The 57,671-nt window shown below is 66.4% G+C and carries 46 protein-coding genes and 4 tRNA genes (2 of these 50 only partly in view); 31 read left to right on the top strand and 19 right to left on the bottom strand.

Features of this window, described 5'->3' with window-relative positions; all coding sequences use genetic code 11:
* Nucleotides 1-723, top strand: partial view of a carboxylating nicotinate-nucleotide diphosphorylase gene (gene nadC, locus ACFRAU_RS05570; protein ID WP_377999140.1) — the 3' portion only. It extends 150 nt beyond the left edge of the window; 723 of the gene's 873 nt are visible here — the last part of the coding sequence; its start codon lies beyond the left edge, outside the window; the stop codon is at nt 721-723.
* Between the two features lie 7 nt (nt 724-730).
* Nucleotides 731-1,894, top strand: a complete 1,164-nt coding sequence (locus tag ACFRAU_RS05565) for a cysteine desulfurase family protein (protein ID WP_377999139.1) — start codon at nt 731-733, stop codon at nt 1,892-1,894.
* Between the two features lie 6 nt (nt 1,895-1,900).
* Here ACFRAU_RS05565 and ACFRAU_RS05560 read toward each other — a convergent pair whose 3' ends face one another.
* Both ACFRAU_RS05560 and ACFRAU_RS05555 read right to left on the bottom strand, forming a co-directional pair.
* Nucleotides 1,901-2,800 (bottom strand): fumarylacetoacetate hydrolase family protein, encoded by a 900-nt coding sequence (locus tag ACFRAU_RS05560; protein ID WP_377999138.1) that lies wholly within the window; start codon nt 2,798-2,800, stop codon nt 1,901-1,903.
* Between the two features lie 46 nt (nt 2,801-2,846).
* Nucleotides 2,847-3,509: a DUF1684 domain-containing protein gene (locus tag ACFRAU_RS05555; RefSeq protein ID WP_377999137.1), complete on the bottom strand. Its 663-nt coding sequence runs from the start codon at nt 3,507-3,509 to the stop codon at nt 2,847-2,849.
* A gap of 82 nt (nt 3,510-3,591) precedes the next feature.
* Between ACFRAU_RS05555 and ACFRAU_RS05550 the strand changes: the two genes are divergently transcribed.
* Both ACFRAU_RS05550 and ACFRAU_RS05545 read left to right on the top strand, forming a co-directional pair.
* On the top strand, nt 3,592-4,380 hold the full coding sequence (locus ACFRAU_RS05550) for a hypothetical protein (RefSeq protein ID WP_377999136.1): 789 nt from the start codon (nt 3,592-3,594) through the stop codon (nt 4,378-4,380).
* A 75-nt stretch (nt 4,381-4,455) separates the two neighbouring features.
* The gene (locus tag ACFRAU_RS05545; protein ID WP_377999135.1) at nt 4,456-5,262 is read left to right on the top strand and encodes a transglutaminase family protein; all 807 of its coding nucleotides are present in this window, start codon (nt 4,456-4,458) and stop codon (nt 5,260-5,262) included.
* 116 nt (nt 5,263-5,378) lie between these two features.
* On the opposite strand, the gene ACFRAU_RS05540 is transcribed toward ACFRAU_RS05545, so the two are convergent.
* The 9 genes from ACFRAU_RS05540 to bcp all read right to left on the bottom strand — a co-directional run bounded on the left by ACFRAU_RS05540 (nt 5,379) and on the right by bcp (nt 16,656).
* Entirely contained in the window at nt 5,379-5,822 is a 444-nt protein-coding gene (locus tag ACFRAU_RS05540; RefSeq protein ID WP_377995191.1) for a MarR family winged helix-turn-helix transcriptional regulator, read from the bottom strand.
* Nucleotides 5,823-5,857: 35 nt separating this feature from the next.
* Nucleotides 5,858-7,039 (bottom strand): LLM class flavin-dependent oxidoreductase, encoded by a 1,182-nt coding sequence (locus ACFRAU_RS05535; protein ID WP_377999134.1) that lies wholly within the window; start codon nt 7,037-7,039, stop codon nt 5,858-5,860.
* 168 nt (nt 7,040-7,207) lie between these two features.
* On the bottom strand, nt 7,208-8,158 hold the full coding sequence (locus ACFRAU_RS05530) for an endonuclease domain-containing protein (protein WP_377999133.1): 951 nt from the start codon (nt 8,156-8,158) through the stop codon (nt 7,208-7,210).
* Nucleotides 8,159-8,341: 183 nt separating this feature from the next.
* Nucleotides 8,342-11,560: an efflux RND transporter permease subunit gene (locus tag ACFRAU_RS05525; protein ID WP_377999132.1), complete on the bottom strand. Its 3,219-nt coding sequence runs from the start codon at nt 11,558-11,560 to the stop codon at nt 8,342-8,344.
* Between the two features lie 86 nt (nt 11,561-11,646).
* Complete coding sequence (locus tag ACFRAU_RS05520; protein ID WP_377998088.1) at nt 11,647-13,152, bottom strand: malate:quinone oxidoreductase; 1,506 nt, start codon at nt 13,150-13,152, stop codon at nt 11,647-11,649.
* 77 nt (nt 13,153-13,229) lie between these two features.
* The gene (locus ACFRAU_RS05515) at nt 13,230-14,906 is read right to left on the bottom strand and encodes an ABC transporter substrate-binding protein (protein ID WP_377999131.1); all 1,677 of its coding nucleotides are present in this window, start codon (nt 14,904-14,906) and stop codon (nt 13,230-13,232) included.
* A 171-nt stretch (nt 14,907-15,077) separates the two neighbouring features.
* Nucleotides 15,078-15,749 carry a fasciclin domain-containing protein gene (locus ACFRAU_RS05510; protein ID WP_377999130.1) on the bottom strand — a complete coding sequence of 224 codons (672 nt, stop codon included), beginning with the start codon at nt 15,747-15,749 and terminating at the stop codon, nt 15,078-15,080.
* A 217-nt stretch (nt 15,750-15,966) separates the two neighbouring features.
* Nucleotides 15,967-16,051: transfer RNA gene (locus ACFRAU_RS05505), tRNA-Leu, on the bottom strand.
* A gap of 128 nt (nt 16,052-16,179) precedes the next feature.
* The gene (bcp, locus tag ACFRAU_RS05500) at nt 16,180-16,656 is read right to left on the bottom strand and encodes a thioredoxin-dependent thiol peroxidase (protein WP_377995574.1); all 477 of its coding nucleotides are present in this window, start codon (nt 16,654-16,656) and stop codon (nt 16,180-16,182) included.
* A 95-nt stretch (nt 16,657-16,751) separates the two neighbouring features.
* Here bcp and ACFRAU_RS05495 point away from each other — a divergent pair, with 95 nt between their 5' ends.
* Nucleotides 16,752-17,228 carry a MarR family winged helix-turn-helix transcriptional regulator gene (locus ACFRAU_RS05495; RefSeq protein ID WP_377999192.1) on the top strand — a complete coding sequence of 159 codons (477 nt, stop codon included), beginning with the start codon at nt 16,752-16,754 and terminating at the stop codon, nt 17,226-17,228.
* 27 nt (nt 17,229-17,255) lie between these two features.
* On the opposite strand, the gene ACFRAU_RS05490 is transcribed toward ACFRAU_RS05495, so the two are convergent.
* Nucleotides 17,256-18,254 carry a LacI family DNA-binding transcriptional regulator gene (locus ACFRAU_RS05490; protein ID WP_377995573.1) on the bottom strand — a complete coding sequence of 333 codons (999 nt, stop codon included), beginning with the start codon at nt 18,252-18,254 and terminating at the stop codon, nt 17,256-17,258.
* A gap of 109 nt (nt 18,255-18,363) precedes the next feature.
* On the opposite strand from ACFRAU_RS05490, the gene ACFRAU_RS05485 reads away from it, so the two are divergent.
* The 7 genes from ACFRAU_RS05485 to ACFRAU_RS05455 all read left to right on the top strand — a co-directional run bounded on the left by ACFRAU_RS05485 (nt 18,364) and on the right by ACFRAU_RS05455 (nt 25,219).
* Nucleotides 18,364-19,515, top strand: coding sequence for a Gfo/Idh/MocA family oxidoreductase (locus tag ACFRAU_RS05485; protein ID WP_377999129.1), 1,152 nt, complete (start codon nt 18,364-18,366; stop codon nt 19,513-19,515).
* Entirely contained in the window at nt 19,512-20,306 is a 795-nt protein-coding gene (locus ACFRAU_RS05480) for a TIM barrel protein (RefSeq protein WP_377999128.1), read from the top strand. The genes ACFRAU_RS05485 and ACFRAU_RS05480 overlap by 4 nt, the downstream gene beginning before the upstream one ends.
* Nucleotides 20,307-20,444: 138 nt before the next feature.
* Nucleotides 20,445-21,440: a substrate-binding domain-containing protein gene (locus tag ACFRAU_RS05475; protein ID WP_377995570.1), complete on the top strand. Its 996-nt coding sequence runs from the start codon at nt 20,445-20,447 to the stop codon at nt 21,438-21,440.
* A 65-nt stretch (nt 21,441-21,505) separates the two neighbouring features.
* The gene (locus ACFRAU_RS05470) at nt 21,506-22,552 is read left to right on the top strand and encodes an ABC transporter permease (protein ID WP_377995569.1); all 1,047 of its coding nucleotides are present in this window, start codon (nt 21,506-21,508) and stop codon (nt 22,550-22,552) included.
* Between the two features lie 18 nt (nt 22,553-22,570).
* Nucleotides 22,571-23,497, top strand: a complete 927-nt coding sequence (locus ACFRAU_RS05465) for an ATP-binding cassette domain-containing protein (protein WP_377999191.1) — start codon at nt 22,571-22,573, stop codon at nt 23,495-23,497.
* Nucleotides 23,498-23,519: 22 nt separating this feature from the next.
* Nucleotides 23,520-24,554, top strand: a complete 1,035-nt coding sequence (locus tag ACFRAU_RS05460; RefSeq protein WP_377999127.1) for a Gfo/Idh/MocA family oxidoreductase — start codon at nt 23,520-23,522, stop codon at nt 24,552-24,554.
* A 140-nt stretch (nt 24,555-24,694) separates the two neighbouring features.
* The gene (locus ACFRAU_RS05455; protein ID WP_377999126.1) at nt 24,695-25,219 is read left to right on the top strand and encodes a DoxX family membrane protein; all 525 of its coding nucleotides are present in this window, start codon (nt 24,695-24,697) and stop codon (nt 25,217-25,219) included.
* 33 nt (nt 25,220-25,252) lie between these two features.
* On the opposite strand, the gene ACFRAU_RS05450 is transcribed toward ACFRAU_RS05455, so the two are convergent.
* The gene (locus ACFRAU_RS05450) at nt 25,253-27,814 is read right to left on the bottom strand and encodes a bifunctional lysylphosphatidylglycerol flippase/synthetase MprF (RefSeq protein WP_377999125.1); all 2,562 of its coding nucleotides are present in this window, start codon (nt 27,812-27,814) and stop codon (nt 25,253-25,255) included.
* Nucleotides 27,811-29,121 carry an alpha/beta hydrolase gene (locus tag ACFRAU_RS05445; protein WP_377999124.1) on the bottom strand — a complete coding sequence of 437 codons (1,311 nt, stop codon included), beginning with the start codon at nt 29,119-29,121 and terminating at the stop codon, nt 27,811-27,813. Before ACFRAU_RS05445 ends, ACFRAU_RS05450 begins: the two co-directional genes overlap by 4 nt.
* A gap of 149 nt (nt 29,122-29,270) precedes the next feature.
* On the opposite strand from ACFRAU_RS05445, the gene ACFRAU_RS05440 reads away from it, so the two are divergent.
* Nucleotides 29,271-30,566, top strand: coding sequence for an alpha/beta hydrolase (locus tag ACFRAU_RS05440; protein ID WP_377999123.1), 1,296 nt, complete (start codon nt 29,271-29,273; stop codon nt 30,564-30,566).
* 22 nt (nt 30,567-30,588) lie between these two features.
* Here ACFRAU_RS05440 and ACFRAU_RS05435 read toward each other — a convergent pair whose 3' ends face one another.
* Together ACFRAU_RS05435 and ACFRAU_RS05430 are read right to left on the bottom strand one after the other, a co-directional pair.
* Nucleotides 30,589-31,602, bottom strand: a complete 1,014-nt coding sequence (locus ACFRAU_RS05435) for a Gfo/Idh/MocA family oxidoreductase (protein WP_377999122.1) — start codon at nt 31,600-31,602, stop codon at nt 30,589-30,591.
* Between the two features lie 2 nt (nt 31,603-31,604).
* Entirely contained in the window at nt 31,605-32,789 is a 1,185-nt protein-coding gene (locus tag ACFRAU_RS05430) for a Gfo/Idh/MocA family protein (RefSeq protein WP_377999121.1), read from the bottom strand.
* Nucleotides 32,790-32,921: 132 nt separating this feature from the next.
* Between ACFRAU_RS05430 and ACFRAU_RS05425 the strand changes: the two genes are divergently transcribed.
* Nucleotides 32,922-33,962, top strand: coding sequence for a LacI family DNA-binding transcriptional regulator (locus ACFRAU_RS05425; protein ID WP_377999120.1), 1,041 nt, complete (start codon nt 32,922-32,924; stop codon nt 33,960-33,962).
* 66 nt (nt 33,963-34,028) lie between these two features.
* Here ACFRAU_RS05425 and ACFRAU_RS05420 read toward each other — a convergent pair.
* The 3 genes from ACFRAU_RS05420 to ACFRAU_RS05410 all read right to left on the bottom strand — a co-directional run bounded on the left by ACFRAU_RS05420 (nt 34,029) and on the right by ACFRAU_RS05410 (nt 36,514).
* Nucleotides 34,029-34,104: transfer RNA gene (locus ACFRAU_RS05420), tRNA-Lys, on the bottom strand.
* A 115-nt stretch (nt 34,105-34,219) separates the two neighbouring features.
* The gene (locus tag ACFRAU_RS05415) at nt 34,220-35,398 is read right to left on the bottom strand and encodes a PQQ-dependent sugar dehydrogenase (protein ID WP_377999190.1); all 1,179 of its coding nucleotides are present in this window, start codon (nt 35,396-35,398) and stop codon (nt 34,220-34,222) included.
* An 84-nt stretch (nt 35,399-35,482) separates the two neighbouring features.
* Nucleotides 35,483-36,514, bottom strand: coding sequence for a hypothetical protein (locus tag ACFRAU_RS05410; RefSeq protein WP_377999119.1), 1,032 nt, complete (start codon nt 36,512-36,514; stop codon nt 35,483-35,485).
* 224 nt (nt 36,515-36,738) lie between these two features.
* Here ACFRAU_RS05410 and ilvD point away from each other — a divergent pair, with 224 nt between their 5' ends.
* From ilvD to ACFRAU_RS05325, 17 genes are all read left to right on the top strand, one after another.
* The gene (gene ilvD, locus ACFRAU_RS05405) at nt 36,739-38,460 is read left to right on the top strand and encodes a dihydroxy-acid dehydratase (RefSeq protein WP_377995558.1); all 1,722 of its coding nucleotides are present in this window, start codon (nt 36,739-36,741) and stop codon (nt 38,458-38,460) included.
* Nucleotides 38,461-38,837: 377 nt separating this feature from the next.
* Nucleotides 38,838-40,739 carry an acetolactate synthase large subunit gene (locus tag ACFRAU_RS05400; RefSeq protein WP_377995557.1) on the top strand — a complete coding sequence of 634 codons (1,902 nt, stop codon included), beginning with the start codon at nt 38,838-38,840 and terminating at the stop codon, nt 40,737-40,739.
* A gap of 2 nt (nt 40,740-40,741) precedes the next feature.
* Nucleotides 40,742-41,254, top strand: a complete 513-nt coding sequence (gene ilvN / locus ACFRAU_RS05395) for an acetolactate synthase small subunit (protein WP_003801493.1) — start codon at nt 40,742-40,744, stop codon at nt 41,252-41,254.
* 82 nt (nt 41,255-41,336) lie between these two features.
* Nucleotides 41,337-42,362 (top strand): ketol-acid reductoisomerase, encoded by a 1,026-nt coding sequence (ilvC, locus tag ACFRAU_RS05390; protein WP_377995556.1) that lies wholly within the window; start codon nt 41,337-41,339, stop codon nt 42,360-42,362.
* 116 nt (nt 42,363-42,478) lie between these two features.
* A complete protein-coding gene (serA, locus tag ACFRAU_RS05385) occupies nt 42,479-44,068 on the top strand; it encodes a phosphoglycerate dehydrogenase (protein WP_377995555.1) in 1,590 nt (529 codons plus the stop codon).
* Nucleotides 44,069-44,298: 230 nt separating this feature from the next.
* Nucleotides 44,299-47,094, top strand: coding sequence for an ABC transporter permease (locus ACFRAU_RS05380; RefSeq protein WP_377999118.1), 2,796 nt, complete (start codon nt 44,299-44,301; stop codon nt 47,092-47,094).
* Entirely contained in the window at nt 47,091-47,846 is a 756-nt protein-coding gene (locus ACFRAU_RS05375; protein WP_377995553.1) for an ABC transporter ATP-binding protein, read from the top strand. Before ACFRAU_RS05380 ends, ACFRAU_RS05375 begins: the two co-directional genes overlap by 4 nt.
* Nucleotides 47,847-47,880: 34 nt before the next feature.
* On the top strand, nt 47,881-49,440 hold the full coding sequence (gene metG, locus ACFRAU_RS05370) for a methionine--tRNA ligase (RefSeq protein WP_377999117.1): 1,560 nt from the start codon (nt 47,881-47,883) through the stop codon (nt 49,438-49,440).
* Nucleotides 49,441-49,650: 210 nt separating this feature from the next.
* Nucleotides 49,651-50,703, top strand: a complete 1,053-nt coding sequence (locus ACFRAU_RS05365) for a 3-isopropylmalate dehydrogenase (protein WP_377995551.1) — start codon at nt 49,651-49,653, stop codon at nt 50,701-50,703.
* A gap of 100 nt (nt 50,704-50,803) precedes the next feature.
* Complete coding sequence (locus ACFRAU_RS05360) at nt 50,804-51,916, top strand: branched-chain amino acid aminotransferase (protein WP_377995550.1); 1,113 nt, start codon at nt 50,804-50,806, stop codon at nt 51,914-51,916.
* A gap of 128 nt (nt 51,917-52,044) precedes the next feature.
* Nucleotides 52,045-52,851, top strand: a complete 807-nt coding sequence (locus ACFRAU_RS05355; RefSeq protein ID WP_377999116.1) for an MBL fold metallo-hydrolase — start codon at nt 52,045-52,047, stop codon at nt 52,849-52,851.
* Between the two features lie 18 nt (nt 52,852-52,869).
* Nucleotides 52,870-53,646: a fumarylacetoacetate hydrolase family protein gene (locus ACFRAU_RS05350; protein WP_377999115.1), complete on the top strand. Its 777-nt coding sequence runs from the start codon at nt 52,870-52,872 to the stop codon at nt 53,644-53,646.
* A 62-nt stretch (nt 53,647-53,708) separates the two neighbouring features.
* On the top strand, nt 53,709-55,220 hold the full coding sequence (gene gltX, locus ACFRAU_RS05345) for a glutamate--tRNA ligase (protein WP_377999114.1): 1,512 nt from the start codon (nt 53,709-53,711) through the stop codon (nt 55,218-55,220).
* Nucleotides 55,220-55,972: an HAD family hydrolase gene (locus ACFRAU_RS05340; protein ID WP_377995546.1), complete on the top strand. Its 753-nt coding sequence runs from the start codon at nt 55,220-55,222 to the stop codon at nt 55,970-55,972. Before gltX ends, ACFRAU_RS05340 begins: the two co-directional genes overlap by 1 nt.
* 163 nt (nt 55,973-56,135) lie before the next feature.
* Nucleotides 56,136-56,207 (top strand) — tRNA-Gln (locus tag ACFRAU_RS05335).
* A gap of 130 nt (nt 56,208-56,337) precedes the next feature.
* Nucleotides 56,338-56,410, top strand: a tRNA-Glu gene (locus ACFRAU_RS05330).
* Nucleotides 56,411-56,559: 149 nt separating this feature from the next.
* Nucleotides 56,560-57,671, top strand: the 5' portion of a protein-coding gene (locus ACFRAU_RS05325) for a dynamin family protein (RefSeq protein ID WP_377999189.1). The gene runs 682 nt beyond the window's last position; 1,112 of the gene's 1,794 nt are visible here — the first part of the coding sequence; it begins with the start codon at nt 56,560-56,562; its stop codon lies beyond the right edge, outside the window.

Below are 57,671 nucleotides of genomic sequence, written 5' to 3'. Positions count from 1 at the left end.
GTCTTCAGCGGCGGCAGCGTGTTCCGCGACGCGATGCTGATGGTGGACCCGGACACGCAGGTGGAGCTGCTCGTGGCCGACGGCGAAGCGTTCGCGGCCGGAACAAAGCTCGCGCGGGTCACGGGCCGGGCGCGCAGCGTGCTGCTCGCCGAGCGGGTCGGCCTGAACCTGGCCCAGCGGATGAGCGCGATCGCAACCAGGACGGCGGAATTCGTGGCCCTGGCCGCCGGCACCAAGGCACGCATCACGGACACCCGCAAAACCACCCCCGGCCTGCGCGTCCTGGAACGCTACGCCGTCCGCTGCGGCGGCGGCGCCAACCACCGCTACAGCCTGTCGGATGCCGTGCTGGCCAAGGACAACCACCTTGCCGTCATGACCGGGGGAGACCCGGCGCGGCTGACCGCGCTGCTCGCCGGCGGGAAGGCCCAGCTGGGGCACACCACGCACTTCGAGGTGGAGGTGGACAGCGCCGACCAGATCGAGCCCGTCCTGGCCGCCGGGGTGGACACCATCATGCTGGACAACTTCAGCCTTGAGGACCTGCGTGCAGGTGTCCGCCAGGTCGCCGGGCGGGCCGTGGTGGAGGCCAGCGGCAACGTCAACCTGCGCACGGTGGCGGATATCGCCGCCGCCGGTGTGGACGTCATCTCCGTCGGGGCCCTGACGCACAGCGTCACGGCCCTGGACCTCGGCCTGGACGTCGAACTGACAGTGGGGTGAACACACGATGATCTTCCTGGACGCAGCAGCCACAACACCGGTCCGGCGGGAGGTGCTGGAGGCCATGTGGCCTTACCTCACCGGCGAATTCGGCAACCCGTCAAGCCACCACTCGCTCGGTGACTCCGCCGCGCGGGCGCTCACGGATGCCCGCAAGACCGTGGCCGCGGTGCTGGGCTGCCGGCCGGGGGAGATCACGTTCACGTCGGGCGGCACGGAGGCGGACAACCTCGCCGTCAAGGGTATTGCCCTGGCGCGGCAGGCCGCGGACCCGGCGCTGAACCGGGTGGTGATCAGCGCCGTCGAGCATCCCGCCGTTGAGGAGTCCGCACGGTACCTTGGGCGCTTCCACGGCTTCAGCGTGGACGTGGTGCCGGTGGACCGGAACGGTACGGTAACCCCGGAGGCACTGGCCACGGTGCTGCGGGACGAAACCGCGCTGGTCAGCATCATGTACGCCAACAACGAGGTAGGGACCGTCCAGCCGGTGGCCGAACTGGCGGCACTGGCGAAGGGGCGGGGAATCCCCTTCCACACCGACGCCGTGCAGGCAGCCGGCTGGCTGCCGCTGGACGTGAGGACGCTCGGCGTGGACGCACTGAGCATCTCCGGGCACAAGCTCGGGGCGCCCAAGGGCAACGGGGTTTTGTTTGTCCGCGGCCGGACCCGCGTTGAGCCACTGGTGCACGGCGGCGGCCAGGAACGGGGCCGGCGTTCCGGCACCGAGAACGTTGCGGGCGCCGTGGCTCTGGCCACAGCTCTCGCCCTGGCGCACGCCGACCAGCCCGCGCTCGCGGCCCGCGTCACGGACCTCCGCGACCGCTTTGTCGCCGCGGTATTGGGAAGCGTTCCCGGGGCATTGCTGACCGGCCATCCCTCCGAACGGCTGCCCTCCGTGGCGTCGTTCTGCTTCCCGGGCACCAGCGGGGAGTCCGTGCTCCTGGAACTCGAACGCCAGGGCGTGGTCTGCTCCAGCGGCTCGGCCTGCGCGGCCGGATCCGATGCGCCGTCACCGGTGCTGGTGGCGCTCGGCATCGAAGCGGAGGTGGCGCAGACCGCCGTGCGGTTCAGCTTTGATTCGTCGGTGACCGCCACCGATCTGGAGGCTGCCGCCGCCGCGGTGACGGCCGCCGTCGGAAGCGTCCGGAACCTGGGCCTGATCCCGGGTTAGGGCCGGTCAGCTGGCCGCCGCGACGGGATTGGAGAGCTCGCCGATTCCGCCCACCCGGCAGGTGACGGTGTCGCCCGGACGGATGCCGGCGCTCGCCGCCGGAAACCCGGTGAGCACCAGGTCGCCGGGGTGCAGGGTCATGAACGACGTCAGGTAGACGAGGACCTCGTCCACCTTCCAGCCCAGGTCCGCGGTGCTGGCCGCCGGCAGTTCGGTTCCGTTGTGGACGACGCCGACCGGCAGGTCCGCGGGATCCAGGCCGGTGACGATCCACGGGCCCGCCGGCGTAAACGTGTCCTGGCTCTTGGCGCTCAGCCACAGCTCATCGGACTTTTGCAGCCTGCGGGCAGTCACGTCATTGCCGATGGTGTACCCCAGAACCGCCGTCCGTGCGTTGTCGAGGGTCAGGTTTTTCGCTGTCCGGCCGACGACGACGGCCAGTTCCGCCTCCGGCTCCACCAGTCCGATGCCGGTCGGCAGTTCAATCGGCTCGCCCGGCCCGATCACGCTGGTGGCCGCCTTGTGGAAGGCCTGCGCGGGAAGGTCCCGGCCGGCCTGCCCGGTGTTGTGGGCCATCCCCAGGACATTGGCCGGCACGCTCGGCGCCAGGAAGGTGAAGCTGTCCTCCGAAACCTCGGCCCCGGGTTCCCACCCCTGACGGTGGTTACTGGCGGCGTTCGCCCTCGAGCCCGGGAACGGGGACTCCACCACGGTCCAGGTCCGTCCCGCCGGGCTCGCGAAGTCCGCGGCGCCGTTCGCCACGAAGAACTGCTCGGGAAGCTGTGCTGTGCCTGAGTTTGGGTTTGAGTCTGGGGCCCAGTCCGGGGCCCAGGACCGGGCCGAGGACGACGGGGCAGGAGTGCGGGGGCGGACCCGGGCGATCCGCTGGGCAGGTGGGGTGGTCATTCAGCCATCGTATGTGCCGGCCGAAGCTGCCACGAACCGCCCGGCGTCAGTACAGCTCGCCGACCGGGATCTCCACGGCCAGCCGGTTGGCGGGTCCGGCGAGCGGACAGGCCCAGGCCTCGTTGTAGGCGCAGGAGGGGTTGTACGCGAAGTTGAAATCCAGCACGTACTGGGCGTCGGACCCGGAACCGCGGACGCCATGGAATGCGCCCTTGATGGTGTCCAGGAGGTAGCGGCCGGCACCATAGCTTCCGTCAGGCTTCCCGGCGGTGGCGTCGCGGAACGGAACGAAGATCCCGCCGCCGTAGCCCGCCAGCTTCCACACCGCCAGCTGCCCCATCTCGGGAAGGTCGAAAGTACCCAGCCGGACAAACCGCACCTGGCCGTCTGTTCCTGTTTCCACGGTCATTTCCCGCCCGGCGCCCTCCTTGGTCAGGGGGACATAGAAGCGGTAGATGGGATCGTAGTCCGCCGTCTTGAGTCCGTAGAAGGAGGCTTTGGCTTCGGCCGTCAGCGCCGACGCAGGGTGTGTTCCGAACATGCGGTCGCGCTCCTGGCGCCAGTAGGCGTGGGCTTCAGCAGGGCTGTCCGCGGCGATCTTGCGCACCGTGTCGTAGAGGGCGAAGGTGCGCAGCCGCCAGTCGGCAATGTCGAGGGCGGACATGTTCGCCAGGGTCTGCTCTGCTGCGTCCAGCTCATGTTCGTCCATGACCTCAGCCTAGTTGCTAATTCATGGTCGAAACGCTGACAGGCAACCCGGTGGTGTCCGGGGTCCCGGTTAGGCTGGAGCCATGACAGGGATCACGGCCTCTGGACGTACGGGCATCGCCGCCGTCATGCTGCTGACGGCGGGACTGGTGGCCGGCTGCAGCAGCGACGGCAAGGGTGCGCCGGCCTGGACGGCGGAGCCGGGCACCAGCCCGGCAAGCGGGACGGCCTCCGGGACCGCGAGCCCCTCCTCCACCGCGCCGGACGGTGCCACAGCCTCGCCCGGTGCCACGGCAGCGGCTTGGAAGGTCTTCACCGATCCTGCCAAGACCGTGAGCTTCGAGCTTCCGCAGGACTGGATTGCCCAGTCGGTGGAACCTGACAAGGGAACCCTTCGCGGCGCCGTGAAGATCGAAGTCAAGGACAAGGACGGGACATATTTGGCCACCCTCCAGACGGGTCTGCCCAACACCACCGCGGCGACCTGCGCCGCGTCCGCCCGCAAGCCCTACGTCGTTGTCAGCAGTGTCCCCGTGGAGCTGCCGCACAGCGGCGGGCAGGGGACCATCGATCCGCACGTGGTGTTCAGGGTGATCCAGGGCTACCGCTACTTTGGCTCCTACGGCATCACCAATCTGGTGGGCGGCGCCGACTCGAAGGCGTGCCAGCTGCAGAATGTGGTGCAGGGCCTCGCGGGCAAGGGGAACTACTCGTTCAGCGACGTGCGCTCGCTCAAGGCGTTCGCGCCGGATGAAAAAGTGGCTCCGGCCAAAGCCTTCGACACCCTGGACCAGGCCGCCGGCTACGTCAACAAGGGCTCCGAGTTCGCCAACGTCCAGCGGATGCTAATGTCTCTGGAGATCAAGAGCTAGTCCCGCTGCGTCTCCGGCACACCCCAGCCCGCAGCCGCGACTGACCGACGCCGCCGCCTCACACCCCGGAGACCCATGGAACGAACTGTTGCTGCCCGCCTGGTATTCAAGACCGTGGCCGACACCAAGGTGGCGATGGCCATCTCCGTGGCGAGGAACGCCGGTTACACGTCCTTTGAGGAGGACCTCAGCGTGACGGCGGGAGGGGAACAGGTTCCGCTGACCGAGCTTTCGGACCATCATGGCGGCAGGTTCCACTACATGGAGTTTGCCGACCCCACGGAGGTGACGGTTGACTACTCCGCGACCGTCGGCGGCCGTGCCGAACCCGAGGATGCCTCGCTGATGGAGCTGATCCGCTACGTCCGGCCCAGCCGCTACGCGGAGTCGGACCGGCTGCTTCCCACCTCCTATGCGGAGTTTGGCGGGCTACAGGGCGGGGAGCTCCTGCAGGCCGTGCGCAAGTGGGTCTTCAATGAACTCCGCTATGTCAGCGGTTCCTCCCGCGGAACGGACGGCGCTGTGGAAACCCTCCTGAACCGGCGGGGCGTGTGCCGGGACTATGCGCACCTGGCGATCTCGCTGCTGCGTGCCAAGAACGTGCCGGCACGGCTGGCGGCCGTGTATGCGCCCGGCCTTTCCCCGATGGACTTCCATGCCGTGGCCGAGGCCCATGTCAACGGGGCATGGCACGTGGTCGACCCCACCGGCCTGGCGCCCAGGGACGCCATGCTGCGCATCACCGCCGGCCGCGACTCCTCGGATACAGCCTTCCTGTCCACCGTGGGCGGCAGCCTGTCCCTCCGGGAGATCCGGGTCTCCGCCACGGTCGACGGCGAGCTGCCGGTGGAGGATCCGGACAAGCCGGCCGTCATCCGCTGAGCGCAGCGCGGGCGGCGCGAACGACGGCGGCCCCGGCCTCCCGCCGTCGGCCGTCCGACGGCGGTGCTGTCACCGCCGTCCGCTAAGGGGACGGCAGCGACTAACGGGACTTCCCGCTAACGGGACGGCAGGGACGCGCGCAGCTTCTCCGTAAGCCGCAGCAGTTCCCGCTGCTCCGCCGCCGTCAGGGCCGGGGCAACAAGCTCGGCGATGTCCCGCACGTGCTCCCGGCCGATTTCCTTCTGCAGTGCCGCGCCCTCTTCCGTCAGCTTCAGCAGCACGCCCCGGCCGTCGTCCGGGGACGGCATGCGCTCCACGAGGCCGCGTTTCTCCAGCCGGTCCACCAGCCTGCTCAGGCTGGACTGGCTCAGGAGCACGTTGTCGTTCAGTTCGTTCAGGCGCAGCCACCCGGACGGGCACCGCGACAGGGTGAACAGCACGTCGTACTCGTTGACCGCCAGGTTCCGGAAAGCGGGGCCGGACTGCAGCCTGCGCATCACTGCCACCTGGGCGCGGAACAGGGACTCCCAGGTTTCGGCCGCCAGCCGGACTGTAGACATCGACGGCCCGGACGCCGCCGGGGCGGCCCGGGGTGTCACCGCGACTCCGCCGGGGAGGACCCGGCAGCGGCTGTGTCCTGGCCGGCAGTGTCCTGACCGATCGCCGCACCTGAGGCAGCGCCCTCACCTGCGGCGCCGTCGGCCGCGATCCGTGCGGCAACGCGTCCGGCGTGCGTGGGCGGAGCCGGGATGTGGGCGGGCGTGCGGTCCGCGTACTCCTTGCGCAACACCGGCAGGACCTCCTCGCCGAACATGTCCAGCTGTTCCAGGACGGTCTTCAGCGGCAGGCCTGCGTGGTCGATCAGGAACAGCTGGCGCTGGTAGTCGCCGAAGAACTCGCGAAACGTGAGGGTCTTCTCGATGACCTCCTGCGGGCTGCCGACGGTGAGCGGGGTCTGCGACGTGAAGTCCTCCAGCGACGGGCCGTGGCCGTAGACGGGGGCGTTGTCGAAGTACGGCCGGAATTCCCTGACGGCGTCCTGGGAGTTCTTCCGCATGAAGAACTGTCCGCCCAGCCCCACTATTGCCTGGTCGGCCTTGCCGTGGCCGTAGTGCTCGTAGCGCTCGCGGTACAGGCTGATCAGCTGCTGATAGTGCTCCTTCGGCCAGAAGATGTTGTTTGCGAAGAAACCGTCGCCGTAGTACGCCGCCACCTCGGCGATCTGGGGCGTGCGGATGGAGCCGTGCCATACAAAGGGGGCCACGCCGTCGAGCGGGCGCGGGGTTGAGGTGAAGTTCTGCAGCGGCGTGCGGAACTTACCTGACCAGTTGACGGTGTCCTCATCCCACAGCTTGCGCAGCAGGCTGTAGTTCTCGATGGCGAGCTCGATCCCGTCCTGGATGTTCTTGCCGAACCAGGGGTAGACCGGGGCAGTGTTGCCGCGTCCCAGCACCAGGTCCACGCGGCCGTCGGCGAGGTGCTGCAGCATGGCGAAGTCCTCGGCGATCTTGACCGGATCGTTCGTGGTGATCAGCGTGGTGGCCGTGGACAGCGTGATGCGCTCGGTCTGGGCGGCGATGTACGCGAGCGTGGTGGTGGGGGAGGAAGAGAAGAACGGCCGGTTGTGGTGCTCACCGATGGCGTAGACGTCCATGCCGATCTCTTCGACCTTCTTGGCGATCGCCACGGAGGCCTTGATGCGCTCGTGCTCGGTGGGGGTCCGGCCCGTGGTGGGGTCCTGGGTGATGTCGCTGACGCTGAATACGCCGATCTGCATGATGAGCCTTCCGTTCGCCGAAGTTGTTCGGGCCTGCACTAAACAGTGTACCCGATTTACATGCATTTGCATGTACTGCCCTCAACGTCCCCGGCGCCGGGATATTCCCGCCCCTCCCAACCGGGTAGCAGTTCAGGGCGTTCCCAGCGCCGGGAACGCCCTGAACTGCTACCCAGACGCGGACCAGCCGCGCGCGTGGAGTGCCAGCCTGACCTTGCGGGCGGCCGCCCTCGCGTCGTTGTCCATGTGCCTCTTGCCGATCCGCACCAGGATCCAGTCCGCGGCGGCAAAATCCTCGTCGCGGCTGATGTCCTTCAGCACCTGTGCCGGATCCGAGTGGCCCTCGCCGTCGTACTCAACGGCCACACGGAACTCCGGGTAGGACAGGTCGGGTTGGCGCACAATGCCGCCGCCCAGCGCCACCGGCACGTTGACGTCGGCATCGGGAAGTCCGCGGCGGGCCAGGGCAAGCCGCAGCCGCGTTTCCGGTGCGGAATCCGCGCCCACACGCGCCTGATCCAGCGCCAGGCGGGCCTTCCGGATCCCCGGCGTTCCCTTGTGCCTGTCCAGCATCTCGGCGAGTTCGTCCCGCGTGGCATGGGCTGCGGACCTCCTCTCGAACTCAGGGCGGGGCAAGCGGAGGAGATGGTCCGCCACCACCGTTAGCTCACCGATGCTCATCAGCCGTGCGATGTCCAGCCACGTCCGGGCCCTACTGGTCACGAATGCCCCGCCGAGGTCCACTATCTCGTCTGGGAAGAACTGCCCCCGGTGGCCCACCACACCACGCCGCCGGGCTATGGCAACCGCATCCGGACGGGAAATATGGATGCCCGGAAGGTCGGCTCCGGGGAGGAAGCCTGGAAACTCCCACAGCAGGAATGCCGTTGCATGCGATGCGGCGGAAAGGCCGGTGACGAGCGTATGGGGCCTGGCCAGCTGGGCAAGCTGCTGCGCCGACGTCGGGAGCGTGCCGGCGTCGGAAGGCATCCGGATGCCCCGGCTGGGGGTTACGAGACCGCCTATTTTCAGCCGGTCCCGGGCAACCCCGGCGATGAGTGCTTCGTTCACGGTGAAGGGCACGGACAGTTGGTCCGGCAGCGGGCTCGGATATTTCATGGCCCCATCGTGCCAAATTCCGGAGGCGGGAACGGGGTTATCCACAGGCTGCGAGGGGTTCGCCGCAGGTGGGTAGCAGCTCAGGGCGTTCCCAACGCTGGGAACGCCCTCAGCTGCTACCTAGTTGGGTGAGGAGGACAGGTGGGGAGGACAGGGTGGGGAGGAGAGGCGGAAGCGGTGGGGTTACTCGGGGGAGCCGGGGGCGGCGCGCCGGCCGCTGAGCTTGGGCACCATACCGGTGGTCCAGTCGGCGAACTCGGCATCGACGTCGTCATCGGCAGGGGAGAAACCGGGCCGCTGCTTGAGCTGGCGCAGGAGCTCCTTTTTCTCCTTACGCCCCTCCACCAGCCGGTACAGCACGGGGACGAGCACCAGCGTCAGCGCCGTGGAGGAGACCAGGCCGCCAATCACCACGATGGCCAGCGGCTGGGAAATGAACCCGCCGCCGCCCGTCATGCCGAGGGCCATGGGGGTCAGCGCGAAAACCGTGGCCAGCGCGGTCATGAGGATGGGGCGGAGCCGCTGCCGGGCGCCGTGCGTGATGGCGTCGGCCACGCCCATCCCCGGCTTGCCGCCGCGTGGCTTCCGATACTGGTTGATCAGGTCGATCAGCACGATCGCATTGGTCACCACGATGCCCACGAGCATCAGCATGCCGATCAGCGACGGCAGCCCCAGCGGCACCCGCGTGACCAGGAGCAGGGCAACCGCCCCGGTAGCCGCGAACGGCACCGAAACGAGGAGGATCAGCGGCTGCACCAGCGACTTGAACGCCGCCACCATGATCACGTAAACGATGGCGATGGCGGCCAGCAGCGCCAGGCCGAGCTGCCGGAACGATTCCGCCTGCTGGGTGGTGGCGCCACCGATCTCCGCGGTCACCCCGGCGGGCAGCTCCACGGCTTTGAGGCGCTGCTGCACCTCGGCGCTGACGGCGCCCAGGTTGGATCCCGACGGCGTGACGGACACCTGTGCGGTCCGCTGGCCGTTGCTTGAGGTGATGGAAACGGGCACGTCCACCTGCTCGACGGCGGCAATCCGGCCGAGCGGGACCGCACCGGATGCGGTGGGGAGCGGGATGTTGCGGACTGCCGCGATGCTGGTGAAGCGTTTGCCTTCGCCGATCTGGACGGGGAAGTCGTCCGTGTCGATGCGGACGGTGCCTGCCGGGACAGGGCTGATGGTCGAGGCCAGGACACCTGCCACCTGCTCTTCGGTCAGGCCCGCGGCAACCGCCTTGGCCCGGTCAACCTTCACCTGCACCACGGGCTGGCTGGCAGCCAGGTTGGTGGTCACCTCACTGCTCCCGGGAACCCCGGCCATGGCCTCGACCATGGCGTCGCTGGCTTTCCCCAGGTCATCGGAGGTGGCGGCCTTCAGGGTGATGTCCACGGTGGAGGACGTGCCGAAGCCTCCCTGCTGGGAACCGACGGAGATCTTGCCCGCAGCACCTGCAGACGCCAGCTCACTGCGGACGGTGTCCTGCAGCCTGCCCTGGTTCGCTTTTTCGTCGGTAACAACCGTGAACGAGGAATTCGAGGCGCCAGAGGACGTCAGCGCGGTGAACCCCGCCTGCGCATTGCCGGAGGTCACCTGCACATCCTTGATCCCGTCGATGCCAAGGAGCACATCCTCGACCTTCCGGGCCGCGGCGCTGGTGTCTTCGAGGCTCGTGCCGGCCGGAAGTTCCTGCTTGACCGTCATGCTGTTCTCGCCCGAACGCCCCAGCAGGTCGGTGGCGAGCAGCGGCGTCATCGCGGCGGTCCCGCCGAGAATCAGGACCGCGGCGATCAGGGTGAGCACGGGGTGCGCCTGGGTCTTGTTCAGGACCGGAAGATAGCCGCGCTGCAGGATGCTCCGCTGCTCGGCCTCGTGCGCCAGCGTCTGGACGTCCATGGCAGAACGCGCGGCGTCGCCCGCGCCTGCGTTTGCGGGGCTCTTCAGGAACCAGTACGCCAGCACGGGAACGATGGTCAGGGACACCAAGAGGGAGGAGAGCAGCGCAATGGTGACCGTCAGGGCGAACGGACGGAACAGCTCGCCGGCGAGCTCGCCCACAAACGCGATCGGGAGGAAGACGGCCACCGTCGTCAGCGTGGAAGCGGTGATGGCGCCGGCAACCTCACGGATGGAGGTGAGGATCGCGGTGAGCTTGGCTTCGCCGTAGCTCAGGTGCCGCTTGATGTTCTCGATCACCACGATCGAGTCGTCCACCACCCGGCCGATGGCGATGGTCAGTGCCCCGAGCGTCAGGATGTTCAGCGAATAGCCCGTGCCGGAGAGGCCGATGAAGGTGATCAGCAGCGACAGAGGAATGGAGACCGCGGTGACCAGGGTGGAGCGGACGGACATGAGGAAGAGAAGGATGACCGCCACCGCAAAACCGAGGCCCAGCAAACCCTCCGTGGTGAGGTCCTTGATGGACTTCTCGATAAAGGGTGCCTGGTCGAAGACGGGGGTGAACCTGGCCTTCGAGCCCAGCTCCGCCTCAAGCTGCGGCAGCAAATCCTTCACCGCGTGCGAGATCGCCACGGTGTCGCCCTCGGGCTTCTTGGTCACGGAAATGGCCAGCGTCTCGAGGCCGTTCGTCCGGGTGATGGACGTCCGCGCGTCATCCTTGATGCTGACATCGGCCACAGAACCGATGGTGGTGCCGGCGTTGGCCCCGCTGAGCGGAAGTGCCTTCACCGCGGCCACCGAGTCGACCGGGCTGCCGATCTGCAGGGACAGGCTTTGGCCCTTCTCCTCAATCGTGCCCGCCGGGACAAGGTCGCCGTTGTTGGTCAGGGCGTTCCGGACCGACTGGATGCTGGCACCGCCGGCGGCCATTCTGGCAGCGTTCGGCTGGATGAGGATGTGCCTGCTGGCGCCGCCTGTCACGTCGGCGCCGCGGACGCCGTCGAGCTTTTGCAGCCTCGGCACCGACAGCCGCTGGAGGTCCGTGTTCAGCTCACTCAGCGGCTTGTCGGAGGAGACGGCAAGGAAGACGATCGGGAAGTCGCTGATGCTCCCGGCTATGGCCTGCGGCTGGACGTCGTCCGGGAGCGTGCGCTTCGCATTGGAAATGGCCCGGTCGATCTGGTTCCGGGCACGGTCCAGGTTGGAGCCATAGGTGAACACCAGGCTGATCTGCGAGACGCCGTTGCGGGAGGTGGACGACGTCGACTCCAGGCCTTCGACGCCGTTCAGCGCCGTCTCAAGCGGCCGGCTGACCTGCTTGTCCACCACCTCGGGCGACGCCCCCGGCATCGACGTGATCACCGTGATCCGCGGGAACTCAATCGAGGGGATGAGTTCCTGCTTCAGCGAGGACATGGTGATCACGCCGAACACCGAGGCGAAGATGGTGATCAGCGCGATGAGCGCGCGGTTCCCGAGGGATAGGTGGGCCAGCCGGAACATCGCTTGATCTCCTGGGTTGACGGGTCGACGGACTGTTTGCCTTCGGTGGAACCTGCCGCAACCCGCGCCGGGTCAGCGCTGGACGGTCACCGCTGAACTGCGGGCGATGCTTCCAGCTGAAGGCTCTTGGCCGTAGCCTTCTCGAGCTCCGCCGCCAGCTCCGGGTTTTCGTTCAACTTGACACCGTAGCCCGGCATCATTTCCTTGAGCTTGGACTGCCAGCCCTTGAAGTTCTTGGGGAAGGACTTCTGCAGGAGCTCGATCATGATGGGCACGGCCGTGGACGCACCCGGTGAAGCGCCGAGGAGGGCGCCGACGGAACCGTCGCGGGCAGCAATCACCTCGGTGCCGAACTGCAGCACACCGCCCTTCTTCGGATCCTTCTTGATGATCTGCACACGCTGGCCGGCGGTAATGAGTTCCCAGTCGCCGTCCTTGGCCTCCGGGTAGTACTCGCGCAGTGCCTCCACCTTGTCACCGTGGCGCTTCGCCACCTCCTTGACCAGGTACGCCGTCAGGTCCATGTTGTCCTTGGCCACGGCGAGCATCGGGATGATGTTGCTCGGCCGGATGGACAGCGGGAGATCCAGGTAGCTGCCGTTCTTCAGGAAGTTCGTGGAGAAGCCGGCGTACGGGCCGAACAGCAGGGAGCGCTTGCCATTGACGTAGCGGGTGTCAAGGTGCGGCACGGACATGGGCGGGGCGCCCACGGAAGCCTGGCCGTAGACCTTGGCGTTGTGCTGGGAGGCGAGGGAGGGGTCCGTGCAGCGGAAGAACTGGCCGGACACGGGGAACCCGCCGAAACCCTTGCTTTCCGGGATGCCCGAGGCCTGCAGCAGGTGCAGCGCTCCGCCGCCGGCGCCGACGAAGACGAACTTGGCGCGGATACTGCCGCGCTCACCGGAAGCGGGGTGCTTGAGCGAAAGGTCCCAGCCGCCGTCGGACGCCCTGCGGACATCGGTGACGTCATGGCCGTAGTTGATTTCGACGCCGTTGTTGGCCAGGTAGCCGGTGAGCTCCCGGGTCAGCGCACCGAAGTCGACGTCGGTGCCTTCGGCGGCGCGGGTGGCGGCGACGCGCTGCTTGGTGTCGCGGCCCTTGACGATCAGCGGCGCCCACTTGGCGATCTGCGCGAAGTCCTCGGAGTACTCCATGCTCCGGAACAGCGTGTGTTCCTTGAGCGCGTTGTACCGGGTCTTGAGGAAGTTCGAGTTGTCGTCGCCGATGACGAAGCTCATGTGCGGAACGGTGTTGATGAATCCCTTGGGGGAGCCGATCAGGGAGTTGTCCACCAGGTGGGACCAGAACTGGCGGGACAGCTGGTACTGCTCGTTGATGTGCAGCGCCTTGGCAGGATTGACCGAGCCGTCTTTGGCGGCGGGGGAGTAATTAAGCTCACACAGCGCGGCGTGTCCGGTGCCGGCGTTGTTCCACGGTCCCGAGCTCTCCAGGCCGGCCTCGTCAAGCCGCTCGAACAGGGAGATGGTCCAGTTGGGTTCGAGCTGCTTGATGAACGCACCCAGCGTGGCGCTCATGATGCCGCCGCCAATAAGGACGACGTCGGCATGTTGGGTCTTGGAAATGAAGGTCACAATCAGTCTCCGATAGGCGGCTCTGGCTGTCACAGAATATCCCTGCACCGCCCACTAACTGAAATTGCGGCCCGGCGTCAAGACCTTAGCTGGACCTTGGTGAAAACTTCATTTAATACCGGCGAGGCGGGATAGCTGACCACCCGGTCGGACAGGGCCAGGGCAGAGATCGGGAACGCGATGGGGACTGCGGGCAACGACTCCGCGATCTGGGCGTTGATGGTCTGGTACTGCTGCGTGCGTTCCTGGCCGTCCGGGAGTCCGCGTGCACGGTCGATCTTGGCGAACACCTGCGGGTCCTGGTACCCGAACTCCCCGTTTTTCTCGCCGAAAAGCGGGGCAAGGAAATTGTCCGCGTCGGCATAGGAACCGTTCCAGCCGAGCAGGTGCAGGGCATGGTCGCCGGGGTTTTGCACCTTCTGCAGGTAGCCGTCGGTCCAGTCGACGGGGACGGGCTGGATGTTCAGGCCGACTGCCGTGAGCTGCCGGCTGATTTCCGCGTAGACCTTCTCCGGGGTGGGCAGATACGGCCGCGTGACGTTCATGGGGTAGTAGAACTTCAGGGCCTGGCCCTTGTAGCCGGCGTCGGCCAGGAGTTCCTTCGCCTTGCCGGGATCATGGCCCAGCGCGGGTGCGTTGTTGTTGAACCCGCTCAGCTTGGGCGGAACGAACTGCGAGGCCTGGGCCGTGTTGTCGATGAAGAAGCGCCTTATCAGCGTGTCCTTGTCGATGGCCAGCTCGATGGCCTGCCGGATTTTGAGGTCCTTCAGTACGGGAATTTCCTGGTTCATGCCCAGATACATCACCGAGAACGGGTCGCGCTGGATGATCTGTTTGCCGCGTTTGACCAGCTGGTCGAAGTTCCCCACCGTTACGGCGTCATAGCCGTCGATCCGGCCGTCCAGCAGTGCCTGCAGCCGCGTCTGGGGGTGGTCGTAGGTGACGAACTTGAGGATGGCAATCTGGCCCCGGGTGCCCCAGTACTCCTTGTTGTCCGCGAGGGTGACGCCCGCGCTGTCCCAAGCGGCGAAGCGGAAGGGGCCGGTGCCCACGGGATGGGTGGCGTAGGCGGAAAGTGCCTGGCTGCCGCGCCGCAGGCTGAGCTGGTCGGCTTTCCCGGCGGCGAGTGCCCTGGGGGAGGAGATGGCAAACGCGGGAAGCGTCAGGGCCTGCAGGAAGCCGGTGAAGCGCTCCGTGAGGCTGATCCGCACCCGCAGCGCCGACAGGGCGGTGCAGGATTTGAAGACGGACAGCTCCGCGTGGTCGGCGTGTTCCTTGAAGACTCCCTTGAACGTGGTTCCTGGAGACTGCTTCCGCAGCGCCTCGGAAAACTTGAACCAGCGCTCGAAATTGGTGCAGACGGCGCTGGCGTTGAATGGGGAGCCGTCGTGAAACTTGATGCCCGGGCGAAGGGTGAAGGTGTAGGACATGCCGTCCGACGATTCCGTCCAGCCCGTGGCCAGCAGCGGTGTGGGCTCGCCCGTTGTCTGGTCGACGCCTACCAGGCCTTCCAGGACCTGACGGGTGACCCGCTGCGATTCGACGTCGTTGGCCAGGGCGGGATCCAGGCCCAGAGGCTGCGAGGCTGTGCCGAACGTGAAGGTCTCTGACGGTGCTGCGGCGGCTGTTGTGGTGCTCGCCGCGGCGGACGACGGCGTGGGCTGGGCTTCGCTCGTGCAGGACGTGAGGGACAGGCCCAGAAGGACGGCGCCGGTCTTGAGGGCCGTACGGCGCGGGATACTGCTGCTGGGCACTCGATTACCACCTCTGGACTGCTGGGGTGCGCGTGGGCGGCTGCTTGCCCGCCACCCAGTCTAATTGACGGATCGCGGACCGATGGCTTACGCGTGAGCCAGGACACGCCCGGGCCCACAAAAGGCCGTGGTCCGCACTTTGGGCGCGGGCCACGGCCTCATTTGCGGTGCCTACTTGGGCATCAGCACCGAGTCCACGAGGTAAACGGTGGCGTTCGCCGTCTGGACGCCGCCGCAGATCACGTTGGCGCCGTCCACCTTGAGGGCATCCTTGGTGCCGGTCACGGTTACCGACCCGCCCTGCACAGTCTTGTGCGTGCCCACGATCTTGTCCGGAGTGATCTGACCCGGGACCACGTGGTAGGTGAGGATCTTGCTCAGGAGGGCATCGTCCTTCTTGAGGGTCTCGATCGTTGCTGCATCCACCTTGGCGAAGGCATCGTCAACCGGTGCGAACACCGTGAACTCGCTGCCGTTCAGGGTGTCCACAAGATTGACCTTCGGGTTCAGCTTGCCGGAGACCGTGGCCGTGAGCGTCTTCAGGAGCGGGTTGTTCGAGGCGGCGACGGCCACGGGATCCAGGGCCATGCCTGCGACCGAACCCTTGCCGCTGGGGACCTGCTTGGCGTAGTCGGCACAGCCGGGCCCGACGAGGTTGGCGGCCGGATCCATGGCCGCCGTTGACGTTTCTGACGGTGACGGCGCCATGCTGGAGGCGGAGGGCTCGGCGGCGGCCGACGAGCTGGTGGACGTCCCGGCGGAGCCGCCGCAGGCGGTGAGGCTCAGCAGGGCTGCGGCTGCAATGCCTGCGACGGTGAAGGTTGAGCGCTTGAAAGACTGCATTTCGATTCTCCTTAGTTGTGCGGACGATCGGGGCCGGAGGAAGGGAAGGGTCCTCCGGTGATCCTTTTCCGACTGTGGGGCACCGGCCTGTCTGTGGGGCAGGTGGGCGGTGTCTCACTGGGTATTCGCCTTGCAGCCAGCAACGGATGGGTGAACCGGGAAAGTTTGTTAAACGGGGAAATCCCGGGCCGTAGCCCGGGATTTCCCCGTTTCTTCCTGGTGCGCAAGGGGGGACTTGAACCCCCACGCCCGAAGGCACAGGAACCTAAATCCTGCGTGTCTGCCAATTTCACCACTCGCGCCCGGCTCCGCCTGGTGCGCCCTGCATGCTGTCAGCAGCAGGAAAACGTACGACGGCGGATGCCAGCCTCAATTGTACCGTCACCTGTGCGGTCCTTGCGGCAGGCTCCGTTTGCGTTGGGCGGCGCCGTCAGGCGTCCGTGAGCTTCAGGTCCTTGCGCAGCTTGGCGACGTGCCCGGTGGCCCGGACGTTGTACTGGGCCACGGCGACTTTTCCGTCCGGATCCACCACCACTGTGGAACGGATGAGGCCCTCGTAGGTCCGGCCGTAGTTCTTCTTCTCGCCCCACGCGGCGTATGCCTCGGCAACTGCATGGTCTTCGTCTGACAGGAGGGGGAACGTGAGGCCCTCGGCGTCGGCGAAACTGGCCAGCTTGCCCACCGGGTCAGGCGAGATTCCCAACACCTCGTAGCCGGCAGCCTGAAGGGATGCCAGGCTGTCCCGGAAGTCACAGGCCTGCTTGGTGCACCCGGGTGTTGCAGCGGCCGGGTAGAAATAGACGATGGTGTTCCGGCCGCGGTAATCGCTGAGGCTGACGTCCGCTCCCGTTGCGTTCTTCAGTGTGAAGCCGGGGGCAGTGTCGCCGGGCGTAAGTTTTTCAGCCAACGTTGTCTCCTTGTTTTGGTGCAGGACATTTCAGCTTAGTAAGGCTTCGTGTCGGGTACTAATCAGGCTTAGTTATACTTGGTGGTATGCCTGATATGGATCGCTGGCCCACAGGGCGCCTCTTGTCCACGGCGGCCCGCCTCGTTGAGCACTCATGGAACGAGAAGCTGGGCGCCATTGGCCTGACCCACGCGGGCGTTATTGCCATCGAGGTGCTCTACAACAGCGGTCCCATGACGCAGGCGCAGTTGGCCCAGCTTGTCCGGGTGCAGGCCCAAACCATGGGCAAGACGCTGAGCCGCCTCGAGTCGCACGGGCACATCGTGCGCCAGCGCAGCACGTCGGACCGGCGGAGCCATGTCGTATCGCTCACGGAACGCGGCACCGAAGCAGTAATGGCTGCTGCGGACATGGAACGGTCCGTCCTCGCCGCGGCGTCCATTGACCCGGATCTGCTCCGCCAGGAACTGCAGGCCGTGGTCCGGGAGCTGGCCAAGCGCTTCGCATCGCCGGAGACCAGCGCGATCGTTGCCGGCGCCGAGGCCGGGCTGACCGTCGAGGCAAATTCCTAGTCCGAGGCGAATTCCCGGCACCGGCGACTACCCGCCTGCAGGGGGAGCGGCAGTGGTTTTGCGTGCCACCAGGTGCGGGGTCCGCACAACATGCCCGGCCGGCTGCTTTCCTTCTATCCGCGCCACGGCGCGGTCCACTGCCGCCGCGGCAAGCAGTGGGGCGTCCTGGCTGATCGAGGACAGTTGCACATAGCTAAGCCGCGCGAACTGGCTGTCGTCGTAGCCCAGCACTGACACGTCTGCCGGAACCTGTTGCCCCTGTGCCCGGAGGCTCTCGATGACCCCCAGGGCCGCCCTGTCGTTAAAGGCGATCACGGCTGTCGGCATGACCGGGCCGAGGGTATTGCCGGCCGTCATTCCGTCTTCCTCCATCGCACCGCCGGCAATAATGGCCGGCTCCAGGCCGCGGCGTTCCATCTCCGCCCGGAAAGCTGACCGGCGCGGTTCGGCGGAGACCGCGGAACCGCCGTCGACATGGACGATCCGCCGGTGCCCCAGGGACACGAGGTGCTCCACCGCCATTCGGATGCCTTCGTAGTCATCGCTGCTGACGGAGTCGGTGAGTTCACCGACGTCGTTCCGGAGGAGGCTCACCACCGGCACCTGGGCGGCGTACCGCGCCAGTTCGTCGCTGCTGAGCGTGGGCGAGATCAGAATCAGTGCCTCGGACCCGAAATCCAGGAGAGCCTCGATGGTCCGGGCCTCGGGCCTGCCGCTGGTGACGCCGCCCAGTGCGAGTTCGTATCCCTTGGCGCCGGCCTCGGCGTAAGCGGCGTCCACAATCTCGGCGTGGAAAGCGTGCGCCGTGGAGAAGCTGAGGCCGAGGAGTTTGGTCCGTGTGCTGCGCAGCAGCCGGGCACGGCTGTCCGGCCGGTAGCCAAGCTGACGCGCGGCGTCGAGCACCTTCTGCCTCGTGGCCTCGGCCGCGCCCGGGGCACCGCGCATCACGATGGACACCAGGGCCCGTGATACGCCGGCCGCCTCGGCGACGTCCATCAGGGTGGGGCGCCGTTGCTGTTCAGTCATGTGCCTCCTTGCTGCCAGCAGTCTATAGAACGATCTAGACAGATTGCCAACGGCTGTGCCACCATCAGTGCACTAGAACGATCTAGAAACTCGAGAAGGGGACTGAAACATGACCTACGTCCAGCAACCGGCCGGTGACAACCGCCCCCTCCGCCTCGGCCTGATTGGAGCCGGCTGGATTGGCGCCTTCCATGCCGAATCCGTCGCGCACCGCATTCCCAATGCGCGGCTGGATGCCATCGCTGACCCCGCCCTGCCGGCCACTGAAGCCCTGGCAGGCAGGCTTGGCGTTGGCAGAATCTCCGCAGATCCGGCGGACGTGATTAACGATCCCGACATTGATGCCGTCCTGGTGGCGTCACCGGCAAGATTCCATTCGGGTCTTATCGCAGCTGCCGCACGGGCCGGCAAGGACGTGTTCTGCGAAAAGCCGGGCGGCCGCACAGTCGAGGAACTGGATGAGGCGCTTGCCGCTGCTGACGCCGCCGGGGTCAATGTCCAGTTCGGGTTCAACCGGCGCTTCGCGGCGGACTTCGCCGCCGCGAGGAAACTGATCGACGACGGGGTGGTTGGCACCCCTCAGCTGCTGCGGTCCCTCACCCGTGACCCGGGCACCGCCGCTGGCATTGCCTCCCCGGAGCGGATAGCGCCCGGAACGATCTTCCTGGAAACGCTGATCCATGATTTCGATACCCTGAACTGGCTGAACCCGGGTGCGGTGCCGGTGAAGGTGCACGCAGTCGCTGACGCCCTGGTGGCCCCGGAAGCGAAAGCCGGCGGCCTGCTGGACACCGCGGTGGTCACAGTGACCTACAGCAACGGTGCCATTGCAGTGGCTGAGGCCAACTTCAACGCCCTGTATGGCTATGACGTGCGGGGCGAAGTCTTCGGATCGGCCGGCATGGTCTCCGCGGGCGGCCCGCAGGCATCCAGCGCCGTGAGCTACACCGCCGCGGGCATCGCCTCGGACACCGTGCGGCTGAACATTGACCTCTTCCACGATGCCTACACCGCCGAACTGGCCCGGTTCGTCGACGGCGTGGCGGCGCGCCGGGCCGGACGGGCAGGGGGCGGTACGGCGGCACCGGGCGGCGTCGATGCCCGCAACGCGCTTGCGGTGGCGCTGGCCGCGATCCGGTCGCACGAGGCCGGCGTCCCGGTGGATGTTTCCGCTGTGGCACATCTGCGCCCGGCCGAGCCGGGGCTGCAGTTCACAGGACAGCACTCCATGGGACAGAACTCCAGAGGACGGGGCGCATGAGCTTCCGGCTGGCAGCATGCGCCGAGATGCTCTACGGCGAGTTGCCCCTCATCGAGCGGGTGCAGCGCATTCATGAGCAGGGGTTCGAGGTGGAACTCTGGGACACGCGGGGCCGGGACGTTTCGGTGCTGGCTGCCACTGGTGCCCGTTTCTCCTCCATGAGCGGCTACTTCGGCGGCAGTCTCATCGACCCCGACGGTGCGGACCGCGTCGTGGAATCGGCGGAGAAGCTCATCCCGACGGCGCTGGAGCTGGGCGTCGAGCGCATGGTGGTGCATCCGGCGGAACTTGGCGACGGCGGGGTGGCCGTCCGCCCGCTCCATCGCTCCACCGGAGAGATGTGGCTGACCGGCCTTCGCACCCTGGAGCGGCTGGGCAGCCTTGGTGAGCGGCACGGCGTCGTCTTTGCGCTTGAGAACCTCAACACTGCCCTGGATCACCCGGGCATACCGCTGGCGCGGGCCAAGGACACCCTGGCGCTGGTGTCCGCAGCTGACCACCCGCACGTAAGGATGATGCTGGATCTTTACCATGCCCAGATCGGCGAAGGAAACCTTATTGAACTTGTCCGCGGAGCCCGGCCGTGGATCGGGGAAATCCAGGTGGCTGACGTTCCGGGCCGGTTCGAACCCGGAACGGGGGAGGTTAACTACAGCGCCGTCGCCAAGGCGCTCGCCGGCGCCGGCTACTCGGGCGTTATCGGCCTGGAGGCGGCCGCGTCGGGCGGATCCGGACTTGCCGCGGGGGACAGGGCCCTGTCGGCGTTCCGGCATGCCTTCACAGGCGGGTAAACCAGCAACAAAACTAATATCGTCCTAATGTTAGGACAAACATTGACAAGAGTGATCCGAGTCACCATGATCGGGTATATAAACATTCCGGCCGGTGCGGCGTGGCACGGCCGGAACCCGGATCAAAGGAGATTTTCGGTGAAGAAATTTTCATGGCAGAAGGTGGCACTGGTTGCCGCCGTCGTGCCGATGTTGGCTCTCAGCGCCTGTTCATCCAGCGGTGGGAGGCCGGCGGAAAACGCGAACGCCGGGGCCGGCGGGCAGGCGGCGTCGACGCCGCGCATCAAGGTCGCCCTCATCACGCATGCTGCTCCCGGCGACACCTTCTGGGACATTGTCCGCAAGGGCGCCGAGGAAGCCGCAGCCAAGGACAACGTGGAGCTGCTGTACACCTCGGACCCTGAAGGCGGCCGCCAGGCGCAGCTGATCCAGCAGGCCGTGGACCAGAAGGTGGACGGCATCGCCGTGACCCTGGCCAAGCCGGACGCCCTGAAGGACGCCCTGAAGAAGGCCACGGACGCAGGCATTCCCATCGTGAGCCTGAACGCCGGCGAATCGGTGTCGGCACAGCTGGGCGCGTTCACGCACTTCGGGTCGAACGAGAAACTCGCCGGTGAAGCGGTGGGCGACAAGCTCAACTCCCTGGGCCTGAAGCATGGCATCTGCGTCATCCAGGAACAGGGCCACGTAGGCCTCGAAGCCCGCTGTGCAGGCGTGAAGTCGAAGGTTCCGGCAACGGAAATCCTGTACGTGCAGGGCACGGACATGACCCAGGTGTCCTCCACCGTGACCGCCAAGCTACAGGCCACGCCTGACGCGGACGTCGTCATCGGCCTGGGCGCACCCTATACCCTGACCATCCTCAAGGCAGTCACCGCCGCCGGCAGCAAGGCCAAGGTGGCCTCCTTCGACATGAACGCCGAACTCGCCCAGAAGATTGCCGACGGCGCCGTTGAATTCACCGTTGACCAGCAGCCCTGGCTCCAGGGCTACAGCTCGGTGGACGCGCTCTGGCAGTACAAGCGCGGCGGCTTCAGGATCGGCGGCGGCCAGCCCGTCCTGACCGGCCCCACCATCGTGGACAAGGCCGGAGCAGCCAACGCCCTCACCTTCGCCCAGCAGGGCATTCGCTAACCAGCTTGGACATCCGCCGGTGCCCGCCTCTCCGGCAGGCGCCGGCGGAACAAAGGAGAACCATCATGACCACCCAGACCCTGACCAGGCCTCCCGCCGTCGATGAGCGAGTCGGCCGGAAGAATCCTTTACAGAAACTCCTTGGACGGCCCGAGGTCGGTGCCCTCGTGGGTGCTGTTGTCCTGTTCGTCTTCTTCGCGTCCGTGTCGCAGACGTTTATCCAGCCGAATGCGTTCGCGACGGTGTTGTACGGGTCCTCGACGATCGGCATCATGGCGGTGGGGGTGTCGCTGCTGATGATCGGCGGCGAGTTTGACCTTTCGACGGGTGTTGCGGTGATCAGTTCGGCGCTGACGGCGTCGCTGTTCAGCTGGTATTTCAGCACGAATGTCTGGGTCGGCGTCGGCCTGGCCCTGGTGGTCTCGCTGGGTATCGGCTTTATCAACGGGTGGATTCTGGTCAAGACGAAGCTGCCGAGCTTCATCGTGACCCTGGCGACGTTTTTGATGCTGACGGGCCTGAATCTGGGCCTTACCCGGCTGATCGGCGGGTCGGTGTCCTCGCCGTCGATCTCCACGATGGACGGGTTCTCCTCGGCCCAGGCGATTTTCGCGTCCTCGGTCACGCTGGGCGGGGTGGAGGTCAAGATCACGGTGTTCATTTGGATTGCTTTGGTGGCGGTGGCGTCGTGGGTGCTGTTGCGGACCCGGGTGGGGAACTGGATTTTCGCGTCCGGCGGGGACGCGAACGCGGCCCGGGCGGTGGGTGTTCCGGTGACGAAGACCAAGATCGGGTTATTCATGGCGGTGGGGTTCTGCGGCTGGGTGCTGGGGATGCATAACCTGTTCGCGTTCGATGCCGTGCAGTCCGGTGAGGGTGTGGGCAACGAGTTCCTCTACATCATCGCCGCCGTCATCGGCGGATGCCTGCTGACCGGCGGGTACGGTTCGGCGGTGGGCGGTGCGATCGGGGCGTTCATCTTCGGGATGGCGAACAAGGGCATCGTCTATGCGCAGTGGAACCCGGACTGGTTCAAGTTCTTCCTGGGCCTGATGCTGCTGCTGGCCACCATCGTGAACCTGATCGTCAAGCGCCGCGCGGAACTGAAGTAGAAGGGGACCGTGAAGACAATGAATGCACACCAGATTGACCAGCAGACCCTGCTGAAGGACGAAAAAGACCCGCTGACCCACACCCCGGTGCACCTGCTCTCGCTGGACAACGTGGGCAAGCATTACGGGAACATCATCGCGCTGACCGAGGTGACGATGGCGGTGGACAACGGCCGGGTGACCTGCGTGCTGGGGGACAACGGCGCGGGCAAGTCCACGCTGATCAAGATCATCGCCGGCCTGCACCAGCACGACGAGGGCACGTTCAAAATTATGGGCGAGGAACGCAAACTCAGTTCCCCGCGTGAGGCCCTGGACGCCGGGATCGCCGCGGTGTACCAGGACCTGGCGGTGGTGGCCCTGATGCCGATCTGGCGGAACTTCTTCCTCGGTTCGGAGCTGACCGTCGGGTCCGGGCCGTTCCGCCGGATGGACGTGCAGCGGATGAAGGACATCACGAAGAAGGAACTGGCGGACATGGGCATCGACCTGCGCGATGTGGAACAGCCCATCGGCCAGCTGTCCGGCGGTGAACGCCAGTGCGTGGCGATCGCCCGGGCCGTGTATTTCGGTGCAAAGGTGCTGATCCTGGACGAACCCACCGCAGCTCTGGGCGTCAAGCAGTCCGGCGTGGTGCTCCGGTACATCCTGCAGGCCAGGGACCGTGGCCTGGGGGTCATCTTCATTACCCACAACCCGCACCACGCGTTCCCGGTGGGGGACCGGTTCCTGCTGCTCAAGCGTGGCCGCTCGATCGGCTATTACGAGAAAAAGGACATCACCCTCGAAGAACTCACCGCCCAGATGGCCGGCGGCGCGGAACTGGCCGAGCTCGCCCACGAACTCGAACAGCTCGGCGGCCACACTGCCGCCCTCAAGGAAGTCCAGGCCGAAGTCGCCGGCGTGGCTGACTCCGTGGCCGACGCCGGCCGGGCGTCGGAGTAGGGGAGCCGTGAGAAGGAGCAGCATGAAGGAAGTAACCCTTGGACTCGTGGGCGTGGGCCGGATCGGCGCCATGCACGCCCGGAACATCACCGGACTGAATGAGCTTTTGGTGCCGCGGGGCACCTCGGTCCGCCTGCAGCTGACCGACGTTGCCGCAGAGCATGCCCGCTCACTGGCCAGCGGAATCGGTGCCGGGTTCCTTCCCTCCGTTGAAGCCCTGCTTGCCTCCGGCATCGACGGGCTGGTCATCGCCACGGGGACCGCCACGCACCCTGACCTGATCAGGGCAGGCGTGGACGCCGGAATCCCGGTGTTCTGCGAAAAGCCGGTCGCGGTCAACGTCGAGGAGTCATTGCCCGTGCTCGACCATATCCGGGCCGCGGGCGGCACCGTCCAGATCGGCCACCAGCGCCGGTTCGATCCGGGCTACCTGGAAGCCAAGCGCGCTTTCGACGCCGGGGAGCTGGGATGGCTCCACACGGTCAGGGCGGTTACCTGCGACATGACACCGCCGCCGGTGGAGTTCCTCGCGACGTCCGGCGGGCTTTTCCGCGACTGCTCCGTTCACGACTTCGACATCCTCCGGTGGCTCACCGGCAAGGAGATCGTGGAGGTATTCGCCAAGGGGTCCAACAATGGTGACCCCGCCATCGGCGCAGTCGGCGACGTCGACACCGCGCTGGCAGTGGTGACGTTCGACGACGGCAGCGTCGGAACGGTCTCGGCCACCCGCTACAACGGGGCAGGACACGACGTCCGGCTGGAACTCCAGGGATCCGCCGGATCCGTCATGGTGGGGATGGATGAGCAGATGGCGATGGCCTCCGCCGAACCGGGGGTGGGCTTCCCCGCGGGACCGCCGCACAGGACGTTCGCCGAGCGGTTCCACACGGCGTACCGGGCCGAGATGGCGGCCTTTGTGGAACTGGTGCTGGGGCAGCGGGAGAACCCGTGCACACCGGAGGACGCAGTCGCAGCGTCCATGGTGGCCGACGCCGCCCAGGCATCGCTGCTGTCCGGTGAACCGGAGCGCGTCGCGCTCCAGACGGCGGGCTGACGCGGACAGAGCCCGGCCCGGCGCCTGCGGGGACCCGCCCCATGCCCGCGTGCCAAAGGAAAACACAAGGGCCCTCCCGTAGCCTCCCTGCATCCAATAAGCGGGGAGGCGGCTGTCCCCATCGTCAGGGAGGAAACACGATGAAAACTTTGCTGCGCGGGGGCGGGCTGCTGGTGCGTTTTGGGGGTGCTGCCGAAGCACGTCTTGTCCAGGTGCTGCGCCTGGCGGCGATGCCGTCGCTGCGTTTCTTGCTGGGCGTCGTGTTCATGTGGTTCGGGGCGCTGAAAGTGGCAGGAGTATCGCCGGTGGCGGGCATGGTTGCCGGCACACTTCCCTGGGCTGACCCGCACGTGGTGGTGACTGTTCTCGGTGGAGTTGAGGTGCTGCTGGGCGTATTGGTCGTCACCGGGATTGCGCTCCGCCTGGCGCTTCCGGTCCTGGCGGCGCACCTCTGCGGAACCTTCCTGACCTTCGTGATGCTGCCCGGGCTGATGTTTACCCAAGGCGACCCCCTGCTCCTGACCGCGGACGGCGAGTTTGTCATGAAGAACCTCGTCCTCATCGGCGCGACCTTGGCCCTGATCGCCCATTGTCCTGCCAGGTCAAGGAACCGGGGCCCGGCGCAGCCGCTGACAGCACGTGCGCAGGCGTCGGTGCAGGAATAGGGGTGGCCGTCTGAATGGGCGGGGTGCGGGGTCCTAGCCCACGATTTCGCGCACCAGCTTCGCCGTCTGCCGGAGGGAGATGTTAGGCATGTACGCCTCTGTGACGGCGCGTCCGATGCGCGGCAGCCAGAGCGGGTCCTGGTACATCATGTACAGCGTCCGGTGCCGGGGCCGGAACCGTGCCTTGAACGCTGCCAGCGACCGGAACCCGTAGACGGGCTCGAGACCGCTGCCCAGCAGGTTCAGGAACCTGCCCAGGGCGTCCCCCTCTGCGGCAACTGCCGCGGCCGCTCCGGCCGCGGGACTTGGGCTGGCCTGGCCGGAGTTGACGAGGGGCGAGCCGGAGAGCGAAATTACGTCCAGGGTCTCCTTGAAGTGAAGGACGGCCGAGGCGATCAGAAATTCCATGACGCCCGGAAAGGACTCACGGCTCCGCCGCATGAAGTCAAGGGTCCGGCTGACGACGCGTCCGCGCCCGAACACGGGGAGCCAGCTGGTCACGCCGTGCACTGTGCCCTCCGTGTCCACGGCCAGGCACAGGAGAACGTCGTCGTCCTTCAGTTCTTCCAGGCTGCCCAGGGTGAACCCCATTTCCGGCAGGGCCTTGTCCGCCACCCAGGCTTCCGAGATCTCGTGGACCTGCGCGCGCAGGCTGCCGGCCAGTTCGCTGTACGTTGACCAGAGCACAGCGATTCCCAGCTTCCGCGCCTTGTTGATCGCGGTGCGGACGTTTTGCCACTCCTTACCCTTGAATTCGATTTCACGGATGGGCAGCAGTGTCTCCTCGGCAACGGCGACCCGCCGGTAGCCCAGCTTCGCCAGGTGCTCCCACTGGTCATCGGCGATGGAATACCAACACGGTGCCAGGGAATGGGCCGCGCAAAAGCGGGTGAACTCTTCGGTGGCCGCATACGCGTCCCCGGGTTTCCCGAAGGGGCCGCCCACGGTGACGGCAACATTGAAGTGGACCTGGTACGCGATCCCCGCCGTCCCGGCGTCGTTGAACCAATAGCGGTTATTGGGCCACAGGGCCATCCATGACAACGATCCGCCGCCCACCCGGACGAGTTCCTTGGCCAGCGACTGGTCGGTCTCCCGGCGTGCATCCCTGAGCCTGCGGCTGAGGAAGAGTCCGAGGACGCTGATCATGGCCACCAGCCAGAAGGCGGCGCCGCCAAAGCTGAAGAGCAGGGTGGAGAAGAAGCCGTGCGGATAGACCGACACGGAATAGCGGAAGGAAAACGGGTACGGCAGGAACATCCGGGGAAGCGTGGTGACCAGCGCCAGCAGCCCGGCGCGGCGGTGATAGTTGTCCTCGGCAAACCAGGCGATCACGTATCCCAGGACAAACACCGCGAACAGGGACGGGAGCAGGATCAGCGTGCGGTGCCGCAGCACGGGATCAGGGTCGACGATGAAGTGCCGCCGGCTGACGAACAGCAGCGCTGCGATGACGAACGGGACCAGCACCACCGGCAGCACTTCGACGATCGCTGAGTCCACGGAGAGGATCCGGCCGCCGGTACGCATGTAGGTGCCAAAAAGCGAGAAGAGCTGCAGATGCAGGGCGGAGAGAACGGCGATCACCAGGTGCACGCCGATGGTCAGCCACAGTGCCAACCGGTTTCCCCGGCGGAGGCCTTCCGCGCACACAAGAAGCATCAGGAACGGTACCAGCGACAAGGCGACGCCGCCCGGCCCGTTGAGCCCGGGACTGTGGATCACCTGCGCGCAGCTGAGGTCGATTGCCGCCGGGCAATTGGCCTGGAGCTGGCCGATGGTGGGAATCGGATTAACGATGAGGTCCCGGAGCACCGCCAGCGGACCCGAGGGGGCCTGTGCCAGTGCCGCCATTGCCGGGCCGGCCGCGAAGACAGCCACGGTCATGGACAGCAGGGCCCTGGTTTCCCTGCTGGACGACCGGGTGAAATGGGCTGAGAGCCGGGAGGCCCGCGCCGTGTGGCGGTGCATGAACTGGCCCAGTGCCAGCCCGCAGAGCAGGCCCAGGAACCCGTCGAGTGACTGCGGGTGCCCGACGTACAGGAGAAGCATCAGCGTCACGGCGATGGCCACGGAACGCAGGCGCCGTCGCCACAGCGCACTGACAAGCGGACTGGCGGCCATCGCCGCAGCGAGCGCGCCCGCATAGGGACCCAGGACGCCCGCGTGCTTCATGCTGGCCAGCCAGTCGCTGCCGAGTGCGGAGCCCGCCTGGACCACGGCGAAGTACAGCACCAGGGCCCCAAGATGGCCGCCGAGGAAGGCTGCCGCCGCCCGCCAGGTGCCCATCGTGGATTCGGCGAACCCGATGGCGGCGAGGATGACGATGCTCGCCAGCACGTAGGATGCCAGGTTTCCGGTGAAGAAAATGGAGAGGAACAGGGCCCGGAAGTCGCCCTGGCCGGCAGCGAACAGGCTCGGCGCCACCGCCGGCCGGATTCCGGCCGGGGGACCGGCAGTCACTGCATGCGTCGCGACAGCGGCCGTCCACATTGTGATGGTGAGGCACGAAGCGAGTGGAATCCTGACGAGCAGGCGCCCGAAGGCCAGTAGCCTCGGGGCCCGGCCGGGCAGGGTATCGCTCACGGGACTCACGGGACCAGCCCCATCGGCTTTGCCAGGAAATTCAATGCCTGCTGCATCGAATCCAGGACCACTTTCCATGAGTGTCCCGCATCCGGAATGATGGCAGTCCTGACGTGCATCCCGGCTTTCACGGCGGCTGCCGACAGAACGACGGCGTTGTCCCGGAATTCGCTGTCATCGCCGCCTGCCGCGAAGAAACCGTAGCTGTCCGGGTAGTGCCGCTGGGAAAGCAGGGTCAGGGGAACCTCTGCCGTGAACGCAGCGAGGTTTCCCGCAAATGCCAGGTCTGCAGTCTCCTGCCGGGAGACGGCGAGGGCAGGCTCGCGCTCGCCGGCGAAACTCATGAAGTTCGGGTAAACCCCGGGATGGCGGGTGGCCATCTGAACGGCGCAGGTGCCGCCGAAGGAGAAGCCGCCCACCGCCCAGTGACGCGGGTCGGAGTCGACGTCGAGGTTGTGCTTGATCCAGTCGGGCACGTCCACGCTCATATAGGTGTCGGTTTTGGCGAGGGTGGTGTCCATGCACATGGTGTTGCCGTCCTCGGTGCCGTTCGGATCCGGGATGACCACCACCGGTGCCAGCCCACGGTGCGCCTCGGCGAACTCATTCATCATCTGGACCAGATTCCCGCTGACAGCCCACACTCCCGGCCAGCCTGGCTGGCTGCCGACAAGAACCAGGACCGGAAGCTTTGGCCGGTTTTTGACCAGATAGGCCGGCGGCAGATAGATGTGCGCGTGGCGGCCGTGAAAGCCCGACACGGTCCCGGGGATTTCGGCATGGCGCATGACGCCGGATGCGGCCAGGTTCAGCGGCTTGTGCCAGCGCCCGTAGACCGGTGAGGTTTCGAAGGATGCGGCGTCGCCGTGCTTTTCCAGCGCTGATTCCAGGGGCAGCAGCGTGGACGAGGACTTCCCGAGCAGGGTCCCTACGGTCGGCATGAAACCAAAGTAGGCGTTGATCTGCAATCCGCACAGGCTCAGGACAATGAGGGCGGCGACCGGTGCAGCCAGGGTGCGCAGAAGGCCGCTCCGGACCATATTCCCGACGGCGGCCGCGGCGGCGAAGACGCCCAGCCCGGTCCAGGCGACAACCTCCGGGGGAAGGTCCTCCGGCCAAACATAGAACGCATGGACCAGCAGCCATGCCAGGCCAAAGCAGGCTGCCACTGAAGCGCCCAGGGTTACCGCCGCGAAAATCCACCAGCGCCGGCGCCTGCGGAGGAGCAGGAATCCAAGCGAGATGGCGCTGAGCACCCACAGGGTGCTGGGGAACCAGCCCTCCAGGAGACTGATGGAATACAGCCACGTCGACAACAGAATCCTCCAGTTTGCTGTGCAAGCGGGTACACCATAGCCCCCTATCCTGAAGCTTTGCTGGGGGTCCAAGCCGGTGCCCAGAAAGCATTCAGGGAGCTGTAAGGCTGCGGCCTTACCCTGCCCTTGGGGGTGGACAAGGAGCCGGGATGCAGCTGTTGGACCTCAATATTCTTCAAAGACCCCTGTTGCACACCTTTGATGCGGCAAGCATTCTTGCCGTGCTGTACCTCCTGGCCAGGCCAGGGCTTTCGCGGCTCCGCACTGCGGGCCTGGCGGTTGCCGGCGGGGCCGCAGCCGGGGTTATCACTCTCCTCATCTGCGAGGCATGGCTCAACATCTTCGGTTTGCCCCTGGACACGGACACCCGCGCCTGGGTCGTGGCCGCCTTTGCTGGCGTTGCCCTGGCACTGGCCAACCTTTGGCGCACACGCTGGTGGCGCAGGATTGCCGCCGTGGCGTCTGCTGCGCTCTTTGTTTCGACGGCGACACTGGGCATCAATGCCGCTTACGGCCTGAACACCACACTCGGCGCCCTCCTGGACCTCAACACCACCACCCACCTCGCGCTGCCGAAGCTGGACCCGAAGCCGGTATCCCGGCAGCCGCTGTGGATGACCTGGAAGGCGCCCACCGGGATGCCGGCGTCGGGCCGGAGCGGCGCCGTGACCATTCCCGCCACTGCCTCGGGTTTCCATGCGCGGGACGCCCACCTGTACCTGCCGCCGGCCGCGCTGGTCCCCAATCCGCCGGAACTGCCCGTCCTCGTCATGATGATGGGCCAGCCCGGCGGACCGGAACAGGACAAATCGTCGGTCAGGGAACTCGATGCGCTGGCCCGGCAGCACCACGGCCTCGCCCCGATCACGCTGACCATTGACCAGCTCGGCAACCCCTTCAACAATCCAGTCTGCGTCGACTCCGGCATGGGCAGGGTCTACACCTACGTCACCAAAGACGTGGTGGGCTACATCCGCAAGAACCTGAACGTGGATCCGCGCCGGACGGAGTGGGCGGTGGGCGGCTACTCAAACGGCGGCGAATGCGCGCTGTCCTTTGGCGCCAAGCGTCCTGATCTCTTCGGCACTATTGTCGACATATCCGGCGAGCTGAAGCCGCTCAACGGCACCGAGGCGCACACCGTAAGCGTCATCTTCAAGGGCAACCGCGCGGCCTTCGCCGCGGAGGAGCCCGCCAACATCATGAAGGACCGGAGGTATCCGGATGAACTCGCCATCTTTACGAGCGGATCCCTGGACCGTGTGTACGGACCCCAGGCGGCGGTGGCCGAGCAGGACGCCAAGGCAGCCGGGATGAGGACCCGGAGCTTTGTGGGCACCGGCGTGGGGCACCGCGGGGATGCCCTTGACTTCGGTGTGAGAACGGGACTGCCGCTCCTTTTTCCGCGGTTCGGGCTCGCTGCCGGCTCCGTCGCGTCAGGCTGACGCCAACGGTAAGCCCGCTGTGTCAGTACTGGATGGCTTCGCTCCTGCCTGTGCGCAGGGACAGCGTCGCCGCTTCAGCGATGGCCTGTGCCTTCAGGCCGTCCTCGAGTGACGGCGTGACGGGTGAACCGCCGTCGGCAGCTGTTCCGTTCTCCAGCGCGGCCACAAAGTGGCCCAGCGCGGCGGCATAGGTAGGCTGCACCCGCTCGAACCAGCCGGGGTGCATGCCGTCGGCCACCACCTTCCCTGAGTAGTAGCGCGACACCGCACCGGTACGGTGCCGGCCGGCCTCGGCCATGCCCTCGGATCCCATGATTTCGATCCGCTCGTCATACCCGTAACCGGTGCGGCGGGCGCAGTCGATCTGGACCAGCGCGCCGCCGGGAAGCCGGAGTGACACCACGGAGGTATCCACATCGCCGTATTCGGCCAGCCGAGGCTCGGCGAGGGCCGATCCGGTGGCGAAGACCTCAACGGGGTCAGTTCCTGTCAGCCATCGGACCAGATCGAAGAAGTGCACGGTCTGGTCGCGCATCTGGCCGCCGGAGGTGGCGATGTAGGGCAGCGGCGGCATGGCCGGGCCGCGGCTGGTGAGCTGGATGAGCTCCACGGCTCCAATTTCCCCGGCATCCACTATCCGTTTGAGCTCGGCGTAGTCACGGTCAAAGCGGCGGTTGAAGTCCACCATGACCGGCACCGCGTGCCTGGCGGCGAAGGCTGCAGTCTCCCGGGCCTTTCCGAGGTCCAGGTCGATGGGTTTTTCGCACAGTACTGCCAGGCCTGCCTCGGCGGCACGGCGCAGGTGCGCGGCGTGGGTGTCGGTGGAGGAGGCGATGAACACCGCGTCGATGGCAGCGGAGTCGAACACCTCTGCCAGGTCCGCGGCAGCGCTGGCGCCATGCTGGAGAGCCAGGGCCTTCGCGCGGTCCTGGTCAACATCGAAGACCAGCTCAAAATCAACATCCGGATGGGCTGCGAGGTTGGCGGCGTGGACGGAGCCGATGAAGCCTGCGCCGAGGAGTGCGAAGCGCTGCATGGTCAGACTCCTACCTTCTCCGCGGCACCCGCCGGGGTCACCCAGGCTGCATCCCGGGCGTTTGATGCGGCGACCGCCTCGACGAACCTGACGCCCACCAGGCCGTCGTGGCCCGTGGGGAACGACAGTTCCCGGGTCTCCGGCAGGGTGCCGTCCCGGCGGGCGCGAAGCTCGGCGGCCAGGTCGCGGTAGAAGTTGGCAAAAGCTTCGAGGAATCCCTCCGGGTGGCCCAGCCCTACCCTGGTGAGCCGGGAGGCGTCCTCAGACAGTGTGCTGAGCCCTTCCGTCAGCACCGTGGTGGTTCCGTCGAGGTCCTGGACCGTCAGGTGATGCGGGTCCTCATGCTGCCATTCGAGGTTTCCCTGCGTGCCGAAGACCCGGATCCGCAGGCCGTGGTTGTGCCCGGCGGCGGCCATGCTGGCCCATAGCCGGCCCGGGACTTCACCGGTGAGCTGCAGTTCCACAGTCGCGTGGTCGAAGACCCGCCTGCCCGGAACCACGGTCCGCAGCCGGCCGGACACCCTCTCCGCCTCAAGCCCGGTGATGTAGCGAAGAAGATGGAAGCCATGCGTGCCGAGGTCCCCGACCACGCTGGGGAAGCCCGCGATGTCCGGGTCGGTCCGCCAGGTGGCCTGCTTGTGGCCGCCTTGCTCCAGGGGAGTAGCTGCCCAGCCCGAGGCGTGTTCCACGTCCGCGAACGTAATGGTTCCCAGCCGTCCGTCCCGGACCATGCGGGCCGCGTGGCGAACCATGGCGTAGGCGGAGTAGCAGTGCGGAACCGCCAGCACCGCGCCGTTATGGGCCGCGATCCGCACCAGCTCCGCAGCGGTCACTGAATCCCGGGTCAGAGGCTTTTCACACACCACGGAGATGCCGGCCTCCAGAAAAGCGCTGGCGATCTCGAAGTGGCTGTCGTTTGGCGTGGCAACAACCACCACGTCGACGCCGTCCTCCCGGCCCGATTCCTGTTCCGCCATCTCGCGGTAGTCCGCGTAGTGCCGGTCCGCCGGGATGCCGAGCTGGTACGCCAGGGCAGCCGAGCGGCCCTGGTCGCGGCCGAAGACGCCGGCGCGGAGGTCGAACTCGCCGTCCAGGCGCATCGCGCGGCGGTGCGTCTTGCCGATGTCTGCTCCTGCGCCGCCTCCGACCATTCCTGCCACCAGCCGGCGTGCGTGCGGTTCACTCATGAGGATCCTCTTTTGATTTTTTGGAATTTTCTTGGACCGGTCCATAATGATGGGAAGGAGCTTGGTTCGTCAACCCCTTAGGCTGGTACCGGACCGGCAGGACCGAGCTGCCATGACCCGAAGAGGAGCACCGTGAACCCATCGTTCCCCAGCGGCGGCCTGCCCGTGGCCAAGCCAACGATCCGGGATGTGGCAGAGCGGGCAGGTGTGTCCAAGTCGCTTGTCTCACTGGTTCTGCAGGGTTCCGGGAACGTCAGTGAAGCACGACGGCGGGCCGTGCTTGAGGCGATGGAAGGGCTGGGTTACCGGCCCAATAAGCTTGCCCGCGGGCTCTCGATGCCGCGCACGGGGACCGTTGGTGTCCTGCTCAACGATCTCCGGAACCCCTGGTTCATCGAGCTCCTGGAAGGTCTCTCCGCCACCCTGCATGCCGCTGGCGTTTCGCCCGTCCTGGCCGACTCCTACACGGACCGCAGGATCGGCCGCCCGTCGGTGGAGGCGCTGCTGGAGCAGCGGATCGACGGCCTGGTGGTGGTGGGAACCACCACGGAGTCCGCCGCGATCAGGGTCGCCTCCGCCGCGGTTCCCGTCGTGCTGGCGGGCACCCTTGACCCGCAGCTGCCGGGCGTGGATGTTGTGGTTAACGATGACGCCGCGGGTGCCAGGAAGGCCACCGAGCATCTCATTGCGCTCGGACACAGGCGCATCGCCCATCTCCAGGGCCCAGACGAGATCGGGCGCCTGCGGCGGGCGGGTTACGAGGAGGCGATGCGGGTGGCCGGCCTGGAACCGCACACAGTGGCGGGCGGCATGAGTGAGGAAAGCGGCTACAGCGCGGCCCGGACGCTGCTGGCCGCCACCACCCCGCCAACGGCGATTTTCGCCTTCAACGACATTGCCTGCATTGGCGTGCTGTCCGCCGCGGCGGACGCGGGCGTGACGGTTCCGGGCGGCATTTCCCTGGTGGGCTACGACAACACGTATCTGGCCCGCATCCGCCACCTGTCACTGACGTCCGTGGACAACGGCAATCTTGCCGTGGGGGTCCAGGCCGGCAAGTTCATCCTGGAGCGGCTGGGCAATCCTGACCTGCCGGGCCGGAAGCATCTGGTCAGCAGCGAGTTGCAGGTCAGGGGTTCCTCCGGCAATGTGCCGGGCGGCGGGGGAGCCTAAGGCTAAGAAGCCCCGGGGACGACGAAGCCCCGCCTCAGGTTTGTGGCCTGAAGGCGGGGCTTCGGTTGGTGCACCCCCCGGGACTTGAACCCGGAACCCATTGATTAAGAGTCAATTGCTCTGCCAATTGAGCTAGAGGTGCATCTGTTGTTTTGTTCATCCGTGGGCTGTTGTTTCCCGCGTTGACCTCCGCAACGACATGAAACTCTACACGAAGTTTGCGCCAGTGTGAAATCGGGGTGGGCGGAACGTGCCACCTAGCGTGGAAGCCGCAAAATCAGCGCGAAATCAGGGTTTTCGTTGTTGCTGAGGGCCCACAAATCCCCGTTTGGAGCCAGCGAAACGTTCCTGATCCGGCCGAACTCCCGTGTGAAGTACCCCACAGGAGTGCCGGCATTCTCGCCGTCAAGCGGGACTGCCCAGATCCGCTGGCCCCTCAGTGCGCCGAGGTAGGCCGTGCTGCCAACAATTTCGAGTCCGCTTGGCGAGGAGTCTGCAGTGGATGGCCAGACAACCTTGGCGTCGATGAAGCCGTCGCGGTGGGGTGCTCCTGTGACTTCCGGCCACCCATAGTTTCCGCCGGGCCGGATCAGGTTGAGTTCGTCATTGACGTCGGGACCGAATTCGCTGGCCCAGAGCCGGCCCTGGCCGTCCCACGCGAGGCCCTGGACGTTCCGGTGGCCGAGGCTGTAGACGGGGTTGTTCGGGAAGGGATTGCCGGGCGCTGGGGCCCCGTCCTTGGTGAGCCGCAGTATTTTGCCACCCAGGGCGTTCCGGTCCTGCGGCTGCTCCCGGCGCTGCGAGTCTCCCGTGCCGACGTAAAGGAACCCGTCCGGGCCGAAGCGGATCCTGCCGCCGTTGTGGGTGGATGCCTTGGACATGCCAGAGAAAATCACCTCCGGCCCACCCAGCCGGAGGTTCACTTCGCCGGCCGCCCCGGTACGTTCCAGGCGCATGCGGGCAATCCGGTTGTCGTCGGCCGCGGTGAAGTAGGCGTAGAGATAGTGGTCAGAGGCAAAGTCGGGCGACAACGCCAGGCCCAGCAGCCCGCCCTCACCGCCAGGAACGACGCCGGGAACGGCCCCGATGGTGCCAACCTTGCCGTCCGTCACCGATTTGAGCAGGGCGGAATCGCGTTCCGAGATGACCGCCGTGCCGTCCGGCAGGAACACCGTCGACCACGGAATCTGCAGTCCCTCGATCCTGCTCCGCACTTCCGGTGGCCGCGCAGAGGTGGGTGCCGCACCCGTGCCCGGGGTGCCCGTCCCCTGGGTGCCGGTGCCCGGGGCGGATGTCGCAGTTGCCCCGCTGGCCGCGGGGCCCGTGCTGCCCGCGGGAGGCGGACCGCCGTCGCCCGTGCAGCCGGAAAGAGTCAACGTGAGGGACAGTGCCAGCGCCAGGGCGGAAAACGAGCGGACGGGCCCTGCCGGGGGCATGGCGGCGGCCGCCGTTGCGGGCTGTTCGGGGTGAATGCGTGCCATGCGCTTACTCCGTCCGCAGTCTGGCGCCGCCGCGTGGCGTCAGCGCCGGGACCGGCGCGGCGCCCGGAACCCCGCAGCCTCGGCGTGCGCCTGGGAAAGGAACCAGACTTCCGCCCGCGCGTCCTCGTAGCCGGCGCTGTCTTCGTCGTAATAGGTCATGGCGCTGACATCGCCCTTGACGGCGTATCCCTCCGGGGCACTGCCGTCTGCTGCCGGCGCTGCCGAACCCTCGCCGTACGGGTGCTCCGCCGCGGGTTCCGCGCCTTCGCCGGAGGCCTGTTTGTGGGGGATAGGCTGTTCGCCGAAACCCCGTTCCGCGCCGAAGCCCTGTTCCAGGTGATGGGCCTGGGGTTCGCGGTAATGGGGCGTGGCCTCGTGGCTGGCTCCGGCTTCGGTGGCAGCGGAGGACTGGATCCGCTGCTGGGTTTCAGCCTCAGCGTCCAGGGATTCGGCCGCGGCAGATTCCGCGCCCGGCAGGGTGGGGGCGTGCGGGTCCGTGTACTCGGCGTGATGCGCCGGAGTCGCGGCCTGAACCGGAGCCTGCTGGGTGGAACTCCCTGACTCGGCACTGCCAGTTTCTGTGCTGCCTGTTTCTGCGCTGCCGGCATCCGACCACTGGGCTTCCCATTCGGCTTTGTCGCCGTCGTCGTCCCAGTCGTCAACATCGCCTCCCGCGGACCGCGCCGAGGAAGGGCGGGCAGTGGCGGCCTCCCAGGATTCGATGTCCGGCTCCACGTCCTCAGGCTCCGGGCGCGTGGACGCGGGGGCAGGCTGGCCCGCCAGCGGCGCGGCTTCCGCGGCTGCCGGGCCAGCCTCCGGCTGGGCCAGGCGGCCTGTTTCCGGCACGGTCCGGGTAGCGATCGACGGCGGTTCCGCCGCCGCTGCGGCGGCAGAGGCGGCCAGCGGCGTCTCTTCCGCTCTGGCTGAAGCTGCGGATGCAGTTCCGGCAGCGGAAACCACTTGCTCGTTCCGGGCCGCGCCTGCTGCCGTTCCCCGCGAGCTCCGGCTCAGCCACCACCAGACGATAGCGATGACCAATACGATGACAATGACCCAGATAATCCACTCCATAGCAAAGCCTTCCATCCGTCACACGAGGTTGCCGTTGCTTGACGGTACGTCGGTGTCAATAGGGCTGTCTAGGCTTGTCGAGGCCAGCGGGGGAGGGCGCGCGAAGGGGCTGCGTTCCAGAATGTGAGACGCAAGTCCACTATTTGATCGGATTTTTCCGGAAATTGGGCAAAAGCAGCCGCTTCCGGTCGTCGGCGGTCCGCGGGGGTCATAGACTTTGACCCATGAGTGAGGACACCCTGAGCGAAACGGCCAGCAAGCCTGACATCAAGCCCCGGAGCCGGGTTGTCACGGACGGCATTCACGCGGCTCCGGCACGTGGCATGTTCCGGGCCGTCGGCATGGGCGATGACGACTTCGCCAAGCCCCAGATCGGCGTCGCGAGCTCCTGGAACGAAATCACTCCCTGCAACCTGTCCCTGAACCGGCTGGCCCAGGGCGCCAAGGAAGGTGTTCACGCCGGCGGCGGATTCCCGATGCAGTTCGGCACCATCTCCGTTTCCGACGGCATCTCCATGGGGCACGAGGGCATGCACTTCTCCCTGGTCTCCCGCGAAGTCATCGCCGACTCCGTCGAGACCGTGATGCAGGCGGAGCGCATTGACGGCTCCGTGCTCCTGGCCGGCTGCGACAAGTCCCTCCCGGGCATGCTGATGGCAGCGGCCCGCCTGGACCTGGCCAGCGTCTTCCTGTACGCCGGCTCAATCATGCCCGGCTGGGTCAAGCTGGAGGACGGCTCCGAAAAGGAAGTCACCCTGATTGACGCCTTCGAAGCCGTCGGTGCGTGCGCCGCCGGCAAGATGAGCATGGAGGACCTCACCCGCATCGAGAAGGCCATCTGTCCCGGCGAAGGCGCCTGCGGCGGCATGTACACCGCGAACACCATGGCCTGCATCGGTGAGGCCCTGGGCATGTCCCTGCCCGGCTCCGCGGCTCCGCCCTCGGCAGACCGCCGTCGTGATGAATTCGCCCGCAAGTCCGGCGAGGCAGTGGTGAACCTGCTCCGCCACGGCATCACGGCCCGCGACATCATGACCAAAAAGGCGTTCGAGAACGCCATCGCCGTCACCATGGCCTTCGGCGGATCCACCAACGCAGTCCTGCACCTGCTGGCCATCGCCCGCGAAGCTGAAGTCGAGCTGACGCTGGATGACTTCAACCGCATCGGCGACAAGATCCCGCACCTGGGCGACCTGAAGCCGTTCGGCCGCTACGTCATGACCGACGTCGACAAGATCGGCGGCGTGCCGGTGATCATGAAGGCTCTGCTCGACGCCGGCCTGCTCCATGGCGACTGCCTCACCGTCACGGGCAAGACGGTCGCGGAAAACCTGGCGGCCATCAACCCGCCGGACGTCGACGGCAAGATCCTCCGCGCCCTGGACAACCCGATCCACAAGACCGGCGGCATCACCATCCTGCACGGCTCCCTCGCCCCCGAAGGTGCCGTGGTGAAGAGCGCCGGCTTCGACGCCGACGTCTTCGAAGGCAGCGCCCGCGTGTTCGAGCGCGAACAGGGCGCCCTGGACGCGCTGGACAACGGCAAGATCCAGAAGGGCGACGTCGTGGTGATCCGCTACGAAGGACCCAAGGGCGGTCCGGGCATGCGCGAGATGCTTGCCATTACCGGTGCCATCAAGGGTGCGGGCCTGGGCAAGGATGTCCTGCTGCTCACCGATGGCCGCTTCTCCGGCGGAACCACCGGCCTGTGCATCGGCCACGTCGCCCCGGAAGCGGCCGACGGCGGTCCCATCGCCTTCGTCAAGGACGGCGACCGGATCCGCGTGGACATTGCAGCACGCACCTTCGACCTGCTCGTTGATGACGCAGAACTCGAGGCCCGCAGGGAAGGCTGGGCGCCGCTCCCGGCCAGGTACACCAAGGGCGTGCTTGCCAAGTACGCCAAGCTGGTTCACAGCGCCAGCACGGGCGCATACTGCGGGTAGCAGCCTGCACCGGCGGCTGAACCCAACTGACTAGCATTAGATGTCGTAATGAACCCTGAAAACGACATCAAATGTGAGTCAGTTGGGTGACGCGGCCAACCGTTGGACAATGATGTCCACATGGTGAGATGACGGGTCGCTTCGTTGACACGTATCTCACCAGAGGGAAAACTGAACGCATGATCGCATTCGTTACCGTCGGCGCCGTCGTCGTACTTACCAAGCGCGTGGCTCCATAGCCCGACTGGTAACGAACTGTCACGCGCAACCCCTCGAAAAGCCGCCAGGCTGAGGGGTTTTTTTATTTTCCGGGCGGGATGGAACGTTCAGTTTTCACAAGCACCACACCACTTCAAGATCCACTAAGGAAGAGTTCGATGAGCAAAGGATCGCCCATCAGCCCCTCGCTGATGGCTTCAAAGTCCGCTGGAGCCGCCAAGGCTTCGGAACGCGTCGACAAGCCGGCCGAGGCCGGCGTCGACACTGCTGCAGCCGCCTCTCCTGTCCTTGGGCCGAACAACGTCGTACCCCCGACGGTGATGACCGGCTCACAAGCAATTGTCCGCTCGCTCGAAGAACTCGGCGTCGACGATATTTTCGGTTTGCCCGGTGGCGCGATCCTGCCCACCTACGACCCCTTGATGGCCTCCAAAATGAACCACGTTCTGGTCCGTCACGAACAGGGAGCCGGCCACGCCGCGCAAGGCTATGCCATGGTCACCGGGCGGGTGGGCGTCTGCATCGCCACCTCGGGCCCGGGCGCCACCAACCTCGTCACCGCCATCATGGATGCGCACATGGATTCCGTTCCGCTCGTGGCCATCACCGGCCAGGTCTCCAGCGGAGTGATCGGCACCGATGCCTTTCAGGAAGCCGACATCGTGGGCATCACCATGCCCATCACCAAGCACTCGTTCCTGGTGACGGACCCCAACGACATCCCGCACGTCATGGCCGAGGCATTCCACCTCGCCTCCACCGGCCGCCCCGGCCCGGTCCTCGTGGACATCGCCAAGGACGCGCAGGTGGGACAGATGACGTTCTCCTGGCCGCCGAAGATCGACCTGCCGGGCTACCGTCCGGTGGTCCGCGGCCACAACAAGCAGGTCCGCGAGGCGGCGAAGCTGATCGCTGCCGCCAGCAAGCCTGTGCTGTACGTGGGCGGCGGCGTAGTCAAGGCCCACGCCTCGGCGGAACTGCGCGAGCTGGCCGAGCTGACCGGCGCCCCCGTGGTGACCACCCTCATGGCCCGCGGCGTCTTCCCGGATTCACACCCGCAGCACGTTGGCATGCCCGGCATGCACGGCACGGTGTCGGCCGTGACCGCCCTGCAGCAGGCGGACCTGCTGGTCACCCTCGGCGCGCGCTTCGACGACCGCGTCACCGGTGTCCTGAAGACCTTCGCCCCCAACGCCAAGGTCATCCACGCGGACATCGACCCGGCTGAGATTTCCAAGAACCGCACGGCTGATGTGCCGATCGTCGGCTCCGTCAAGGAGATCATTCCGGAGCTGACCGAAGCCGTCCGGACGCAGTTCGAAACGTCCGGCACTCCGGACCTGGCCAACTGGTGGGCGTTCCTTAACAACCTGAAGGACACCTACCCGCTGGGCTGGACCGAACCCGAAGACGGCCTGACGGCACCGCAGCGCGTCATCGAGCGCATTGGTGCCCTGACCGGTCCCGAAGGCATCTACGTTGCCGGTGTGGGCCAGCACCAGATGTGGGCTGCGCAGTTCATCAAGTACGAGCGCCCGCACGCCTGGCTGAACTCCGGCGGCGCCGGCACCATGGGCTACGCTGTTCCGGCCGCCATGGGCGCCAAGGTGGGGGAGCCGGACCGCGTGGTCTGGGCCATCGACGGCGACGGCTGCTTCCAGATGACCAACCAGGAACTGGCCACCTGCGCCATCAACAAGATCCCCATCAAGGTTGCTGTCATCAACAACTCCTCGCTGGGCATGGTGCGCCAGTGGCAGACCCTCTTCTACGAGGGCCGCTATTCCAACACGGACCTGAACACCGGCCACGAGACCATCCGCATCCCGGACTTCGTCAAGCTCGGCGAGGCCTACGGCTGCGCATCCTTCCGGTGCGAGCGGGACGAGGACATCGACGCAACAATCCAGAAGGCACTGGAAATCAATGACCGCCCCGTGGTCATCGACTTCGTGGTCAGCCCCGACTCCATGGTGTGGCCGATGGTGCCCGCCGGGGTCAGCAACGACCAGATCCAGGTTGCCCGCAACATGACCCCGGAATGGGAAGAGGAGGACTGATCATGAGCCGCCACACACTGTCCGTTCTGGTCGAAGACAAGCCCGGTGTGCTGACCCGCGTGGCCAGCCTTTTCGCCCGCCGCGCCTTTAACATCAACTCCCTGGCCGTTGGCCCGACGGAAGTTCCGGGCATTTCCCGGATGACCGTCGTCGTCGACGCCGACGGTGACCTGATTGAACAGGTCACCAAGCAGTTGAACAAGCTGGTCAACGTGATCAAGATTGTTGAACTGACTTCCGAATCTTCCGTACAGCGCGACCACATCCTGGTCAAGGTACGTGCGGATGCCGCAACTCGTCTGCAGGTGACCCAGGCTGCAGACCTGTTCCGTGCTTCAGTGGTCGACGTCTCTACAGACTCGGTGGTCATTGAAGCAACTGGCCATCCCGAAAAGCTCACGGCACTGCTTTCAGTGCTGGAGCCCTTCGGTATCCGCGAAATTGTGCAGTCCGGCACCTTGGCCGTTGGACGGGGATCCCGCTCCATGAGTGATCGGGCCCTGCGCTCCGCCTAGGGCATCGCCCTGGCAGAGCGTTCGGCCCGCAAGCAAGCACCACACCTATCTACAAGAAATCCACTCAAGAGGAGTTACGCAAGTGACTGAAATGTTTTACGACGACGACGCAGACCTGTCGATCATCCAGGGTCGCAAGGTTGCCATTGTCGGCTACGGCTCCCAGGGCCACGCCCACGCACAGAACCTGCGCGATTCCGGCGTCGAGGTTGTCATCGCGCTCAAGGAAGGCTCGAAGTCGATCGCCAAGGCCGAGGACGCAGGCTTCACGGTCAAGAACGTTGCCGACGCCGCCGAATGGGCCGACGTCATCATGATCCTGGCGCCGGACCAGCACCAGCGCTCGATCTTCACCGACTCCATCAAGGACAAGCTGACCCCCGGCAAGGCCCTGGCCTTCGCCCACGGCTTCAACATCCGCTTCGGCTACATCGAGGCCCCGGAGGGCGTTGACGTCATCCTGGTTGCCCCGAAGGCTCCGGGCCACACCGTGCGCCGCGAGTTCGAAGCCGGCCGCGGCATCCCGGACATCATTGCCGTTGAGCAGGACGCCTCGGGCTCCGCCTGGGAGCTGGCCAAGTCCTACGCGAAGGCCATTGGCGGCACCCGCGCCGGCGTCATCAAGACCACCTTCACGGAAGAGACCGAAACCGACCTCTTCGGCGAGCAGTCTGTTCTGTGCGGCGGCGTATCCCAGCTGGTCCAGTACGGCTTCGAGACCCTGACCGAGGCTGGCTACCAGCCGCAGATCGCCTACTTCGAGGTGCTGCACGAGCTCAAGCTCATCGTTGACCTCATGTGGGAAGGCGGCATCGCCAAGCAGCGCTGGAGCGTTTCGGACACGGCCGAGTACGGCGACTACGTCTCCGGCCCCCGCGTCATCACCCCCGAGGTGAAGGAAAACATGAAGGCTGTCCTCGCCGACATCCAGTCCGGCGCGTTCGCAAAGCGCTTCATCGATGACCAGGACAACGGCGGCGCCGAATTCAAGGAGCTGCGCGCCAAGGCAGAGTCGCACCCGATCGAGGCTGTCGGCCGCGAACTGCGCTCCCTGTTCTCCTGGCAGCAGCAGGACCAGGACTACGTCGAAGGCTCTGCAGCCCGCTAAGGCTGCGCCCTTCCAGCGCGACAGTGAGGCCGGGTTCACACTTAACAATGTGAGCCCGGCCTTTCCGTACGCCTAGACTTTATTTACCCCCAGGACTTCAACGCAGAGGATCAGCTGTGTCAAAACCCGTAGTATTGCTTGCCGAAGAACTTTCGCCCGCCACCATCGAGGCCCTTGGCCCGGACTTTGAAATCCGCCAGACCGACGGCGCCGATCGTTCCCAGCTGCTCTCTGCCATCGAGGACGTTGACGCCATCCTGGTCCGCTCCGCCACGAAGGTGGACGCCGAGGCGATTGCCGCCGCGAAGAACCTGAAGGTCATCGCCCGTGCCGGCGTCGGCCTGGACAACGTGGACATCAAGGCCGCCACCCAGGCCGGTGTCATGGTGGTCAACGCCCCGACGTCGAACATCGTGTCCGCCGCGGAACTGACCGTCGGCCACATCTTGAGCCTGGCCCGCCACATCCCGCAGGCCAGCGCCGCCCTGAAGGACGGCGAGTGGAAGCGCTCCAAGTACACCGGCATCGAACTCTTCGAGAAGAAGATCGGCATCATCGGCCTGGGCCGCATCGGCGCCCTGGTGGCCGCCCGCCTGCAGGGCTTCGACACCGAGATCCTCGCGTTCGACCCCTACATCACCTCGGCCCGCGCCGCCCAGCTCGGCGTGAAGCTCGTCACCCTCGACGAACTGCTCGCGCAGTCCGACTTCATCACCATCCACATGCCCAAGACGCCGGAAACGGTCGGCATGCTCGGCGCTGACGCCTTCAGGAAAATGAAGGAAACGGCCTATGTGATCAACGTGGCCCGCGGCGGCCTCGTGGACGAGGAAGCCCTCTACACCGCGCTGCAGGACCGCCAGATCGCCGGCGCCGCCGTGGACGTCTTCGTCCAGGAGCCGAGCACCGACCTGCCGTTCTTCAAACTGGACAATGTTGTGGTCACCCCGCACCTGGGTGCATCAACGGACGAGGCACAGGAAAAAGCAGGCGTCTCCGTCGCGAAGTCCGTCCGACTTGCCCTTGCCGGGGAACTGGTTCCGGACGCGGTCAACGTCGCCGGCGGCGTGATCGCCCCCGACGTCCGCCCGGGCATCCCGCTGATCGAGAAGCTGGGCCGCATCTTCACGGCCCTGACGCACGCCTCGGTGACCCAGATCGACGTCGAGGTTGCCGGCGAAATCGCTGCGCTTGACGTCAAGGTCCTGGAGCTCGCCGCCCTCAAGGGGATCTTCGCCGACGTCGTCACCGAGCAGGTGTCCTACGTCAACGCCCCCGTGATCGCCGAGCAGCGCGGCATCAACGTCCGCCTCATCACCACCCCCGAGGCCGAGGACTACCGCAACGTCCTGACACTGCGCGGTGCCCTGAGCGACGGCGCACAGATTTCCGTGGCCGGCACCCTGACGGGCCCCAAGCAGGTGCAGAAGCTCGTCGGCGTGAACGGTTACGACGTCGAGATCCCCATCAGCGAGCACCTCGTGGTGGTCTCCTACGCGGACCGCCCGGGCGTCATCGGCACCATCGGCCACATCCTGGGCATGAACAACATCAACATCGGCGGCATGCAGGTGGCACGGAACGCGGAGGGCGGCCAGGTCCTGGCGCTTCTCACCATCGACAGCTCCGTCCCGCAGCAGGTGCTGGACGCCATCAAGGCCGGCATCGGTGCCGAGATGGTGCGCGAAGTGGACCTCGAGGACTAGTCCGGCGAATACCGGCCGGCAACGGCCAGGTCCCCAACGCGGGGTGAACTCCACGTCCCCTGGAGTTCACCCCGGCCAAGTATGATTGGCCGGTCTGCGTACAATGGCTAGGTTCGAATTTAAGGATCCAGCCGGCAGGCCGGCCAATACTTTTTGCACGCCCGCAAGGGACACCCCACATTTTGCGGTCATCGTGGCGTGCGCACGCAATCCAGGTTTCAGGGAGCCCAATGAACGCCGTCCAGAGGTTCATCAGAAGCAAAGTGCTGCTGCTGACCGCTGCCATTCTGATCTTCGCCATGTGCCTGTCAGTCCTCGTCCAGACCCAGTCGCAGGCAGCGCTGAACCGGACCGTGGACCAGAACTCGCGCGGGCTCTACGACATCCTGGTCCAGGCCAAGGCGGGATCGGACGGCACGCTCATGCAGCCCGAGATTGCCACGGGCCAGGGCGGCATCGGCTTCGACCAGCTGCAGAAGATCCGGGACTTGTCCGGCACCTCTGTGGCCGCGCCCATCAGCCTGGTCTCGCGCGTGACGCAGAACCTCGAGACGCCGCGCCTGGAGGCCATGGACTACCTGGGCTTCAACGCGGGCCTTGTCGGCACCGCGACGGCCGGGCAGCCGGGCGGCACCGATCCCAGCAAGTGGCCTGCCGCGCAGTCCGTGCTGAGTGACACCCCCAAGAAGTACCGCCTGACGGCCAGCGCCACGAGCTCCGACGGGTCCTCGCAGCACACCCTCTTCAAGTCCACTGCCGAGGGCACCCTCGGCAAGGGCAAGCTTGTGGAGCAGCAGGTCGAGGGAGGCAACAGCATCCAGATCGCCGGCCCCGAAGGCGAGACCGGGATCAAGTTCCCGGCGCCTGCCGGCGGGTCCGAGCACAACCTGTTCAACCTCGATGTTGCCCTGCCCATGGCTCCGGAGGTCACGGAGTCCGTGGTCGCCGTCGACCCCGTCTCTGAGCGTGCCCTGCTGGGCACCGCCGGTGACTTCCTGGCGCCACTGGAAAAGGCACCGCCGGCGGACGCCCGCAGCGCCGAGGCGGTCGGGCAGCACCTGGAGAGCCTCTTCACCACGGGCATTGGCATGAAGGAACTCGAGGAGGGACCTGACTTCCTCGGCGTGAAGCTCAAGTACTGGGCTCCGATCATGACCCAGTACCAGCAGGCCAAGCGCAACGGGCAGCTCACCGAGGACTCCCAGGCCATCCCGCTGATCGTCCGCTCCGGCACAGCTGTTGACCTGAAGTACTCCGTGAAAATCGAAGAGATCGACGACTCCGGAAACGTGGTCAAGGAAGTCGGCACGGCCGAGCGCTCGCTCGACAAGGACTACCTGCCCTTCGTCTCCAAGTCGCCCTTCGCGCTGTCCTGGCCCGGGTCCACGGACTACTCCAAGCTGCTCGGCAACTCGGCGAGCTTCAGCCGCGGCCTCTACAGCCCGCCAACCTGGAGCACCAACTTCGCCTCCGCCCCCAAGTACACGGCCGGCTCCACCGCGAGCAACGGCGCCGAGGACAAGACCGCCACTCCCGGCGAGTGGGTCACCGTGAACCGCCTGCCGGAGAAGAGCGCAAACGGCGAGGCCGTGGACCAGACCCAGCGGAACCCCGTGGACGAGCGCTCCTACCGGGAGAACCTCGAAACCGGCAAGAAGCTGGCCACCCCGCTCGCCATGGTCTACGGCACCTTCGATCCCGCCGCCGTCCAGGACGCGGCCGGGGACGTTAACCGGCTTCCGCTCGGCGGCTACGATCCCGCGCCCATGACGCTGACCAAGGACGCACAGGGCACGGACGTTTCAGGCACCGCGCTCATGCCCTCCCTGAGCGCCACCGGCCTCGTCAGCCAGTCGGCCGGCGCCATCACCGACTACTACGGCCTGGCCGCAGCCCGCGGCTACGAGAAGAACGCCTCCGTCATCGACGCCGTCCGCGTCCGCGCCAGTGCGGCCGGCAGCTGGAAGCAGGTCCAGCCTGAGGTGGACAAGCTCGCCGCCGAGATCCGGGACATGGGACTCGAAGCCACCGTTGTGGCCGGCTCCGCCCGCGAGGACGCCAACATCTTCGTTCCCGGCTATTCCAAGGACGACGCCGGCAAGGAGTCAGCGCTCGGAACGGTCCAGCAGTCGTGGGTCAGGCAGAACGCCGCCGACGCCGTGGCCGGCTCGCTGACGGCGACGAACCTCACCTTGCTGTTCCTTACCCTCTGCGGCGCGGCGCTGCTGACCGGCGCATCGACTGTCAGCTACGTGCGGCTGCGCCGCAGCGAAGCCGGCACGCTGCGCGCCATGGGCTGGACCCAGCGCCGCATCCGCTCGTGGGTGCTGGAGGAGTTTGCTGTAGGTGCCGGACTGCTGGCCGTGGCCGGCATCGTGCTGAGCCTCCTGAGCTGGAACATCGCCACCGCCATCGTCTCGGCGTCCGTGCTGGCCCTCTACCTCGGCGCGGCCTTCTTCGCCGCCCAGCAGTTGCGCCACCGCGAGGAAATCAACCAGGAGCCGCAGCACGACGAGAAGCTCATCGCCGTCGACTCTCCGCTGACTTTCGCGAACCGGCAGCTGAGCACACACCGCTTCAACGCCATTTCGCTGGCGGTAGCCGTAGGTGTGTTCGGCTCTGCGGTTGGCGGCCTGATCGCCCTGCTGATCGACATTCCGCGTGCCGCCGGCGCCAGTGCCCTCAGCGGCCTGGCTGCCGCCAGCGTGGCCCTGCCGAGCATCGTCCTTGGCCTGTCCGGAGTGGCAGTGGGACTTCTGCTCACGCTGGTGACCGGGCGGTTCGAGCTGAAGGCCAAGCGCCGGTACCTCGGGACGCTGCAGGCAATGGGCTGGAACCCCGACATGCTGGGCCAGGTCCGCTTCTTCGAAAACGCCCTGGTGGGTGCGGTTGCGGTCCCGCTGGGTATCCTCGGCGCCCTGGGCATCGGCCTTGTTCTTGCCCCCTACGCAGCGCTGTGGGCCGCAGTGGCCGGGCTTGTCGCTGTTCTCTGCTGGATTCCGATTGCAACGAAAGTGGTCAAATGAGTAACGACCTGAACCTTCGCCGCGTGCGCGGGAACAAAGAGGCTGAAACCCCGGTCCAGACCCGGGCCAACACCATTGTCAAGGAAGCCGATCACGCCACCCCGCTGGAGCTGAGCAACATCACCATCCGCTACGGCGGTGGCAAGAACGGGTCCGATGCCGTAAGCGTCGTGGAAGGCTTCGACCTCACCCTGAACGCCGGGGAGATGCACTGTGTGGCCGGCCGCAGCGGCTCGGGCAAGACCAGCATCCTGACCGTCGGAGCGGGCCTGACCCTGCCGACGTCGGGCCGGGTGATGTGGGAGGGTGATTCCCTCGAAACCATGTCCGACGACGAGATCGCCGACCGCCGCCGAGCCCTGATCGGCTATGTTGACCAGGGCGGCGCCCTGATCGACGGCATGAGCGCGCTCGAAAACGTCCTCCTCCCGGCGGTGCCGGACGGCGAGGTGGAGCAGCGGCGCGAGATGGCCAAGGACCTGCTGGACCTTGTGGGCCTGGGCCGCCGCATGCGGCACCGTCCCGAGCAGCTCTCCGGCGGTGAACGGCAGCGCGTCGCCATCGCCCGCGCCCTGATCCTGGGCACCCGCGTCCTGGTGGTGGATGAGCCTACGGCGAGCCTGGACCGGGCCTCCGCCAACCGCATCATCAGCATCCTCAAGGACACAACGTCCGACGGCATCGCAGTCCTCGTGGCGTCACATGACCACGAACTGGTCCGGCTGAGCGATACGCTGACCGAACTGATCTAGATCCATTCCTTCGCATAAAGGTAACGTTCCGCCCGTGACTTCCTCAGACAAGAGCCCCTTCTACATCACTACGGCCATCACCTACCCGAACGGCGTCCCGCACATCGGCCACGCCTACGAGTACATCGCCACGGATGCGATGGCCCGGTTCAAGCGGCTCGACGGCTATGACGTGAAGTTCCTCACCGGCACCGACGAGCACGGGCTGAAGATTGCTCAGACCGCGGAGAAGGAAGGCGTCTCGCCCAAGGAGCTGGTGGACCGGAACGCGGAGATCTACAAGGCCGCACACGCCGCCCTCGGCATCAGCTACGACCGGTTCATCCGCACGACGGACGCGGATCACTACACCGCCTCGCAGGCCATCTGGAAGAAGATGGAAGCCAACGGGGACATCTACCTGTCCAAGTACGAGGGCTGGTACTCCGTGCGGGACGAGGCCTACTACGGTGAGGACGACACCGTGGTCAAGGAGGACGGTGCCCGGTACACCAAGGAGACTGACACCCCGGTGACCTGGACCGCCGAGGAAAGCTACTTCTTCCGGCTGTCCGCCTACCAGGACAAGCTGCTGGCCCTGTACGAGGCACAGCCCGAGTTCGGTGCGCCGCAGTCCCGGTTCAACGAGGTCATCAGCTTTGTCAAGCGCGGCCTCGAGGACCTGTCCATCAGCCGCACCACCTTCGACTGGGGCGTGCCCGTCCCGGGCGACGAAAAGCACGTCATGTACGTGTGGGTCGATGCCCTGACCAACTACCTCACGGGCGCAGGCTACCCGGACGTCGAATCGGAGCCGTTCAAGAGGTACTGGCCGGCCGACGTCCACATTATCGGCAAGGACATCTCGCGCTTCCACGCGATTTACTGGCCGGCCTTCCTCATGAGCGCGGGCCTCGAGTTGCCCAAGCGGGTCATGATCCACGGGTTCCTGCACAACAACGGCGTCAAGATGTCCAAGTCCCTGGGCAACGTCGTTGCCCCGGCGGACTTCGTGGCGCAGTACGGCCTGGACCAGGTCCGGTTCTTCTTCCTGCGCGAGGTTCCCTTCGGTGCCGACGGCAGCTACAACCACGAGGCAATCGTCGGCCGGATGAACTCCGACCTGGCCAACAACTTCGGAAACCTCGCCCAGCGCTCACTGTCCATGGTGGCCAAGAACTGCGAGGGCAGGGTGCCCGTGCCGGGCACGTTTACGGAGGCCGACAACGCCATCCTGGGCCAGGCCAACGCACTGCTTGAGCAGGCACGGGCTGCCTTCGAAAAGCAGGAGTTCAGCCGCGCCCTCGAGGCGATCTGGACGGTGCTGGGGGACACCAACGCATACTTCGCCGAGCAGGCACCCTGGGTGCTGCGGAAGACCGACGTCGAACGCATGCAGACGGTGCTGTACGTGACCCTCGAGGTGCTGCGCATCGTGTCGGTCCTCGCCCAGCCGGTCATGCCCACGGCCAGCGCCGCGCTGCTCGGATACCTCGGCCAGCCGGAAGGGGAGGCCCGGGAGTTCACGGCCATCGCGACGCCGATCATCGCGGGCACCGACCTGCCTGCCCCCGCGCCGGTGTTCCCGAAGTACGAGGAACCCGCGGACGCCTAAGAGGATCAGGACGCGTCCTCACGTCCTGCAGGTTTTTCCCCAACGCTTCCTCACTTTCTTTAGGAGAGTGAGGAAGTGTTGGCGTTTGGGCCGCGAAAGCTGAGGGAGCGTCTCCGGTTTTGTTGCGAAAGCTGAAGGAGCGTTTCCGCTGCGTGACCGAATGCTGAGACAGCTTGACCAGAATGTGGATGGCTTGGCTACCCTGAAAATATGAGCGCATCTACCATCAACCTCGCTGTCATCCCGGGCGACGGCATTGGCCCGGAGGTCATCGCCGAAGCCCTGAAGGTTCTCGAAAAGGTGGTGGCCGCCGAGGGTGTCACCCTGGACCAGACCCACTACGAGCTCGGTGCCCGGCACTGGCTCGAGACCGGCGAGACCCTCCCGGAGGCTGTTCTCGAGGACCTGAAGACGCGCGACGCCATCCTCTTCGGTGCCATCGGTGCAGCGCCGGGCGATACCCGCATCCCGTCGGGCCTGATCGAACGCGAGCTGCTCCTCAAGCTGCGCTTCAGCCTTGACCACTACGTCAACCTGCGCCCCTCCCGGCTCTACGGCACGGTGGGCAGCCCGCTGGCTGAACCGGGCAACATCGATTTCATCGTCGTCCGTGAAGGTACCGAGGGCCCCTACGTGGGCAACGGCGGCACCCTGCGCGGCGGCACGCCGCACGAGGTGGCCACGGAGGTGTCCCTGAACACGGCCCACGGCGTGGAGCGGGTTGTCCGTGATGCCTTCCGCCGGGCCAACGAGCGCCCGCGCAAGAAGCTGACCCTGGTTCACAAGCACAACGTGCTGGTCTTTGCCGGCCACCTGTGGAAGCGCACTGTCGAGGCCGTCGCCAAGGAATTCCCCGAGGTCACCCACGACTACCTGCACATCGACGCGGCGACGATCTTCATGGTCACCGATCCCGCCCGCTTCGACGTCATCGTCACCGACAACCTCTTCGGCGACATCATCACCGACCTTGCTGCAGCCGTCACCGGGGGCATCGGCCTGGCGGCCTCGGGCAACATCAACATGGACCGCACTGCGCCGTCCATGTTTGAACCCGTGCACGGTTCCGCACCAGACATTGCCGGCCAGCAGAAGGCCGACCCCACCGCCGCCATCCTGTCCGCAGCCCTCCTGCTGGACCACCTGGGGTACGCCGACGCAGCCCGGCGGATCGAGTCCGCGGTGGTGGCCGACGTCGAAAGCCGCAACGGCGAAGTGCGCAGCACCAGGGCCATCGGGGATGCCATTGCGGCGGCCGTTTAGCCCCCGCCAGCAGGCGTAAGCTTTACCTGAATTACCAATCGCTGCCGTGGTCCGATGCTGAACCACGTTCAGATGCCAGGCAGCCGACCGTGGAGGAACCATGACTCAGACTGCCCATGGCGTCGAATTCACCCAGCACCCCTCGGCAACCCCGAGGTCCGCTGAGGAGCGTGCAGCCATCCTGGCCAACCCAGGCTTTGGCGACCACTTCACCGACCACACTGCGATTGTTGACTACACGGTCGACGCCGGCGGACAGGGCGGATGGCATGATGCGAGGATCGAGGCCTACGGCCCGATCATGCTGGACCCGTCCGCCGCGGTGCTGCACTACGGGCAGGAAATCTTCGAGGGGCTGAAGGCGTACCGTCATGCTGACGGTTCCGTCTGGAGCTTCCGGCCGGAGGCCAACGCCGCCCGGATGAACAAGTCCGCCCGCCGCCTGGCGCTTCCGGAGATTCCGGCCGAATACTTCCTCGGCGCCATCCGTGAACTCGTGGCGGCAGACAAGGAATGGGTTCCCGCCGGCGACGGCGAGGCCCTGTACCTGCGCCCGTTCATGATCGCCACCGAGGCATTCCTGGGCGTGCGGGCAGCCCGTGAGGTTTCGTTCCGCGTCATTGCCTCGCCGGCCGGAAACTACTTCGGCGGGGAGCTGAAGCCGATCTCGATCTGGATTTCCCGCGAATACGCACGGGCAGGCCGGGGCGGCACGGGTGCTGCGAAGTGCGGCGGCAACTACGCGGCCTCGCTCATCGCGCAGCAGGAGGCCGAGGCCAACGGCTGCAAGCAGGTGCTGTTCCTGGACCAGTTCAACGACAACGCCGTTGAGGAGCTGGGTGGAATGAACGTCTTCTTCGTTCTGAAGGACGGCTCGCTGGTGACGCCCGCGCTCAGCGGCACCATCCTCGAGGGCGTGACCCGCTCCTCGATCATCCAGGTTGCCAAGGACATGGGCCGCGAAGTGACCGAACGAAAGATCACGCTGGACGAATGGCGCGACGGTGTTGCCTCCGGCGAGATCGCCGAGGTGTTTGCCTGCGGCACCGCCGCCGTCATCACTCCCATCGGTGTCCTGAAGGATGCTACGGAATTCATTGGCTCGGAGGACGCCAAGGCCGGCGAGACCACCATGGCCATCCGCAAGCAGCTGCTCGGCATCCAGACCGGAACGGTCGAGGACACCCACGGCTGGCTGACCCGGCTCGCCTGAGCCGCTTCGGCTGACTCCTTTGAGAACGACGGCGGGAGGCCGGCTGGGCTGTTTCGGCAGCTCACCGGCCGCCCGCCGTCGTTCTGGTCACCAGGCGCCGGCTGTTCCGGCTGTTCCCGGATGACAGAATGAAACCTGTGACTCAGGACATCGCCATTGGATTTACTGACAGCAGCCCGCTGACGCGTTTCCGCCTCGCGCCCAACCCGGGGCCGATGAGCCTGGACGGGACCAACTCCTACATCGTCGGGGAACGGGGCCACGGGGCGGTGGTGGCGGTTGATCCGGGTCCGCTGGACGAGACGCACCTTCAGGCGCTGGCGGCTGCCGGGCCCGTCGAGCTCGTCCTGATCACACACCGGCACGCGGACCACACGGCGGGTTCGGCCCGCCTCGCCGAAATCACCGGCGCCCCGGTCCGGGCCGCCGCCCGCGAGCACTGCCATGGGGGAGCCGCGCTGCAGCCGGGGGAGACTATCGCCGCCGGCGGAACCGAGATCAGGGTGGTTTCCACTCCGGGGCACACCTCCGACTCCGTCTGCTTCCACCTGCCCCTCGACGGGCCCGCCGGCTCGGTGCTGACCGGCGACACCATCCTGGGCCGGGGAACAACCGTGCTTGATCACCCGGACGGCACGCTGGCCGACTACCTCTCCTCCCTCGACCGGCTGGAGCGGCTGGGACCGGCCACCGTCCTGCCCGCCCACGGACCCATCCTGCCGGCGCTCGACGCGGTGGTCCGCGCCTACCGGGACCACCGGCTGGACCGGCTGGCGCAGATCCGGGCGGCCCTGGAGGATCTGGGCCCGGATGCTGCCGTGGGTGAGGTCACCAGCGTTGTGTATGCCGACGTCGACCCCTCCGTCCGGCGCGCCGCGGAGAATTCGGTGGCGGCACAGCTGGAATACCTGCGCCGCCTGAGGGGCGGGGACTGAGACTGTAGGCTTGGGACCATGCGTATTGCCCGGTTTGTAGTCGATTCTGATCCCCTTTACGGCGTTGTTGAAGGCCAGCCCGGCAGTGAGGAAATCACTGTCATCAACGGGGACCCCTTCTTCCACGGTGTGGAACGCACCTCCGTGCGGCACAAACTCGAGGACGTCCGTCTGCTGGCGCCCATCATTCCGCGTAGCAAGGTGATCGGCGTGGGGCGTAACTTTGTGGAGCACGCCCACGAGCTCGGCAATGAGGTGCCCCAGCAGCCGCTGCTGTTCCTGAAGCCCAACACCTCCGTGGTGGGTCCGAACGATCCTGTGGTTCTGCCCGAGTTCTCCGAGGAGGTCTCCTTCGAGGCGGAGCTGTGCGTCGTCATCGGCCGGATCTGCAAGGATGTGCCGGAAGAGCGGGTTGACGACGTCATCTTCGGGTACACCTGTGGCAACGACCTCACGGCCCGGGACGTCCAAAAGACAGACCTGCAGTGGACGCGTGCCAAGGGCTTCGACACGTCCGCGCCGCTTGGTCCGTGGATTGAGACCGAACTCGATCCCGAGGACCTGTCCATCAAGGGCCGGCTCAACGGCGAACTTCGCCAGGACGGCAGCACCAGCCAGATGATCCGTGGCGTCCGCGAACTGGTCTCGATCGTCTCCAGCGCGTTCACGCTGCTGCCGGGCGATGTCATCATGACAGGCACGCCGGCCGGCGTCGGCCTCGTCCAGGCCGGGGACCGGTACGAAGTGGAGATCGAGGGCATCGGGCGCCTGTCCAACCCCGTAGTCCGCCGCTAGCCGCCGACGGTCCGCCAACCGGGCAGGGGAAGGGGTGCCCGGTTGGTAAAGTTGGTATCACTATGACTACCCCCTCCGCCGCTCCAGCTGCCATTCCTGCCGTCACCGCCGAAACGCCTGTCCGCGTCCGCTTCTGCCCCTCGCCCACGGGTACTCCGCACGTCGGGCTGATCCGCACGGCGCTGTTCAACTGGGCCTACGCCCGCCATACCAAGGGCACCCTGGTCTTCCGGATCGAGGACACCGACTCGGCACGCGACAGCGAGGAGAGCTACCACCAGCTGCTGGATGCCCTGAAGTGGCTGGGCATCGACTGGGACGAGGGCGTCGAGGTGGGCGGTCCGCACGAGCCCTACCGGCAGTCGCAGCGCGGGGACATCTACCAGGACGTCATCAAGCGGCTGCACGACGGCGGATTCATCTACGAGTCCTTCTCCACCCCCGACGAGATCGAGGCACGCCACCGTGCCGCCGGCCGGGACCCGAAGCTTGGCTACGACGGCTTTGACCGGCACCTGACAGAAGAGCAGCTGGCCCAGTACCGGGCAGAGGGCCGGCAGGCTGTCCTCCGCCTGCGCATGCCGGACGAGGACATCACGTTCACCGACCTCGTCCGTGGCGAGATCACCTTCAAGGCAGGTTCCGTCCCGGACTTCGCCGTCGTGCGGGCCAACGGAGCGCCGCTCTACACCCTGGTCAACCCGGTGGATGACGCGCTGATGGGCATCACGCACGTGCTGCGCGGCGAGGACCTGCTGAGCTCCACACCGCGGCAGGTTGCCCTGTACCGGGCCCTCTACGCGGTGGGCGTCGCTGAGTACATGCCGGAGTTCGGCCACCTGCCCTACGTCATGGGCCAGGGCAACAAGAAGCTCTCCAAGCGTGATCCGGAGTCCAGCCTCTTCCTCCACCGGGAGCGCGGCTTCATCCCCGAGGGGCTGCTGAACTACCTGTCCCTGCTCGGCTGGTCGCTCAGCGCCGATGAGGACATTTTCACCGTGGAGCAGCTCGTGGAGCACTTCGATATCCACGACGTCCTGGGCAACCCGGCGCGCTTCGACCTGAAAAAGGCCGAGGCCATCAACGGCACCCATGTCCGGATGCTCGAACCCAAGGTGTTCCGCGACAGGGTGGCACACTACCTCCGCGACGCGGACCTTGTCGGGGAGATCCTGACGGACCGCGAGGAGGAAATCCTTACCGAAGCCGCACCCCTGGTCCAGGAACGCATCACCCTGCTGGGTGAAGCCCCGGACATGCTGGCCTTCCTGTTCAAGGCGGACGACGCCATCGACATTGCCGACGACGCCCGCAAGGGCCTGCCCGGGAACCTTGCCGAAGTGCTGGATGCCGCCATTGCCGCGCTCGCGCCGATCGACGAGTGGAATGCCGAAAACATCCAGTCCGCGCTGAAGCAGGCGCTGGTGGAGGACCTGGGAATCAAGCCCCGGCTCGCGTTCGGCCCCGTGCGCACCGCGATCTCCGGCCGCCGGATCTCGCCGCCGCTGTTTGAGTCCATGGTCATCCTGGGCAAGGAATCGTCCCTGGCGCGCCTGCGCGCTTTCCGCGGCTGATGTCACAGCCAGCAGTGGAAACCGCCGTCCTGTCCCGCAGCCTCGGGGCGGTCAGCGGTGTCCTGTTCGACATTGACGACACCCTCGTGGACCTTGCCTACGCCATGACCACGGCTCTGCGTGACGCCAGTGAACACCTCCTGCCCGGCCTGGACCAGGCGGGGTGGGAGAAGGTGGGGCGGATCTTCACGCACGAGACAACCCACTATTACGACCGCTACCTCGCCGGCGAGTTGACCTTCAACGAGCAGCGGCTGCTCCGGGGCCGGGCGGCGCTGGGCCACTTCGGCGTCGAAATGGGCGAGGGGGACGAGTCGCACAACTGGCTCAGCACCTACTCGCGGCTGCAGCCCAGCTACGTCAGGACCTTTGAGGATGTCCTGCCGTTCCTCGACGTCCTGGACGAGGCCGGTATTCCCTATGGCGCCGTGAGCAACAACGTGCACGACTACCAGCGGGTGAAGCTGGACAGCGCCGGCCTGGAACGTATCCGGTTCCTTGTGGGCACCGATACCGTCGGCGTCCCCAAGCCGGACCCTGCCATCTACCTCGAAGGCGTCCGGCTGATCGGCAGCACGCCTGCCTCCACGCTCTATATAGGAGACAACCGGCTCCTGGACGCTGAGGGCTCGACGGCGGCAGGACTGTTGGGCATCTGGCTGAACCGCAGCGGGGAGCAGGCTCCGGGTTTCCAGGGGCAGGAGATCACCTCGCTGCTGGAACTGCTGGCGCTGCCGGCCGGGTCCAGCTAGTCGGCCGGGGCCCGTTGCCTGCACCCGCCGCGGTACTCCCAAAGTGTGGCGCACGTAACGCCCCGCCGATTTGTGCGGCGCAAAAGTCTCGGGTAGAGTAATTACTCGTGCTGAGGGGCACGGAGCGAAAGATAAAGACTTTCGACCGGCCCGAAAGTGCCAATGGGATATGGTGTAATTGGCAACACTACGGTTTCTGGTACCGTCATTCTAGGTTCGAGTCCTGGTATCCCAGCTCTGAATTTCTCCGGATTTTCCGCAGAAATTCAGGTGTTGCGAATCGAAAATTATCGATTTGGAACAAAGCCAAATGTGTGAAACACTAACTTGGCTTGATCGGCGGAAGCGCTGATCGGAAAGTACGCGGCCCCATCGTATAGCGGCCTAGTACGCCGCCCTCTCACGGCGGTAACGCGGGTTCGAATCCCGCTGGGGTCACAAGTAACCGGCTCCGGGCAACAGCTCGGGGCCGGTTTTGCTTTGCCCGAAAATGCTGTAGGACCGCAGGGCGTTTGCGGCCAGGTAATGCACTTGTTCGACCTAACGCAGGCCCGAACTGGCATGATGAGGCTGTGACCTCCAATCGGATGCCGCCAAACAACGGCCAGGAAATGGAAACGCAGCCTGCCGGCGTGCGCCTGCTGGAGGAGGTCCGCCGCGGCTTGGCAGCTGTCTCGCTGCCGCTGGCCCTGCCGGCAGCTGACCAGGCGCGGCTGGAGGCCCGGAACTCCATAGCCCAGCTCGATGACTACATCCTGCCCCGCTACCGCAGCCTTGACGCTCCGCTGCTGGCCGTCGTCGGCGGCTCAACGGGTGCCGGCAAATCGACTCTCGTGAACGCACTCGTCGGCCATCCGGTCACGCGCGCCGGCGCCATCCGGCCCACCACCCGCCAGCCCATCCTGCTGCACCACCCCTCGGAGGTTGCCTGGTTCGAGGACCAGCGGGTATTGCCCGGCCTCAGCCGGATCCGCGGAACCATCGTCCCGGGTGCTGCCTCTGGGGCCGTCCCGGCCGTTGCCACGCCTGCGCCTGTCAGCCGGTCCGGGACGCCGTCGGAGACCGCGCCCGTTTCGTCGCTGGTCCTCGTGGGCGATCCTGCCGTTCCCCAGGGCATCGCACTGCTGGACGCTCCGGACGTGGACTCCATCTCCGACGAGAACCGCAGGCTGGCCGGGCAGCTGCTGGCGGCAGCGGACCTGTGGATCTTTGTGACAACTGCCAACCGCTACGCTGACGCCGTTCCGTGGAAGCTGCTCCTGAATGCGGCGTCGAGGGACATCATGGTGGCGGTGGTCCTCGACCGTGTGCCGCCCGCTGCGGAAGCCGAGGTGAGCGAGGACCTGCGAAGCATGCTGGCACGGGAAGGCCTGGGCGCCGCCCGCCTCTTCGTCATCCCGGAAGTCCCCCTTGGCAGCTCCGGCATGCTGCGGCCGGCAACCGTGGAGCCCGTGCAGGACTGGCTTCGAGGCCTTGCCGACGACGCCGCTGCCCGCGCCGACATCGTGCGGCGGACCCTGCACGGCGCGGTGCGGGAGCTTGGGCAACGGGTGGGACGCATCGCCGACGCCGCAAAGGAGCAGGGCCGCGCGGCCGACCTGCTGGGCGATGACGTGCGTGCCGCCTACCAGGGCGCGGGCACCCGGATCATCGACGCCACCAAGGACGGGGCTCTCCTCCGCGGGGAGGTCCTGGCCCG

Origin of the sequence: Arthrobacter sp. NPDC056691 (assembly GCF_042791415.1) — a bacterium.
Lineage (GTDB): Bacteria > Actinomycetota > Actinomycetes > Actinomycetales > Micrococcaceae > Arthrobacter.
Note: the sequence above shows the minus strand (reverse complement) of the source record. Positions and strands in the feature narration are given on the sequence as shown.

What these genes read in the sequence shown, in the direction of transcription:
- ACFRAU_RS05565 (WP_377999139.1), top strand. Translation starts at nt 731, where the DNA reads ATGATCTTCCTGGACGCAGCAGCCACAACACCGGTCCGGCGGGAGGTG.
- ACFRAU_RS05560 (WP_377999138.1), bottom strand. Translation starts at nt 2,800, where the DNA reads ATGACCACCCCACCTGCCCAGCGGATCGCCCGGGTCCGCCCCCGCACT.
- ACFRAU_RS05555 (WP_377999137.1), bottom strand. Translation starts at nt 3,509, where the DNA reads ATGGACGAACATGAGCTGGACGCAGCAGAGCAGACCCTGGCGAACATG.
- ACFRAU_RS05550 (WP_377999136.1), top strand. Translation starts at nt 3,592, where the DNA reads ATGACAGGGATCACGGCCTCTGGACGTACGGGCATCGCCGCCGTCATG.
- ACFRAU_RS05545 (WP_377999135.1), top strand. Translation starts at nt 4,456, where the DNA reads ATGGAACGAACTGTTGCTGCCCGCCTGGTATTCAAGACCGTGGCCGAC.
- ACFRAU_RS05540 (WP_377995191.1), bottom strand. Translation starts at nt 5,822, where the DNA reads ATGTCTACAGTCCGGCTGGCGGCCGAAACCTGGGAGTCCCTGTTCCGC.
- ACFRAU_RS05535 (WP_377999134.1), bottom strand. Translation starts at nt 7,039, where the DNA reads ATGCAGATCGGCGTATTCAGCGTCAGCGACATCACCCAGGACCCCACC.
- ACFRAU_RS05530 (WP_377999133.1), bottom strand. Translation starts at nt 8,158, where the DNA reads ATGAAATATCCGAGCCCGCTGCCGGACCAACTGTCCGTGCCCTTCACC.
- ACFRAU_RS05525 (WP_377999132.1), bottom strand. Translation starts at nt 11,560, where the DNA reads ATGTTCCGGCTGGCCCACCTATCCCTCGGGAACCGCGCGCTCATCGCG.
- ACFRAU_RS05510 (WP_377999130.1), bottom strand. Translation starts at nt 15,749, where the DNA reads ATGCAGTCTTTCAAGCGCTCAACCTTCACCGTCGCAGGCATTGCAGCC.
- ACFRAU_RS05495 (WP_377999192.1), top strand. Translation starts at nt 16,752, where the DNA reads ATGGATCGCTGGCCCACAGGGCGCCTCTTGTCCACGGCGGCCCGCCTC.
- ACFRAU_RS05490 (WP_377995573.1), bottom strand. Translation starts at nt 18,254, where the DNA reads ATGACTGAACAGCAACGGCGCCCCACCCTGATGGACGTCGCCGAGGCG.
- ACFRAU_RS05485 (WP_377999129.1), top strand. Translation starts at nt 18,364, where the DNA reads ATGACCTACGTCCAGCAACCGGCCGGTGACAACCGCCCCCTCCGCCTC.
- ACFRAU_RS05480 (WP_377999128.1), top strand. Translation starts at nt 19,512, where the DNA reads ATGAGCTTCCGGCTGGCAGCATGCGCCGAGATGCTCTACGGCGAGTTG.
- ACFRAU_RS05470 (WP_377995569.1), top strand. Translation starts at nt 21,506, where the DNA reads ATGACCACCCAGACCCTGACCAGGCCTCCCGCCGTCGATGAGCGAGTC.
- ACFRAU_RS05465 (WP_377999191.1), top strand. Translation starts at nt 22,571, where the DNA reads ATGAATGCACACCAGATTGACCAGCAGACCCTGCTGAAGGACGAAAAA.
- ACFRAU_RS05460 (WP_377999127.1), top strand. Translation starts at nt 23,520, where the DNA reads ATGAAGGAAGTAACCCTTGGACTCGTGGGCGTGGGCCGGATCGGCGCC.
- ACFRAU_RS05455 (WP_377999126.1), top strand. Translation starts at nt 24,695, where the DNA reads ATGAAAACTTTGCTGCGCGGGGGCGGGCTGCTGGTGCGTTTTGGGGGT.
- ACFRAU_RS05440 (WP_377999123.1), top strand. Translation starts at nt 29,271, where the DNA reads ATGCAGCTGTTGGACCTCAATATTCTTCAAAGACCCCTGTTGCACACC.
- ACFRAU_RS05435 (WP_377999122.1), bottom strand. Translation starts at nt 31,602, where the DNA reads ATGCAGCGCTTCGCACTCCTCGGCGCAGGCTTCATCGGCTCCGTCCAC.
- ACFRAU_RS05430 (WP_377999121.1), bottom strand. Translation starts at nt 32,789, where the DNA reads ATGAGTGAACCGCACGCACGCCGGCTGGTGGCAGGAATGGTCGGAGGC.
- ACFRAU_RS05415 (WP_377999190.1), bottom strand. Translation starts at nt 35,398, where the DNA reads ATGCCCCCGGCAGGGCCCGTCCGCTCGTTTTCCGCCCTGGCGCTGGCA.
- ACFRAU_RS05410 (WP_377999119.1), bottom strand. Translation starts at nt 36,514, where the DNA reads ATGGAGTGGATTATCTGGGTCATTGTCATCGTATTGGTCATCGCTATC.
- ilvD (WP_377995558.1), top strand. Translation starts at nt 36,739, where the DNA reads ATGAGTGAGGACACCCTGAGCGAAACGGCCAGCAAGCCTGACATCAAG.
- ACFRAU_RS05400 (WP_377995557.1), top strand. Translation starts at nt 38,838, where the DNA reads ATGAGCAAAGGATCGCCCATCAGCCCCTCGCTGATGGCTTCAAAGTCC.
- ilvN (WP_003801493.1), top strand. Translation starts at nt 40,742, where the DNA reads ATGAGCCGCCACACACTGTCCGTTCTGGTCGAAGACAAGCCCGGTGTG.
- ACFRAU_RS05380 (WP_377999118.1), top strand. Translation starts at nt 44,299, where the DNA reads ATGAACGCCGTCCAGAGGTTCATCAGAAGCAAAGTGCTGCTGCTGACC.
- ACFRAU_RS05375 (WP_377995553.1), top strand. Translation starts at nt 47,091, where the DNA reads ATGAGTAACGACCTGAACCTTCGCCGCGTGCGCGGGAACAAAGAGGCT.
- ACFRAU_RS05365 (WP_377995551.1), top strand. Translation starts at nt 49,651, where the DNA reads ATGAGCGCATCTACCATCAACCTCGCTGTCATCCCGGGCGACGGCATT.
- ACFRAU_RS05360 (WP_377995550.1), top strand. Translation starts at nt 50,804, where the DNA reads ATGACTCAGACTGCCCATGGCGTCGAATTCACCCAGCACCCCTCGGCA.
- ACFRAU_RS05355 (WP_377999116.1), top strand. Translation starts at nt 52,045, where the DNA reads ATGAAACCTGTGACTCAGGACATCGCCATTGGATTTACTGACAGCAGC.
- ACFRAU_RS05350 (WP_377999115.1), top strand. Translation starts at nt 52,870, where the DNA reads ATGCGTATTGCCCGGTTTGTAGTCGATTCTGATCCCCTTTACGGCGTT.
- gltX (WP_377999114.1), top strand. Translation starts at nt 53,709, where the DNA reads ATGACTACCCCCTCCGCCGCTCCAGCTGCCATTCCTGCCGTCACCGCC.
- ACFRAU_RS05340 (WP_377995546.1), top strand. Translation starts at nt 55,220, where the DNA reads ATGTCACAGCCAGCAGTGGAAACCGCCGTCCTGTCCCGCAGCCTCGGG.